Source organism: Pseudomonas sp. G11-1 (assembly GCF_024031555.1).
Taxonomy (GTDB): domain Bacteria; phylum Pseudomonadota; class Gammaproteobacteria; order Pseudomonadales; family Pseudomonadaceae; genus Halopseudomonas; species Halopseudomonas bauzanensis.
Genome location: NZ_QEYQ01000007.1, coordinates 56,820 through 111,410 on the forward strand (window position 1 = coordinate 56,820; position 54,591 = coordinate 111,410).

The window sequence follows — 54,591 nt, forward strand, 5'->3', positions numbered from 1 at the left end:
GACCGGACCATTCATATCAGCCTGGAAGGCATGGAGGCGCTGCATGTGGACTGGCAGCAGGGAATGCCGGCCCGCGGTGCGGCGAGCGTCGATGCCGAGCAGGCCCGCAGCCTGGACCTGACACCAACCACGATCACGGCTATGCTGCTTGGACTGGATAGCCGGGTAGCCACTTTTGCCGTGCAACGGGATATCAATCGATTTCCCGACGAGCCGCTGATGGCAGTGCTGCCTGGGGTCGCGCTGCAAGAGTTATGGAGCCTGCTCGGGGTAGCGGAACAGGCACTGTTCATCGTTTCGGTATTCGTTGTGCTGACCGGTCTGGTCGGCATGCTGACGGCGATCCTCGCCAGCCTCAACGAACGGCGTCGGGAAATGGCCATCCTGCGCTCGGTGGGAGCCCGCCCGCGGCATGTATTCGGCCTGCTGTTACTGGAGGCCGCCGGCCTGGCACTGGCGGGAATACTGCTGGGGCTGGGGCTGATGTACCTGGCGATGTGGCTGGCCCAGCCGGTAATCCTGTCACACTACGGCCTGTTCATTCCGATCACCGCCCCCGGCCTATGGGACTGGAGCCTGCTGGGTGCCATATTGCTGGCCGCCATCATCATGGGCTGCGTGCCGGCCTGGCGCGCCTATCGCCAATCATTGATCGACGGTCTGTCGATCCGCACCTGACCAGAACGGGACATGCACATGGGTTCACGATTATTGCTCACCGGCCTGTTACTGCTGGCAACGGCAGCAGCCAACGCGGCCGAGGAAATTTCCTGGGATGAGCTACTGCCGCCAGAGCTGCGCGAGCTACAGGAAACGCCACTGCCGGTGCATGACCTGTCACTGCTGGGCGAGATGGATGCGGAGCTGGGCGACCCGGCGGTGCAGATGGAGCCCGCTGCGCCGGTGGTGCAGGCACTGGATGGCCGGCAGATCAAATTACCCGGCTACGTGGTGCCGCTGGCCATCACCGATGCGATGGAGGTAGAGGAGTTTCTGCTGGTGCCCTATTTCGGCGCCTGCATCCATGTACCGCCGCCGCCCTCGAACCAGATAGTGCATGTGCGCAGCACCAGCGGTATCAAGCTGCGGGACCTGTATCAGCCATTCTGGATCAGCGGGGCGATCCGCGTCGAGCGCATGGAAAGCGAGTTGGCCAACGCCGGCTACCGTATCGACGCGGCCAGTGTTGAACCCTATGTCTATTGATCCCGGTCGCTGATCAGCTGTTGTTCTCGATCGCCGAGCGGGCATAGCCTTCCCACTGCCGGATCAGCTGACGCTGCTGACTGCTGGCGCCGCTTTGCGCGCGTTTCAGGGTAGCCAGCAGATCTGACCACTGGCCCTCCTCCAACTGGATACCCGCCAATCGCAGCCAGTGATCGGAACGGCCACTGCCGTTGGCTACGGCGACCCAGGCGTCCCGTGCCCGTTCACGATCACGGGCCAGGGTCCACAGCTGTGCCAGGCGCTCCTGTCGCGCGGCATTCACCGGCAATAGCTTCTGCGCCATGAGTTCTTCCAGCAGACGCGCCGCCTGCCAGGGCGCGCCGGCATTGACTTGCAACGCCACCAGATTGTCCAGATCAGGCTGGGTCAGCCCGACGCCCGCTTCGTGGGCCAACCGCAGGGTCGCCGCCGCCGCCGGCTGCTTGCCAGCCTGGCTCTGCAGACCAGCCAGCTGACGCCAGTGCTCACGATTCTGCGGCGCGCGCTTGAGCAGCACCTTCTGCCACTGCGCGGCGCTGTCATACCGCTCCTGCTGATAGTTCATGCCCACCAGCAATTGATACCAGACATCATCGGCGGCGGGGTTGGCCCGCACCACCTGCTCGGCCAGGGGAATGGCCTTGGCGTATTCCCGGGCCTGGCTGTAGCACTGCACCAATAACTGCTTCTGCTCCAGCGACAGGGCACCGCCCGCCTGTACCCGCTCCAACAACCGGGCGGCCTCACCATATTGGCCCTCGGCAGCCAGTAACTGCGCCAGATTCAATTGATCCTGGCGCGCCGCCGGCGCATCCAGCTGGTCATGGGCCAGCGCCTTGCGCAGCCAATCGATGGCCTGGCGGTTCTGCTTGGCCGCAATGGCCAGATAACCCAGCCGTTGCTGGATCAGCGCCAGTTCCAGACTGCCCGCCGCAGCGCTGTCCAACGCCCCGCTCAGGACCGTTCGTGCCTTGCCCAGATCGCCATCCTGCTGCGCCTTCTGCGCCGCCGACAGGGCCTGGAATACCGCTGGATTGATCGCCTGCTGCGCCATTACCAATCCAGGCGCCAGTAGCAGCGTCAGACCCAGTGCAGCACTACGGTAGAGGTTTGCGACGCCCATGGTCATCTGTCCTCCAGACGGAAATACAAGGTTTTGGTTGCTTCACGCGCGACCGCCTGGCCGTTTTCCCGCCGCGGCGCAAAGCGCCAGCGGTTGGCGGCACGGCGGGCTTCACGCTCGAACACCCCTTTGGGTTTGGCCGAGGTGACCCGCAGATTCTCCACCCGCCCGTCGGGAGAAATGGTGAATGCCAGCGTGACTTCGCCTTCGATGCCCGCCGCCAATGCGCGCTGCGGATAGTTCGGCGGAATATCCACCAGCGGCGTAACTTCCTCGGCCGTAGTGGGACTGCTGGAGGCGGCCGGCGCCGCCGGGGCCGCGGGTGCGGGGGTTGGCGCAGGTGCTGGCGCCTCCGCCGCGGTGATCCCGGTCAGCGTCGGCGTAACCGCCACATTGAGGCCCGGGGTCGGCAGGTTCGGCACGCTGATATTCAGCTGTACGCTGGTGTCGACCTGCGGCTGCGGTGGTGCCGGCTGGGGCGGCGGCACGTCCGGCGGCTGCGGTTGCTCTGGCGGCTGCCGCTGCTGACGCTGGCGACTATCACTGGGTGTATCGGCGACGCTGCGCACAAAGCTGACCCGCGCCAGCTCCTCGCCTACATCACGGTTGTCCCGTGGCGGCATGATCATCAGCATCATCAGGGCGAACAGCGCCAGCGTCACCAGCAAGGCACCGGCAAAGCTGACCAGCAGCCGCATCAGTTGGCTCCCGCCGTGGCAGCCAGTGCCACATCCTGCACTCCGGCCATGCGTACCTGGTCCATGACCTGGATCACCAGGCCGCTGCGGGCATCCCGGTCAGCCTGTACCACCACGGTGCTATCGGGTTGATCGACGCGCATGCGCTCCACCGCGGCGCGCACGGCGCGGATGTCCACTTGCTGGCGGTCGATCCAGATTTCTCCGTTGGGGTCCACTGCAATCAGGATATTGCCCTTGGGCTGCTGCTCGGAGCTATCCGCAGTGGGGGTATTGACCTCGATGCCGGTGGTCTTGATGAAGGTGCTGGTCACAATGAAGAAGATCAGCATGATGAACACCACGTCGAGCATGGGGGTCAGGTCAATGCCGGCTTCGTCGTCGTTACCTGCTGAATGTCTGCGCATGCGCATGTTCAAGTATTCCTATTCGTGACGCAGGCGGTCGGTGAGCCGCTGCATGGCCAGCCGCGACGCTGCATCGAGTCGCGCCAGGCAAAATAAACCGCTGATGGCAATCACCATGCCGGCCATGGTTGGCACCGTGGCCCGGGACACGCCCGCGGCCATCGCTCTGGGATTGCCGGTCCCGCTGATCGAAAGCACATCGAAGACCTGGATCATGCCGCTGACCGTGCCCAGCAGGCCGAGCAACGGACACATGGCGATCAGCACCCGGATCATCGGCATGAACCGATTGAGCCGCTGCCGGGCCACGGAAAGCCAGGCTTCGCGGATATGCCGGGCTGCAGCGCTGCTATGATCGGCGCGCCGCAACCAACGGTTCTGCAGGCTGGCCGAGCGCTTGGGAAAGATGCGCCACAGGTACCACAGCCGCTCGACCATCAATGTCCACAGCACGATGGTGAAGCACAGGATGGTCCACAGCACCCAGCCGCCGCTGTCGAGAAAGTCCCTGAGCAACCAGAGGGCTTCACTCACCGCGCCGCTCTCCGGAGTCCAGGTGCAGGGCAATCAGGCCTGCGCTCTGCTGCTCCAGCACCTGGATGACCGCCTTGCTGCGCGAGGCCAGCATGCCATGCAAAAACAGCAGCGGAATGGCCACCACCAACCCCTGTACCGTGGTCACCAGCGCCTGGGAAATACCACCGGCCATCAGCTTGGGATCGCCGGTGCCGAACAGGGTAATCGCCTGGAAGGTAGCGATCATGCCGGTAACAGTACCGAGCAGACCCAGCAGCGGCGCCACGGCGGCGAGCAGCTTGATCAATCCGTTGCCACGATCCAGCGCCGGCGTCTCGCGCAGGATCGCTTCGTCCAGCTTCAGCTCCAGGGTATCCAGCTCCTCCAGCCGCGGCTTGCTGCCGATCACGCCGAGAATACGCCCCAACGGGTTATCGTCGCGCAGCTGATCCAGGCTGTTGGCCTGGCGCTCGACCTTGTTGGAAATACCCAGCAGCCACACCAGCTTGATCAGCGCCAGCACCACCCCGAGCACACCCAGAGCAATGATCACATATCCCACCAGGCCACCCTGGCGCACCCGATCCATGAACGACGGGGTCAGCTGCATCTGGCCGATGACGGTGCCCCGGGTGGGATCGACCATGAGGTCGGCCAGCTCGGTGCGCGGTGCGAGAAAGTCATTGATCAGCCCGCGGCCATCCGGCTGCTTGTCAGCCACTTGCAGGGTGCCGGCCTCGGCTTGATAAGTGAGGTATTCGCCCTCAGCCAGCGCCACGAAGGGGCCGACCAGTACCACGGGCACGTCCTGCTGCTGGCCATCGCGCCCGATGACCGGCGCGGGGAAGCGGCTGATCTTGCCACTGGCGGTCATGTCTTCCTGCAGCATGAACCAGAACTGCTCCAGGGTTTCTACCGTGGGGATCTGCGCGGCGCCAGCAAGCTGGTCGAGCTGTGCCAGCCGCTCCGGGAACTGCATGTTCAACAGCGAGTCCTGCCATTGGCTGCGGGTATCACCGGCCATCTGGCGTACTACACCAAACAGCTCCCCGAGATTGCCGCTGCGCTCGCGCATCTGCGTCTCGGTCGCGGCCAGCTCCGCTTCGAGCTGGTCGAATTCGGTCTTGAGCCGATCGGCCTCGGCCTTGATCGGCGCCAGTTCGCGCTCGGCCTGTGTCAGCAGGGTCTGCTGATTGTCCCGCTCGCGCAGGAACTGCGCTTCACGTTCGCGCATGGCAGCCTGTTCACTGCTGCGGATCTCGCGGATGTCCTGCAACAACTGGTCGAGGGAGGCCGGTTGCGCGAGGGTCAGCGGGCTGCTCAGAGCCACCGCCAAAGCGATCAATAGACGTTTCATTGTGCAGCTCCCTGTTCACTGACCGGCGGCAAAGGCAAGCGCAGCATGACCGGGGTCTGCTGCTGGCGGGCAATTCTCAGACCCTGCGCCAAGGTGCGGTGATAGCCGGCGGGCAGCGGTTGCCATTGCCGGGCTTCGGCGTCCCAATGCCCCTGCAGATGGCCATCGAGGCTCTGGTAGAACAGCGCCAGCCGGCCCAGCCGCAGGAACTCGACCACGCGCTGACCACCGTCGACGTCCAGGGTGCCGCGCCAGGCTTCCAGAGTGCGGCCGTAGTCACTTTCGATCTGGTAGGCTTCGAGCACCCGGCGATACTTTTCCGCGACCGTGACTTCAGGCCGGATCAGCAAGGCCTGGAGCTGCGCCAGCCGGTCAGCTCGCTCATCTTCCAGGAACGGCAGATCCAGCTCGATGAACTGTTCCAACGACCGGACCATGCGCTGCAGCATGGGGACGACTTCGGCCTGGGTTTCCTCGATAGTCGACAGCTGAGCCTGCAGGTCCGCCAGCTCGCTGCGCTGGGACTCAACCATCTTGCTCAGCTGCTCATTGTATTCAGCCAGCTGATCCTTCTGTTGAATCGCCTGCCGATAGCGGCTCAGAGCTTCACGCGTGGCGTCGTCGAGTTGGTCGATACGCTGCTGGGAACGCTGCGCCTCGGTCATCAGGGCTTCCCCTTCTGCCAGCGCGCTCTCAGCCGCGCCTTGTGCCAGCGCCATGGCCGGCAGCAGCCCTGCCAGCAAGAATATCCAAACCGCTCTCATCCAATTCCTCCCGGGGGGCATGACGACGCTTGATAGCCTCGCCACAAAAGAGAAGCATTATCATCTTCCCGCTCGCAGAATTCAACCGCGGCATCCTGTCGCAATAGCGCGACCCAAACAATTGCTCCAGATCAATAAACGATTCGGTCGACGCGCCTAGAGTGAATCCATCAAGACACCAAGGAGACATTTGAATGTCGCGCACCGTATCCAGAATCACCCTCGGCCTGCTCCTCGCTCCCGCACTGCTGGCTGCTTCCATCGCTCAGGCCCACCAGGCTGGCGACATCATCGTTCGTGCGGGTGCGATTACGGTTGATCCGCGCGAGGACAGCGGCAAGCTCAATTTCGATGGTGGAGCTGCTGGCGGAACCAGTGCCACGCTTGACAGCGATACCCAGCTGGGTCTGAACTTTGCTTATATGCTGACCGACAAGATCGGTATCGAGTTGCTGGCCGCGACTCCCTTCAGCCATGAGGTTGGCGTCAAGGGCGTGAGTGCAGCGACCGGGATTCCCGGCCTGGATGGCAAGCTGGCTGATATCAAGCACCTGCCACCGACTCTGAGTGTCGTGTACTACCCATTGAACAATCAGTCGGCCTTCCAACCCTACGTGGGCGCCGGCATCAACTACACCACCTTCTTCCAGGAAGAGCTGAGTAGCGCGCGCAAGGCCCAGGGTTTCAGCAGCCTGGAGCTGGACGACTCGTTCGGTCTGGCACTGCAGGCTGGTGCTGACTATATGCTCAATGACAAATGGATGGTCAACGCCCAGGTACGCTATATCGATATCGATACCGATGCGACTGTCAAAGGCCCTGGCGCATTGGGCGTGCAGAAGACCAAGGTCGATGTCGACGTTGACCCCTGGGTTTACATGGTCGGCCTGGGCTACAAGTTCTAACGCCTGAGCCCAAAGAGAAAACGGCCGCAATCGCGGCCGTTTTCATATGGACTGCGCTCAGTCCGATAACTCATCCAGCAGCGCCGGCAGCTGGCTGCGCCAAGTGCGCGGCTTGATACCGAAGACCATCAACAGCTTGCGCCCAAGCAACGCGGCATTCTGCGGTTGACCACGCAGCTCTGGCTGTTTGCCGAAGGCCACCGGCTGGATGGTGACATCGCCCGATAACGCGCCCCGCCCAATCAGTTCCTGCACCACACACTGGGCAAAGCTGATCCAGGTGGTCGCCTCGCTGCTGCCGTAATGGTAGGTACCGAATACCGGGGCGGCGCAATCCAGTTGCTTGAGCACTGACAGCAGAACCCGCGCCGCATCGGCCACTGGCGTCGGGTTGCCACGCCATTCCTCGGGCAGTGCCAGCGGTGATGACGCTCTCAAGCCATCTACCAGTCGTGCGAAGGGCCCGGCTGCCGAACCATCCAACAGCCAGCCGAAGCGCAGAATGACATGCCTGGCACACTGGGTACGCAGGCTCTGCTCCAACTGGGCCTGCAACCGCCCCAGCGTGCCATTGGGGTTCTCTTCATCCTTTTCGGTATAGGAAGAGGTCTTGCTGCCATCGAACACCCGGGCGCTGGACAACATCATCAGAGTGACGGCATTGGCCGCGCAGCCGTGGATCAGCCGCTCGTTGAAATTTTTCTGGGCCTGCAACGCCGCCGTGTCTTCCAGTCCCAGCTGGAACTGCTCACGATAGAAGGCCAGATTCAATACCAGATCCGGCTTGGCACCGGCCAGCAGTTGATCGGCCATCTCCGGCAGCCAACCCTGCTCCGGGCGTTCAACCGCTTCCAGACGGATGAATTCCACCGCTGCCTGAGCCAACAACGCCTGCCCCAGCGGATTTTCCGCGCCGAGCAGCAATACCCGCATTCGCATTCACGTCAACCTGTCGATGATGTTGTCAGGCTGCATTGTGCAATGTTCGGCCGCTCACGTCATCAGCGCAGCATGTCGGAAGCAGCCACATTTACTGCCTGCCCACTACCGGCAGATAGCACCCGGTCAGGTGTAGGTGATCATCGACTCCCGATCGAGGCGATCCAGATGCGGCACATTGTTGAAGCTGCTCAGACGCATGCTCCGGCTGTTGAAGCGGCAGTGCGTCAGCGCGGTGTTGCGGGTCTGCAGATTGAGTTCGACCATGGTCGACTCCGGCGCCTGCAACAACTGGCGCACCAGCATGGCAATAGCACCACCGGAGCTGACCGCCAGCACACGCTGGCCGGCATGGCGCTGCATGACACTTTCCCGGAATGCGCCCAGGCGCTGCTCGAAGCTGGCCCAGGTTTCCGGCAGCTCCCCTTCCAGCTCACCGGTGGACCACAGCAGGATGCCCTTCTTCAGCCGACGGAAGAAATCCGCTGCTACCGGTTTTTCCGGCAGCGCATGTTCCGGAAACTGCGTGGTATAGGCGCGCAACACCGAATGGAAGTCGAATTCGTTGAGTTCCGGATACACCTCGAACTGCTGCGCACCCAGGCCCATGCCGGTGCAGATGCCCTCGGCGGTCTCGCGATGGCGCACCATGTCACCGGTAACGATGTGATCGAAGCGCAGGTCTCGCTCGCGGAAATACTCCCCCAGCAGACGCGCCTGCTCATGCCCCAGCTCCGACAGCTGATCGTAGTTGCTGGAGCCGAACGAAGCCTGGCCGTGGCGCACAAAATAGATTTCCGACATGCATACTCCGCAGATTCTGATTACTGAAAGTCCCGGCACACCATAGTCAGTCATCCCAAGTCGGGTAGCCAAGGTTATTTCAGCCGGGAATGTTACTGGCAAAGCGACCGTAATCCCGCCAGCTCCCTATTTCAAACGGCGGCGTAACAGCCAAGGCGCGACATATCGAACCCCCTTCGAGTCGGTCAGAAAACAGCACCGCCCTGCTCGACAGATTGTATCCAGCGGCTCGGGACGATACGAAAACACAGAGAAATTGATCACATTTTAACCTTCTATCCTGTATAGTCCTTACACGACGAAATAATAAACCGCACTTCTCTGCACAAATATCGTCTCTCTTCTTCTTTCAACTTATTGAATTACAAAGACAATATTTTCTAGCAGGAGGAAGAAGCAGACGCATCATCGTTATAGGAGATAATTCATGAGAGTCGCCATTATCGGTGCCGGCCCAAGCGGGCTAGCGCAACTGCGTGCATTCCAGTCAGCCCAGGAAAAAGGCTGCGAGATCCCGGAACTGGTCTGTTATGAAAAACAGGCGGACTGGGGCGGACTATGGAATTACACCTGGCGCACCGGCCTCGATCAGCACGGCGAACCCGTACACGGCAGCATGTACCGTTATCTTTGGTCAAACGGGCCGAAGGAATGCCTGGAGTTCGCCGATTACACCTTCGAAGAGCATTTCGGCAAGCCCATCGCCTCATACCCGCCCCGCGAGGTCCTGTGGGATTACATCAAAGGGCGCGTCGAGAAAGCCGATGTCCGCAGATATATCCGCTTCAACTGCCCGGTGCGCCAGATTACATTCAACGAAGATAGCGAGCAGTTCACTGTGGTGGCACATGACCATGAGTCCGATGTGGTCACGACTGAACTCTATGATCATGTCATCGTCGCGTCAGGACATTTCTCTACGCCCAACGTGCCGGATTTCGACGGTTTCGATCGTTTCAGCGGCCGCATACTGCATGCCCACGACTTCCGCGATGCACTCGAATTCCGCGGCCAGGACGTGCTGCTGGTCGGCAGCAGTTACTCTGCCGAAGACATCGGGTCACAGTGTTACAAATACGGCGCGCGCAGCGTCACCACCAGCTATCGCACCCGGCCGATGGGTTTCGCTTTTCCAGACAATTGGGAAGAAAAGCCGCTGCTGCTGAAGGTGGATGGTAATACCGCATACTTTAAAGACGGAACATCCAGACGGGTCGATGCAATCATTCTCTGCACCGGCTACTTGCACCATTTTCCCTTCCTGGACGAATCACTGCGACTGAAGACCAGTAACCGGCTGTGGCCGCTGAACCTGTATCAGGGCGTGGTATGGGAAAACAATCCGAAGCTGTTCTATCTCGGCATGCAGGACCAGTGGTACACCTTCAATATGTTTGATGCGCAGGCCTGGTATGCAAGGGATGTGCTTCTCGGCCGGATTGCATTACCTGACCAGGCTGCAATGCAGCGGGATAGCCAAGCGTGGCGCGATCGTGAAGAAACCCTCGATACGGACGAAAGCATGATCGTATTCCAGGGTGACTATGTGCGTACCCTGATCGATCAGACCGATTATCCAAGCTTTGATATCGACGGGGTGAACAAGACGTTCTTTATGTGGGAAGAGCACAAGCATGAGGATCTCATGAGCTTCCGCGATTACTCCTACCGCTCATTGATGACCGGCACCGTGGCTCCGCGACACCATACTCGCTGGCTCGAGGCCATAGATGATTCGCTGGAAGCCTATCTGACGGCCCCTGAGGAGCAAAGTGCTCCGGCTCCTGCTCGCCAACCTGTCAAAGCCACCTGAGAAACAGCGCCAGCGGCACCCACCAATCAAAAAGCCCTGAAAAACAGGGCTTTTGATATATCTACTTCAGCGTCGTCAAGACATCGACTAGAACGGAATATCGTCATCGAAGCTGTCGTAATCCGGCATCTGCTGCGCCTGCGGCTGGGCCGGTTGCTGCTGTTGCTGCGGCTGCTGGGCCTGACGCTGGGGGGCCGGGCGCGACTGCTGCGGACGTGGCGCCATGCCTTCGCCGCCCTGGGGACGGCCGTCGAGCAACTGCATCTGTCCGCCGATATCGACCACGATTTCAGTGGTGTAACGCTTGACGCCGTCCTTTTCCCACTCGCGGGTCTGCAGGCGGCCTTCAATATAGAGCTTGGAGCCCTTGCGCACGTACTCACCGACGATTTCCGCCAGGCGGCCGAAGAACACCACGCGGTGCCATTCGGTCCGCTCCTGTTGCTGACCGGTCTGTTTGTCCTTCCAGCTGTCGGAGGTAGCCAGGGTGACGTTGGCCACCGCATTGCCGTTGGGCAGGTAGCGCACTTCGGGGTCGCCGCCCACGTTACCGATCAGAATTACTTTGTTTACGCCTCTGGCCATATTCACTCTCCTCTGGTGCCTGATTTATTCAAACCGGGTGCAAGACCCGATCCAGCTGCTCGCGATCCAGCACCTGTGTATCGACTTTGATATAAGCGGCTGTTTCCTCAGCCACGATGATTGCCTCGGCCACTCCTGGTACGTCCAGTATTCTGCGAAGCAATGCTTCATCCCTGACCAGTGTTGGATCCACTGCCAAACGATAGCTCGTCACGTAAGGAGGCTCGGCCATAGTAGCACCAATCGCAAACCAGGAAACCGCGAGCAGTCCACAACAGACGAACACCCCGCTCAGACCGAAACTGCCATATACCGCACCACCCAATACTCCACCAAGCGCCGCGCCGGCGAACTGGCTGGTGGAATAGATGCCCATGGCCGTGCCCTTGCTACCCGCTGGGGCAATCTTGCTGAGCAAGGATGGCAGGGTCGCCTCCAGCACGTTGAAGGCGACAAAAAACAGCACTATCGCGGTCACCAGCCAGGCCAGCGACGCCGTGCTCAACCACATCATCGGCTGCACCGCCGCCAACAGCAGAATAGCGCCCAGCACCACGCGCTTGATCTTGCGCTGACGCTCGGCGTAGATAATCAACGGCACCATGCCGACGAAGGACAACAGCAACGCCGTCAGATAGACCCACCAATGGCTTTCGCGGGGCAACCCGGCCTGCTCCTGCAGCGCCAGCGGGATGGCCACGAAGCAGGCCATCAACAGGGCATGCAGCACAGCGATGCCGTAATTCAGCCGCAGCAGGTCAGGGTTACTCAGGGCCGGCAGAAACGCGCCGCGGGTCACCCCGGCGTCGCGATGATGAAACGCCTGCGTTGGCGTCGGCACGACGAGCCCGATGAGGGCAATGCCGACCAGCGCCAGCACGGCGGTGGTATAGAACACGCCAGCCAGACCGGCCGCCCCGGCAATCAGCGGACCGGCGACCATGGCCACGGCAAACGACAGGCCGATGCTCATGCCGATCATCGCCATGGCCTTGGTGCGGTGCTGGTCGCGCGTCAGATCGGCGACCAGGGCCATGATCGCTGCAGCGATGGCACCGGCGCCCTGCAAAACGCGCCCGGCAATCACGCCAACCACACTGTCGGCCTGCGCCGCCACCAGGCCGCCGAGGGCGAACAACAGCAGACCACCGATGATTACCGGCTTGCGGCCAATGCGGTCCGACAACATGCCGAAGGGAATCTGCAGAAACGCCTGGGTGATGCCATAGGCGCCGATGGCCATGCCGATCAACAGGGGCGTGGCACCCTCCAGGTCCTGACCGTAGGTTGCCAGTACCGGCAGCACCATGAACAGCCCGAGCATACGGAACGCGAACACCGCAGCCAGGGACGAGGCTGCACGGCGCTCTTCGGACGACATGGAATCTGCCGGGTACATGGAATCTCCGCTGCGGTAGACAAAAGGCGGCATTTTAGCATGCTTGAGCGGTCGAAACAGGAGTCGCATGCCGATCCGGCGATGACCTTATGACGCACCCAGATGGCAACAGGGTGGATGACCTTTCGGCCGGCGATTTTTGCGGGGACTACCCCGAAACACGTATACTGTCGAGCTTTGCTGGCTGCGGGTAATCTGCTGTGGATACAATTCTGATACGTGGGGCGCGTACCCACAACCTGAAGAACATTGATCTGGATCTACCCCGCGACAAGCTGATCGTCATCACCGGCCTGTCCGGCTCTGGCAAGTCGTCGCTGGCCTTCGATACCTTGTACGCAGAAGGCCAACGCCGCTACGTCGAATCCCTGTCGGCCTATGCCCGGCAGTTCCTGTCGATGATGGAAAAGCCGGATGTCGATCACATCGAGGGGCTGTCGCCAGCGATCTCCATCGAGCAGAAATCCACCTCGCACAACCCGCGCTCCACCGTCGGCACCATCACCGAGATCTACGATTACCTGCGCCTGCTGTTCGCCCGGGTTGGCGAGCCGCGCTGCCCGGACCATGACCTGCCGCTGGCCGCCCAGACCGTCAGCCAGATGGTTGATCAGGTGCTGGCCCGCCCCGAGGGCAGCAAGCTCATGTTGCTGGCGCCAGTCATGCGCGAACGCAAGGGCGAGCACCTGGCGTTGCTCGATGAGCTGCGCGCCCAGGGCTTTGTGCGTGCGCGCATCAATGGCCGCATCCATGATCTGGACGAAGCACCGGCGCTGGAGAAAACCCGCAAACACACCATCGAAGTGGTAGTCGACCGCTTCAAGGTGCGTGAAGACCTGCAGCTACGCCTGGCCGAGTCCTTCGAGACCACGCTCAACCTGGCCGACGGTATCGCCATTGTTGCGCCAATGGAGGGGGAAGAAGGCGAAGAGGTGGTGTTCAGCGCCCGCTTTGCCTGTCCTGAATGCGGCCATTCGATCAGCGAACTGGAGCCGCGACTGTTCTCCTTCAACAACCCGGCCGGCGCGTGCAGCGGTTGTGATGGCCTGGGGGTCAAGCAGTTCTTCGATGCCCGACGCCTGATCAATGGCGAGTCGACCCTGGCCGAAGGCGCCATTCGCGGCTGGGATCGGCGCAACGTCTATTACTTCCAGATGCTCAGCTCCCTGGCCGAACATTACGGCATCGATCTGGAACAGCCCTTCGATGACCTGAACGAGAAGCATCGCAAGCTGGTTCTCAACGGCACCGGCAGCGACAAGGTGCCGTTCCGTTACCTCAATGACCGTGGCGATATCGTCAAACGCGAGCATCCGTTCGAGGGTATCCTGCCGAATCTGGAGCGCCGCTACCGGGAAACCGAATCCCAGAGCGTGCGCGAGGAACTGAGCAAGTATCTCAGCACCCAGCCCTGCCCCGACTGCCATGGCACCCGCCTGCGCCGCGAGGCGCGCCATGTGTTTATCGACGGGCGCAATCTGTCCGGCATCACCACCATGCCCGTCGGCGCCGCCGCCGAGTATTTCGAGCAGCTCAAGCTGCAGGGCAGCCGCGGTGAAATCGCCGAGAAAATCCTCAAGGAAATTCGTGCGCGGTTGATGTTCCTGGTCAACGTCGGGCTCGACTATCTGGCCCTGGACCGCAGCGCCGACACCCTGTCCGGCGGTGAAGCCCAGCGTATCCGCCTGGCCAGCCAGATCGGCGCTGGCCTGGTGGGCGTCATGTACATTCTCGACGAGCCCTCCATCGGCCTGCACCAGCGCGACAACGAGCGCCTGCTCAGCACTCTTATCCACTTGCGCGACCTGGGCAATACCGTGATCGTCGTCGAGCACGACGAGGATGCCATCCGTCTGGCCGACTATGTGGTCGACATTGGCCCGGGCGCCGGCGTGCATGGCGGCCGCATTGTCTCCCACGGCACACCGGATCATGTCATGCATGACCCGGCGTCGCTGACCGGCAAGTATCTGTCCGGCGCGGTGAAGATCCCGGTGCCGGCCAAGCGCACCCCGACCCGCAAGGATCAGTGGCTGCGGCTGAAAGGGGCCTGTGGCAACAACCTGCAGAAGGTCAATCTGGAGATCCCGGTCGGCCTGTTCACCTGTGTTACCGGCGTATCCGGCTCGGGCAAGTCCACGCTGATCAACAATACCCTGTATCCGATCACCGCCACCGCCCTGAATGGCGCCACCACTTTGGACCCGGCGCCCTACGCCAGCTTCGATGGTCTGCAGCACCTCGACAAGGTGGTGGATATCGACCAGAGCCCGATCGGCCGTACCCCGCGTTCCAACCCAGCAACCTATACCGGGCTGTTCACCCCGATCCGCGAACTGTTCGCCGGCACCCAGGAGGCCCGCTCGCGCGGCTACAAGGCCGGGCGCTTCTCCTTCAACGTCAAGGGTGGACGTTGCGAGGCTTGCCAGGGCGACGGTCTGATCAAGGTGGAAATGCACTTCCTACCGGACATCTATGTGCCCTGCGACGTATGCAAGAGCAAGCGCTACAACCGCGAGACGCTGGAGATCAAATACAAGGGCAAGAGCATCCACGAAGTGCTGGAGATGACCATCGAGGAGGCCCGCACCTTCTTCGATGCGGTGCCGGCACTCGCGCGCAAGCTGCAGACGCTGATGGATGTGGGGCTGTCCTATGTCCGCCTCGGCCAGTCCGCCACCACCCTCTCCGGTGGCGAGGCCCAGCGCGTCAAGCTGGCGCGGGAGCTGTCCAAGCGTGATACCGGCAAGACCCTGTACATCCTTGATGAGCCCACCACCGGTCTGCATTTCGCCGACATCCAGCAGCTACTCGATGTGCTGCATCGCCTGCGCGACCATGGCAACACCCTGGTGGTGATCGAACACAATCTGGACGTGATCAAGACTGCGGACTGGATCGTGGATGTCGGCCCTGAGGGCGGCTCCAAGGGCGGCAAGATCATTGCCACCGGTACGCCGGAACAGGTTGCGGGCATGGCCCACTCACATACCGGCCGCTTCCTCGGGCCGCTACTGGAGCGCGACCGGGAAAGCTGATGGCAGGTGCCATGGGTATTTCCGGTCATCCTCACAATTTCCGGCGAACAGAGACGTGATTGAATTTCAGCAGGTAACCAAGGCCTACCGGGTAGGCAACCAGGACATTCCCGCCCTGCATGCCACCGACCTGAGCATCGAGGCCGGCCAGGTATTCGGCATCATCGGTCATTCCGGCGCGGGCAAGAGCACGCTGTTGCGACTGATCAACCGCCTGGAAGAACCCAGCAACGGTCGCATCATCGTGGCTGGCGAAGATATCACCGCGCTGGATGCCCAGGGCCTGCGGCGTTTCCGCCAGCGGGTGGGCATGATCTTCCAGCATTTCAATCTGCTGTCCTCGGCAACCGTTGCGGATAATGTGGCCTTGCCATTGCGCCTGGCCGGTATTGCCGATCGCCGGCAGGTCGCTGCGCGGGTCAAGTCGTTGCTGGCCCGAGTCGGCCTCAGTGACCATGCCGACAAATATCCGGCGCAGCTGTCCGGTGGCCAGAAGCAGCGGGTCGGCATCGCCCGCGCCCTGGCCACCGAGCCGAGCATTCTGCTGTGCGATGAAGCCACCAGCGCCCTGGACCCGCATACCACCCGGCAGGTGCTGCAGTTGCTGGCGGAAATCAACCAGGAACTGAAGTTGACCATAGTGCTGATCACCCATGAGATGGACGTGATCCGCCGGGTCTGCGATCAGGTAGCGGTCATGGATGGCGGGCACATCGTCGAGCAGGGCAAGGTCAGCGATGTCTTCCTGCATCCCCAGCACCCGACCACCCGCAGCTTCGTTTTCGATGATGAGAGCGATGAAGACCAAGCCGAGGACTTCGCCCACGTGCCGGGCCGCATTCTGCGCCTGACCTTCCTGGGTGAAGCCACCTTCGCTCCCCTGCTCGGCCGGGTAGCCCGGGCCACTGGAGTGGATTACAGCATTCTTGCCGGACGCATCGACCGCATCCGTGATGAACCCTGCGGCCAGCTCACCCTGGCGCTGATTGGCGGCGATGTAGATGCGGCCATGGCGCAACTGAACGCAGCCGAAGTACATGTTGAGGTATTACGCGGATGAGCGAACTGTTCACCAATATCGACTGGTATGACATCTGGATCGCCACCCTGGACACGCTGCTGATGCTCGGCGGCTCGTTGTTCTTCACCGTGCTGTTCGGCCTGCCGCTGGGCATCCTGCTGTTTCTCACCGGCCCGCGGCAGATGTTCCAGCGCAACGGCCTGTATGCAGTGCTGTCACTGGTCGTCAACGCGCTGCGTTCGTTGCCGTTCATCATTCTGCTGATTGTGATGATTCCCGTGACCAAGCTGATCACCGGCACCTCGCTGGGCGTAGCCGGGGCCATCCCGCCGCTGGTCGTGGGCGCCACCCCCTTCTTCGCTCGCCTGGTGGAAACCGCGCTGCGCGAAGTCGACCGCGGCATCATCGAGGCCACCCAATCCATGGGCGCCAGTACCCGACAGATCATTACCCGAGCCCTGCTGCCCGAAGCTCGCCCGGGCATCATCGCGGCGGTCACGGTCATTGCCATTACCCTGGTGTCCTATACTGCGATGGCCGGTGTGGTCGGCGGTGGCGGTCTGGGCGATCTCGCCATCCGCTACGGCTATCAGCGATTCCAGACTGATGTCATGATAGTGACCGTGGTGTTGTTGCTGATCCTGGTGCAGATTCTGCAGAGTGTCGGCGACCGCCTGGTTGTGCACTATTCACGAAAATAAGCAGGACGATAACCTGCACCCCCGTCTATTTCGGAGTTTCCAATGAAGAAGATTCTTGCTGTTCTGGCCCTGTCCACTGCCTTCGGTGCCCATGCGGCAGACAAGCTGAGCATCGCCGCCACTGCCGTTCCCCACGCCGAAATCCTCGAGTTCGTCAAACCCGCGCTGGCCAGTGAAGGCGTTGAGCTCGATATCAAGGTCTTTACGGATTACGTGCAGCCCAACCTGCAGGTTGCCGAAGGCCGTCTGGATGCCAACTTCTTCCAGCACAAGCCCTATCTGGATGAGTTCAACAAGGGCCGTGGCACCGATCTGGTCAGCGTCGCCAACGTGCATGTAGAGCCCTTTGGCATCTACTCCAGCAAGCTGAAATCCCTGGACGAAATCAACGACCGGGCCACCATCGCTATCCCCAACGACGCCACCAATGGCGGCCGCGCGCTGCTGCTGCTGGACAAGGCCGGCGTGATCACCCTGAAGGACAAGAGCAATATCCTCGCCACCCCGCGCGATATTGAAGGCAACCCGAACAAGGTACGCATCCGCGAGCTGGAAGCCGCTACCCTGCCGCGCGTCCTCGATCAGGTGGACCTGGCGCTGATCAATACCAACTACGCTCTGGAAGCCGGCCTGAACCCCACTAGCGATGCACTGGCCATCGAGGGTGACGACTCGCCTTACGCCAATATCCTGGTGACCCGCGCGCAGGATGCCGAGAACGAAGCCGTGCAGAAGCTGGTAAAGGCGCTGCACAGCAACGAAGTGAGAGAGTTCATTGAGGATAAATACCAGGGCGCTGTGGTTCCGGCGTTCTGATCGGACCAGCTAACGGAATACCAGCAGAAGTCGGCCCACAGGGCTGGGCCGACTCCTTCCTTGCATAACCCTTCCTCCAGCTGCAAAAAGCCCGCGACTAATACCTCGTCGCGGGCTACTTTCAACTAGCGGTCGTTATCAGACCGGCACTTCCGACATCGGCACACCCAGCGCTGCTGCAATCCCCTTGCCATAAGCCGGATCGGCCTTGTAGCAGTGGGTGATGTGGCGAATCATGATGTGACGCTCAACCCCATTCATGGCCCGTGCGGTGTTCTGGAACAGCCGCTGCTGCTCTTCAGCCGACATCAGACGGAACAGATTGCCCGGCTGGGTGAAGTAGTCGGCATCGTCAGCGCGGAAATCATAGCGGGCTGCGGCACCTTCCAGCGCCATCGGCGGCTCGCTGAAATCAGGCTGCTCCTGCCATTCGCCGTAGGTGTTCGGCTCGTAATGCAGGCGGCTGCCCTGGTTGCCATCGACCCGCATGGCACCATCACGATGGTAGCTGTGCACCGGGCAACGGGGCGCATTCACCGGGATCTGGTGATGGTTCACGCCCAGCCGGTAGCGCTGCGCATCGCCGTAGGAGAACAGACGGCCCTGCAGCATGCGGTCCGGTGAAAAGCTGATGCCCGGTACCACATTGGCCGGAGTAAAGGCCGCCTGCTCCACATCCTGGAAGTAGTTGTCCGGGTTGCGGTTCAGCTCCATGTAACCCACTTCGATCAGCGGGTAGTCCTGCTTCGACCAGACCTTGGTCAGATCGAACGGGTGGAAGCCGTAGGATGCCGCATCGGTCTCCGGCATGATCTGCACGTACAGGGTCCAGCGCGGGAAGTCGCTGTTCTCGATCGCTTCGTACAGGTCGCGCTGAGAGCTTTCGCGGTCCCCGGCCACCACCGCAGCGGCTTGCTCGTCGGTCAGGTTCTTGATGCCCTGCTGGGTCTTGAAGTGAAATTTGACCCAGTAGCGTTGATTGTCCGCACTGATGAAACTGTAGGTGTGCGAACCAAACAGATGCATATGGCGGTAGCCGGCGGGAATACCGCGGTCACCCATCACATAGGTGATCTGATGCAGTGCTTCAGGCAGACCGGTCCAGAAGTCCCAGTTGTTGTTAGCGTTGCGCATGTTGGTACGCGGGTCGCGCTTGACCGCATGGTTCAGGTCGGGGAATTTCAGCGGGTCGCGGAAGAAGAACACTGGGGTGTTGTTGCCCACCAGGTCCCAGTTACCCTGTTCGGTATAGAACTTCAGCGCCGCGCCGCGGATATCACGCTCGGCATCGGCTGCGCCGCGCTCGCCGGCCACGGTGGAGAAGCGGGCGAACATCGGGGTTTTCTTGCCGACCTCGGCAAAGATCCGCGCTTTGGTGTATTGAGTGATGTCATGGGTCACCACGAACTCACCGAAAGCCCCGGAGCCCTTGGCGTGCATGCGGCGCTCAGGAATCACTTCACGGTCGAAATGTGCCAGTTTTTCCAGAAACCAGACATCCTGCAGCAACATCGGGCCGCGGGGTCCTGCCGTCATCACGTTCTGGTTTTCAGATACCGGTGCACCGGCCACGGTGGTGAGTTTTGGTTTGTCGGTCATAGTGCTCTCTCTCCTGGATCAATTCGGCGGCCAGCGGCTGGAACCGGTGGCGTTGGGGCAATGATAAGGAGCCAGCAGAAATAGAACCAATGAGTTGGCTCAAGCCAAACGATAGGATTTACATATTAACGGTACGGCGTAACTGGCAGGGAAGCCACAGCAAATCGCAGATATAAAAAAACCGGGCCAAAGCCCGGTTTTCTTGAACTACCCGCTACTTACTCTTCGGAAGCAGCAGCCAGCTCAGGGCGGTCAACCAGTTCCACGTAGGCCATGGGTGCCGCATCACCAGCGCGGAAACCGCACTTCAGGATACGTACATAGCCGCCGGGACGGTCTGCGTAGCGCTTGCCCAGGTCGTTGAACAGCTTACCTACAGCTTCTTTGCTGCGGGTGCGGTCAAAGGCCAGACGGCGATTGGCTACGGTATCTTCTTTCGCCAGGGTGATCAGCGGCTCTGCAACACGGCGCAATTCCTTGGCCTTGGGCAGAGTGGTTTTGATCAGTTCATTCTCGAACAGCGACACCGCCATGTTCTGGAACATGGCCTTGCGGTGCGAGCTGGTCCGACTCAGGTGACGACCACTTTTACGATGACGCATCTCTCAATTCCTCGGTGTCAGACGATCAGGCCGTAACCTTGTCGTCCTTCTTCAAGCTTGCAGGCGGCCAGTTGTCCAGACGCATACCCAGTGACAGACCACGCGAAGCCAGAACATCCTTGATTTCAGTCAGGGATTTCTTGCCCAGGTTCGGAGTCTTCAGCAGTTCCACTTCGGTACGCTGGATCAGATCGCCAATATAGTAAATGTTTTCAGCCTTCAGACAGTTGGCCGAACGAACAGTCAGCTCCAGGTCGTCAACCGGGCGCAGCAGGATCGGGTCGATCTCATCTTCCTGCTGTTCCACTACAGGCTCCTGGTCGCCCTTCAGATCAACGAAGGCGGCCAGCTGATGCTGCAGAATGGTCGCGGCGCGACGAATAGCTTCTTCCGGATCCAGCGTACCATTGGTTTCCAGGTCAATGACCAGTTTGTCCAGGTTGGTACGCTGCTCGACCCGAGCGCTCTCGACCACGTACGCCACACGGAGAACCGGGGTGTAGGTAGCATCGAGCTGCAGGCGGCCGATGGAACGGCTTTCGTCTTCGTCCGACTGACGCGCATCGGCAGGCTCATAGCCACGACCACGCGCAACAGTCAACTTCATGTTCAGGACGCCGTTGTCCGACAGCGTGGCGATGTGGTGATCAGGGTTGATGATCTCCACATCGTGGTCCAGCTGAATGTCGCCAGCGGTGACCGCACCCGGGCCCTTCTTGGAGAGGGTCAGGGTGACGTGATCACGACCATGCATCTTGATCGCTACACCTTTCAGGTTGAGCAGGATCTCGATGACATCTTCCTGGACGCCTTCGATGGCGCTGTACTCATGCAAAACGCCATCGATTTCCGCCTCAACCACGGCACAACCGGGCATGGACGAGAGCAGGATGCGACGCAGCGCATTGCCCAGGGTATGACCAAAACCACGTTCCAGCGGCTCAAGAGTGATCTTGGCGCGAGTGGACGAGGTTTCTTGAACGTCGATATGACGTGGTGTAAGAAACTCGGCAACCGAATTTTGCATGAAAGGCACCTTTTGCTGACTATCGCTTACTTGGAGTAAAGCTCGACGATCAAGTTCTCGTTGATGTCGGCGTACAGATCACTCCGTGCGGGCAGGCTCTTGAAGACACCTTCCTTCTTGGCAGCGTCTACTTCCAGCCATTCTGCCTGGCCGCGTTGGGCAGCCAGATCCAGCGAGCCGTTGATGCGCAGCTGGTTCTTGGCCTTCTCACGAACGGCAACCACATCACCCGGGGAAACCAGGTAGGACGCAATGTTCACGGTCTTGCCGTTGACACTGATGGCCTTGTGGGAAACCAACTGACGAGCTTCGGCACGTGTTGCGCCAAAACCCATACGGTATACAACGTTATCCAGACGACGCTCGAGCAGTTGCAGCAGGTTCTCGCCGGTAGCACCCTTCAGACGGGCAGCTTCCTTGTAGTAGTTGCTGAACTGACGCTCGAGTACACCGTAGATACGACGAACTTTTTGCTTCTCGCGCAATTGAGTGCCGTACTCGGAGAGACGGCCGCGACGCTGACCATGCACGCCAGGAGGACTCTCCAGCTTGCACTTGGAATCAAGAGCGCGTACGCCGCTCTTGAGGAACAGATCAGTGCCTTCGCGACGAGACAGCTTACATTTGGGACCAATATATCTAGCCATTTAACCGTCTCCTGATTACACGCGGCGCTTCTTGGGCGGGCGACAACCGTTATGTGGGATGGGGGTGACATCGGTGATGCCGCTGATCTTGTAACCACAAGAGTTCAGCGCGCGTATCGCGGACTCACGACCCGGGCCGGGGCCCTTCACATTAACGTCGAGGTTCTTCAAACCATATTCCAGAGCCGCCTGACCAGCACGCTCGGCCGCTACCTGAGCAGCGAACGGGGTGCTTTTACGCGAACCACGGAAACCGGAACCACCGGAAGTCGCCCAGCTCAGAGCGTTGCCCTGGCGGTCGGTAATGGTGATGATGGTGTTGTTGAAAGACGCGTGGACGTGGGCGATACCATCAACCACCGTCTTTTTGACTTTTTTACGAACACGAGCAGCAGGCTTAGCCATATCTGTATATTCCTTCGCGATTACTTACGGATCGGCTTGCGCGGACCCTTACGGGTACGAGCGTTGGTCTTGGTGCGCTGGCCGCGGACCGGAAGGCCACGACGATGACGCAGACCACGATAGCAGCCAAGATCCATGAGACGCTTGACGTTCATGTTGATCGCGCGGCGCAGGTCACCTTCGGTGTTACTCTTGGCAACCTCGTTACGCAGCAGATCAATCTGCTCCTCGCTCAGATCCTTGATTTTTGCACTGGGCTCAATGCCAGTGGCGGCACAGATCTGCTGTGCCTTGGTTTGACCGATACCAAAGATATAGGTCAGAGAGATAACAGTATGCTTGTTATCCGGGATGTTGACGCCTGCAATACGGGCCATCCAAATTACTCCGTCTGACAGCTACCTGACTCAACCCAAACGTAACAAGGTTGCGTGAAAAAGGGTGCAGTAGGGTAGCGCTAACATATAAAAAAATCAACCACCCGACCAATTAACTGGCCGGGCGGCGGTTATCCTGAGACGTAGTCTTCAATCAGAGCAGGTTGAGTAATCAACCCTGGCGCTGTTTGTGACGAGGCTCAGCACTGCAGATGACCCGTACGCTGCCGTTGCGACGGATGACCTTGCAGTTACGGCAAAGCTTCTTGACTGATGCTGCAACTTTCATAACGTTCTCCAGAATCCTGAAATATCAGCGCAGCATGCCGCTGCCGTAGCCTTTCAGGTTCGATTTCTTCAAAAGAGACTCATACTGCTGAGAAACGAGGTGCGATTGTACTTGGGACATGAAGTCCATAACAACCACAACAACGATCAACAGCGAAGTCCCACCCAGATAGAACGGCACGTTGGCCGAGACTACCAGGAACTGCGGCAGCAGGCAGACCGCAGTCATGTACAGGGCTCCGAACATGGTCAGGCGGGTCAGTACGCCGTCGATATAACGAGCGGACTGTTCACCCGGGCGGATACCCGGAATGAAAGCACCAGACTTCTTCAGATTGTCAGCCACATCCTTGGGGTTGAACATCAGCGCTGTATAGAAGAAGCAGAAGAAAATGATCCCTGCACTGAACAGAATGATGTTCAACGGCTGACCCGGGGCAATAGCCTGGGACAGGCTTTGCAGCCAACCCATGCCCTCACCCTGGCCGAACCAGGTCCCCAGCGAAGCCGGAAACAACAGGATGCTGCTGGCGAAAATCGCTGGAATCACCCCAGCCATATTCACCTTCAACGGCAAGTGGCTGGTCTGGGCAGCGAACACCTTGCGGCCCTGCTGCCGCTTGGCGTAGTTCACAGTGATGCGCCGCTGACCACGCTCGACGAAGATCACGAACGCGATCATGGCAACCGCCAGCAAGGCGATGGTAATCAGCGCGAAGATGTTGATATCGCCCTGACGTGCCGCCTCGAAGGACTGCCCTATTGCGCCGGGCAAACCAGCAACGATACCGGCGAAGATCAGCATGGAGATACCATTGCCGACGCCTCGCTCGGTGATCTGCTCACCCAGCCACATCATGAACATCGCACCCGCCACGAAGGTAGTGACCGCTATGAAATAGAAGCCAAAACCGGTAGCGAAGGCCACGCCCTGGCTGGACAGGCCAACCGACATCCCCACCGCCTGAATCAAGGCCAGTACCAGCGTCAGATAACGCGTGTACTGACTGATCTTGCGGCGTCCGGACTCACCTTCCTTCTTCAACTGCTCCAGCGTTGGGCTCACCGCCGTCATCAACTGCATGATGATCGATGCAGAGATATACGGCATGATCCCCAGAGCGAAGATACTCATCCGCTCCAGGGCACCACCGGAAAACATGTTGAACAGGCTAAGAATGGTCCCCTCATTCTGTCTGAACATATCTGCCAGACGATCAGGGTTGATACCGGGCACCGGTATATGGGCACCGATTCGGTAAACGATGATCGCCAGGAACAGGAAGCGCAGGCGCCCCCATAGTTCCGTCAGGCCGCCTTGATTCATTCCAGAGAGAGCGCCTTGCTTAGCCATGTAGTCCTTATTCCTCGATCTTGCCGCCAGCTGCTTCGATCGCTGCACGGGCACCCTTGGTAGCTTTCAGACCTTTGATGGTAACCGCTTTGGTTACATCACCGGACAGAACTACCTTGGCGCGTACAAACTTGTCACCAATGATATTGGCGTCTTTCAGCGCTTGCAGGTCGATAACATCGACATCCAGCTTGTTCAGCTCGCTGGTGCGAATTTCAGCGGTCACCATCGCGATCTTGGAAGTGAAGCCGAACTTCGGCAGACGACGGTGCAACGGCTGTTGACCACCCTCGAAACCGGGAGCGACCTTACCGCCGGAGCGCGAAGTCAAACCTTTGTGGCCGCGACCGGCAGTCTTGCCCAGGCCGCTACCGATACCGCGACCGACGCGCAGCTTTTCAGGGCGTGCACCCGGCGCGGAACGCAGATCATTCAGTTTCATGTCTTAACCCTCAACCCGGACCATGTAGGAGACCCTGTTGATCATCCCACGTACAGCCGGAGTATCTTCGACTTCGACGGTATGACCGATGCGGCGCAGGCCCAGGCCCTTTACGGAAGCCTTGTGGCTCGGCAGACGCCCGATCACGCTCTTGAACAGGGTTACTTTGATTTTTGCATTAGCCATGCCAGCTTACCCCACGATGTCTTCAACGGTCTTGCCACGCTTGGCCGCCACAGAATCGGGAGACTGCATAGACTTCAGACCCTTGTAGGTAGCCTGAACGACGTTGACCGGGTTGGTGGAACCGTAACATTTGGCCAGTACGTTATGGATGCCAGCGGCTTCCAGAACGGCGCGCATAGCGCCACCGGCGATAACGCCAGTACCTTCGGAGGCCGGCATCATGAATACCTTGGAGGCACCATGGGCAGCCCGCAGGGGATACTGAATGGTGGTGCCATTCAGATCCACCTGGATCATGTTACGACGTGCGGCTTCCATGGCCTTCTGGATAGCGGCAGGCACTTCACGCGCCTTGCCACGACCGAAGCCCACGCGACCATTGCCATCGCCGACTACTGTCAGCGCTGTGAAGGCAAAGATCCGACCGCCCTTAACTACTTTGGCGACGCGGTTAACCTGAACCAGTTTCTCGATGTAACCTTCGTCACGCTTTTGATCGAAATTAGCCATAGCTCTACCCTTAGAATTCCAGCCCGCCTTCACGAGCGGCGTCGGCCAGCGCTTTCACGCGGCCATGATACTTGAAGCCGGAACGGTCGAAGGAGACCTGAGTTACACCGGCGGCCTTGGCACGTTCGGCGACCAGAAGACCTACCTGTTTGGCGGCTTCGATGTTGCCGGTACTGCCACTGCGCAAGTTTGCGTCAAGGGTGGAGGCACTGGCCAGAACCTTGGAACCGTCGGCCGAGATCACTTGTGCGTACATGTGCTGCGAAGAACGGTACACGCACAGACGTACGGCTTCGAGCTCGCGCAGTTTCAGACGCGAACGACGAGCGCGACGGAGACGAATAACTTTTTTATCGCTCATTTTCTATGCCCTACTTCTTCTTGGCTTCTTTACGACGCACGACCTCATCGGCGTAGCGAACACCCTTGCCCTTATAGGGTTCGGGACGACGGAAATCACGAATTTCCGCGGCTACCTGACCGACCAGTTGCTTGTCGATGCCTTTGATGACGATGTCAGTCTGGCTGGGGGTTTCAACCGAAACACCCTCGGGCAGCTGATAGTCGATTGGGTGGGAGAAACCCAGGGCCAGGGACAGAACCTGTCCTTTAGCCTGAGCCCGGTATCCTACACCAACCAGCTGCAGCTTGCGCTCGAAACCTTGGCTGACGCCGACAACCATGTTGTTGACCAGTGCACGAGTGGTGCCGGCCATGGCTGCATTGACACTGCCAGGACGAGGAGCGAAACGCAGTACGCCCTCTTCCTGGGTTACTTCAACGGCCGGATGCATGCTCAGTGCGAGGGCGCCCTTCGGGCCCTTGACGGAGACATCCTGACCATCAATCTTGACTTCTACACCCTGCGGCAAAGTGACAGGGTTCTTAGCGACGCGAGACATCGTAACCCCCTATCAGAATACGGTGCAGAGCACTTCACCGCCGATACCGGCAGCGCGAGCAGCGCGATCAGTCATAACACCTTTGTTGGTGGAGACGATCGAGACACCCAGTCCACCCTTGACCTTGGGAAGCTGGTCAACGGACTTGTACTGACGCAGGCCGGGACGGCTGATGCGCTTCATTTCTTCGATTACCGGCTTGCCTTCGAAGTACTTGAGCTCGATCGACAGCACAGGCTTGGCATCGCCCTGCACTTCGTAACCAGCTACATAGCCTTCTTCTTTAAGTACTTTGGCGACAGCCACCTTCAGCTTTGCCGAAGGCATGCTGACACTGGACTTTTCAGCCATCTGGGCATTACGGATACGGGTTAGCATATCGGCTAACGGGTCCTGCATACTCATGGGCTTTGTGCTCCTGAAACTGAGTAATTAAGGTCTTGTTTACCAGCTGGCCTTGACCAGACCGGGTACATCACCGCGCATGGCAGCTTCGCGCAGCTTGATGCGCGAGAGACCGAACTTGCGGTATACACCGTGTGGGCGGCCAGTCACGCGGCAGCGGTTACGCTGACGCACGGGGCTCGCATCACGCGGCAGTTTCTGCAGGGCAACCTGGGCATTCCAACGATCTTCAACAGATGCATTGACGTTGCCGACGGTGGCCTTGAGTTCAGCACGCTTGGCAGCGTACTTGGCAACCAGGCGAGCCCGTTTGGCCTCGCGGTTCTTCATGCTGATTTTAGCCATTGCCTGACTCCTAGTTGCGGAACGGGAAGTTGAACGCACGCAGCAGCGCGCGGCCTTCGTCGTCAGTCCGGGCGGTAGTGGTCAGGGTGATGTCCAGACCACGCAGAGCATCGATCTTGTCGTAATCGATTTCCGGGAAGATGATCTGCTCTTTCACACCCATGCTGTAGTTGCCGCGACCATCAAAGGACTTGGCATTCAGACCACGGAAGTCACGTACGCGCGGCAGCGAGATCGACAGCAGACGATCCAGGAACTCATACATCTGTTCACGACGCAGCGTCACCTTGACACCGATCGGCCAGCCGTCACGAATCTTGAAGCCGGCAATCGACTTGCGGGAGTAGGTCACGATGCCTTTACGGCCAGTGATCTTTTCCAGGTCAGCCAATGCGTTCTCAATGACTTTCTTGTCACCTACTGCTTCACCAAGGCCCATGTTCAGGGTGATCTTGGTGATCTTCGGCACTTCCATCACGTTCTGCAGGCCCAGGTCTTCCTTGAGCTGCGGAACCAGGGTAGTCCGGTAATGTTCTTTCAATCTTGCCATGGTAAGCACCTAGATTCTCAAGCGTCGACCGCTTTTTGGGTCGACTTGAAAATACGAACCTTCTTACCGTCTTCGACCTTGAAGCCGATACGGTCGGCTTTGCTGGTCTCAGGGTTGAAGATAGCCACGTTGGAGACGTGGATTGGCGCCTCCTTTTCAACAATACCGCCCTGCACACCAGCCATAGGGTTCGGCTTGGTAGCACGCTTGATAATGTTGACACCAGCAATGACCAGGCGGTCGTCAGCCAGGACCTTACGGACCTTGCCACGCTTGCCTTTGTCTTTTCCGGCGATGACGATTACGTCGTCGTCACGTTTGATCTTTTGCATGACCGGGCTCCTTACAGCACTTCGGGCGCGAGGGAAACGATCTTCATGAACTGCTCGTTACGCAGTTCACGCGTCACTGGCCCAAAGATGCGGGTACCGATCGGCTCATTTTTGTTGTTGAGCAGAACGGCTGCGTTGCCATCGAAACGGATCAGCGAACCGTCGGTACGGCGAACGCCGTGACGGGTACGCACGATGACCGCAGTCAGCACCTGGCCTTTCTTTACTTTGCCGCGCGGAATCGCTTCCTTCACGGTCACTTTGATGATATCGCCAATGCCGGCGTAGCGACGGTGAGAACCGCCCAGAACCTTGATGCACATAACGCGGCGTGCACCACTGTTGTCAGCCACATCCAGCATGGATTGAGTCTGAATCATAACTTTCTCCGACCCTTAAATAATCCGCTATAACAGCGCGGGGCTTAAACTTGCGCCGCGCGCTCGTCGATCTGTACCAGGGTCCAGCTCTTGGTTTTAGCCAAGGGACGGGTTTCCCGGATAGTGACCAGATCGCCGATGCGGCATTCGTTGTTCTCATCATGCGCATGCAGCTTGGTAGAGCGGCGTACGTACTTGCCGTACAGCGGGTGCTTTACCTGACGCTCGATGAGCACAGTAACGGTTTTGTCCATCTTGTCGCTGACCACACGGCCAGTAACGGTACTAACTGTAGTGTTCTCGGCCATGATCAGTTACCACCTTTCTGATTGAGCACGGTCTTGACTCGAGCGATGTCACGCTTGGTCTGCTTGAGCAGATGACTCTGACCGAGTTGACCGGTTGCCTTCTGCATGCGCAGATTGAACTGGTCGCGCAGCAGGGTGAGCAGCTGCTCGTTCAGCTGCTCGGCAGATTTTTCACGAAGTTCTGTCGCTTTCATCACATCACCGTCCGCTTAACAAAGGTGGTTGCGAGGGGCAGCTTGGCAGCGGCCAGGGCAAAAGCCTCACGCGCCAGCTCTTCGGAAACACCTTCAATCTCATACAGGACCTTGCCCGGCTGAATCTGGGCTACCCAGTATTCGACGTTACCCTTACCTTTACCCATCCGCACTTCGAGAGGCTTCTTGGAGATCGGCTTGTCAGGGAAGACACGGATCCAGATTTTACCGCCACGCTTGACGTGACGAGTCAGAGCACGACGTGCCGCTTCAATCTGACGGGCGGTCAAACGACCACGGCTGACGGATTTGAGTGCGTATTCGCCAAAGCTCACTTTACTGCCGCGATGTGCCAGGCCACGGTTGTGACCGGTCATTTGCTTGCGGAACTTCGTACGCTTGGGTTGTAACATGTGCGTACCCCTTACTTAGCAGCTTTTTTCTTGGTCGCGACGGTTTTGATTTCTTCAGGCTGACCACCAATGATCTCGCCTTTGAAAATCCAAACCTTCACACCGATCACACCGTAAGTGGTGTGGGCTTCAGCCGTTGCGTAGTCGATGTCGGCACGCAGAGTGTGCAGCGGCACACGGCCTTCACGGTACCATTCGGTACGGGCGATCTCGGCGCCGCCGAGACGGCCGCTAACCTGGATCTTGATACCCTTGGCACCAATACGCATGGCGTTCTGTACAGCACGCTTCATCGCACGACGGAACATGACGCGACGCTCGAGCTGCTGGGCAACGCTCTGGGCCACCAGGGCACCGTCGAGTTCCGGCTTGCGGATCTCTTCGATGTTGATGTGCACCGGAACGCCCATCTGGCTGGTCAGTTCCTGACGCAGCTTCTCGACGTCTTCACCCTTCTTGCCAATCACGATGCCGGGACGGGCAGTGTGAATGGTGATGCGGGCTGTCTGGGCCGGGCGCTGAATATCAACGCGGCTGACGGAAGCGCTTTTCAATTTGTCCTGAATGTACGCGCGTACTTTCAGGTCCGTGTTCAGATAGTCCGCATAAGTGCGGCCGTCTGCATACCACACCGAAGTGTGCTGTTTTACGATACCGAGGCGAATGCCTGTCGGATGTACTTTCTGACCCATGTGATCGACTCCTACTTGTCAGCAACCTTGACCGTGATATGGCAAGACCGCTTGATGATGCGATCAGCACGGCCTTTGGCACGTGGCATGATGCGCTTCAGAGAGCGACCTTCGTTGACAAACACGGTGGAGACCTTGAGGTCATCCACGTCTGCGCCATCATTGTGCTCAGCGTTGGCAATGGCCGACTCCAGCACTTTCTTGATGACATCAGCGGCCTTCTTGTTGCTGAAAGTCAGCAGATTCAGGGCCTCATCCACCTTCTTCCCGCGGATCTGATCGGCGACCAAGCGAGCTTTCTGGGCAGAGAGTCGGGCGCCCTTAACGGTAGCGGCTACTTCCATCTTTCTAACCCCTTAGCGCTTGGCTTTCTTGTCTGCCGCATGACCGCGATAGGTACGCGTGGCAGAGAATTCGCCCAATTTGTGGCCGACCATGTCTTCGGTAACGATGACCGGGACATGTTGACGACCGTTGTGTACTGCGATGGTCAAACCAACCATCTGCGGCAGAACCATCGAACGGCGCGACCAGGTTTTAACCGGCTTGCGATCGTTCTTTTCTGCTGCAACTTCGACCTTCTTCAACAGGTGAAGATCGATAAAAGGACCTTTCTTCAGAGAACGCGGCACGTCGTTTCCCCTCTAATTACTTGCTGCGACGACGGACAATCATATTGTCAGTGCGCTTGTTGGACCGAGTCTTAGCACCCTTGGTGGGGAAGCCCCACGGCGACACCGGATGACGACCACCAGAAGTACGCCCTTCACCACCACCATGCGGGTGATCAACCGGGTTCATGGCAACACCACGAACGGTCGGACGCACACCGCGCCAGCGAGTGGCACCGGCCTTACCCAGGGAGCGCAGGCTGTGCTCACCGTTGGACACTTCGCCCAAGGTGGCGCGGCATTCGCCGAGAACCTTGCGCATTTCGCCGGAACGCAGGCGAACGGTGACATAGGCGCCTTCACGGGCAACCAGCTGTACGGAGGCACCAGCACTGCGGGCAACCTGAGCACCCTTGCCGGGCTTCAGTTCGATCGCGTGGATGGTGCTACCCACCGGAATGTTGCGCAGCGGCAGGCAGTTGCCAGCCTTGATCGGCGCGTCGGCACCCGACACCAGCTGATCGCCAGCAGTCACACCCTTGGGAGCGATGATGTAGCGACGCTCGCCGTCGGCGTACTTCAGCAGAGCAATGTGAGCGGTACGGTTCGGATCGTATTCGATACGCTCAACGGTGGCGGGAATGCCATCCTTGTTGCGACGAAAATCGACCAGACGATAGTGCTGCTTATGACCGCCCCCACGATGACGCGTGGTGATGCGACCATTGTTGTTACGTCCGCCGGACTTGCCTTGCTTCTCGAGCAGGGGCGCATAAGGAGCACCCTTGTGCAGGTCCGAGCTAACGACCTTTACGACGAAGCGGCGGCCAGCGGAAGTAGGTTTACATTTAACAATTGCCATGATGTACCCCTTTCTTATTCAGCGCTGGCGAAGTCGATGTCCTGACCGGGCTCAAGGCTGACATAGGCCTTCTTCCAGTCATTACGCTTGCCCAGGCCGCGAACGGTTCGCTTGGTCTTGCCTTTGACATTCAAGGTCGACACACGGTCTACCTTGACGTTGAACAGCTGTTCAACGGCTTTCTTGATTTCCAGCTTGGTCGCAGTGGTATCCACTTTGAACACGATCTGGCTATTGGTCTCAGCCAGCACGGTAGCCTTCTCGGATACATGCGGGCCAAGCAGTACTTTGAAAATGCGCTCTTGGTTCATCCCAGCATCTCCTCGAACTTCTTAACAGCAGGTACGGTGATCAGTACCTTGTCGTAAGCGATCAGGCTGACCGGGTCAGAACCCTGCACATCACGTACGTCGACATGCGGCAGGTTGCGCGCAGCCAGGTACAGGTTGGTGTCCAGGCTGTCAGTGACGATCAGCACTTTCTCCAGATTCAGATCCTTGAGCTTGCCTACCAGCGCCTTGGTCTTGGGAGCTTCAACAGAGAAGCTTTCGACCACGACCAGGCGATCCAGGCGAACCAGCTCGGAGAGGATCGAGCGCATGGCGCCACGGTACATCTTCCGGTTCAGCTTCTGCTCATGATCACGCGGACGAGCTGCAAAAGTGGTACCGCCCCCGCGCCAGATCGGGCTGCGGATGGTGCCGGCACGTGCACGGCCGGTACCCTTCTGACGCCAGGGCTTCTTGCCGCCACCGGACACTTCAGAACGGGTCTTCTGCTGCTTGGTGCCCTGACGACCGCCAGCCATGTAGGCGACAACGGCCTGGTGTACCAGGGTCTCGTTAAACTCGGTTGCAAAGGCCAGATCGGATACTTCGATCGCGCTTGCACCAGCTACATTCAGATTCATGCTAACTCCCCCTTAACCCTTGGCCTTGACTGCCGGGCGGACAACTACGTCGCTGCCAGGCGCGCCGGGCACTGCACCCTTGATGAGCAGCAGATTACGTTCGGCGTCAACGCGTACGATTTCCAGGGTCTGCACAGTCACTTGCTCAGCGCCCATGTGACCGGACATCTTCTTGCCCTTGAATACGCGACCCGGGGTCTGGCACTGGCCAATGGAACCTGGAACACGGTGGGATACGGAGTTGCCGTGAGTGGCATCCTGTCCGCGGAAGTTCCAGCGCTTGATGGTACCGGCAAAGCCCTTACCTTTGGACTGACCGGTAACGTCTACTTTCTGGCCCGCTTCGAAAATGCTTACGGTGATTTCTGCACCAGCTTCGAACTCAGCGCCGTCTTCCAGGCGGAATTCGCATACGCTGCGACCTGCAGCAGTATTCGCTTTGGCAAAATGCCCAGCCATCGGCTTGCTGACGCGACTGGCGCGACGCTCACCCACGGTGATTTGAATAGCTTGATAGCCGTCCGAATCAAGGGACTTTACTTGAGTGATACGGTTAGGTTCGACTTCAACCACCGTAACAGGAATGGAAATACCATCTTCAGTGAAAACGCGGGTCATACCGCATTTCCGGCCGACTACACCAATAGTCATGTTGTAAACCTCATGAGTGCACGGGGCTATTTACCCGCTATGGCCGCCCATTTCAGGGCGTTACACGGCTGGATAGCCCCCGTCGTGTGGGGCTATCAGCCGAGGCTGATCTGAACCTCAACGCCAGCTGCAAGGTCCAGTTTCATCAGCGCATCGACAGTCTTGTCGGTAGGCTGAACGATATCCAGCACCCGCTTATGGGTACGGATTTCATATTGATCCCGGGCATCTTTGTTGACGTGCGGAGAAACCAGCACGGTAAAACGCTCTTTGCGTGTCGGCAAAGGTATCGGACCACGCACCTGAGCCCCAGTACGTTTCGCGGTATCCACGATTTCCTGGGTTGATTGATCTATCAGGCGATGGTCAAAAGCCTTCAACCGAATACGAATCTGTTGGTTCTGCATTTGACCAGAAACTCCAAGCTTCTATTCTTCCGAGCACACCCGGACCGGGCACGCCCATCAAGGGAGGCGCAATTCTACTGATGCGCCAGTCCAGTGTCAACCATAATACAAAAGCCCCCGATCTCTCGGGGGCTTCTGCGTATGGCTCAAATCATCAAGCGATGATCTTGGCAACCACGCCGGCACCAACGGTACGACCACCTTCGCGAATCGCGAAGCGCAGGCCGTCTTCCATGGCGATCGGAGCGATCAGGGTAACAACCAGCTTCACGTTGTCGCCCGGCATAACCATTTCCACGCCTTCCGGCAGTTCGCAGGAACCAGTCACGTCAGTTGTACGGAAGTAGAACTGCGGACGGTAGCCCTTGAAGAACGGAGTGTGACGGCCGCCTTCATCCTTGCCCAGCACGTACACTTCAGCTTCGAACTGAGTGTGCGGCTTGATGGTGCCCGGCTTGGCCAGAACCTGACCACGCTCAACGTCTTCACGCTTGGTACCACGCAGCAGAACACCAACGTTCTCACCAGCACGACCTTCGTCGAGCAGCTTGCGGAACATCTCAACACCAGTACAAGTGGTCTTGACGGTGTCTTTGATACCAACGATCTCGACTTCTTCCTGAACGCGAACGATACCGCGCTCAACACGACCAGTCACAACAGTACCGCGACCGGAAATGGAGAATACGTCTTCGATCGGCATCAGGAACGGCTTGTCGATAGCACGCTCAGGCTCGGGAATGTAGCTGTCCAGAGTCTCGACCAGAGTCTTGACGGCGGTAGTACCCATGCCGTTGTCGTCCTGACCGTTCAGTGCCATCAGCGCGGAACCGATGATGATCGGAGTGTCGTCGCCAGGGAAGTCGTAGGTGCTCAGCAGATCACGCACTTCCATCTCGACCAGTTCCAGCAGCTCTTCATCATCAACCATGTCAGCCTTGTTCAGGAACACGACGATGTAAGGAACGCCAACCTGGCGGGACAGCAGGATGTGCTCGCGAGTCTGCGGCATGGGGCCGTCAGCAGCGGAGCAAACCAGGATAGCGCCATCCATCTGGGCAGCACCGGTGATCATGTTCTTCACATAGTCAGCGTGACCGGGGCAGTCAACGTGCGCGTAGTGACGGATCGGGGAATCATACTCAACGTGGGACGTGTTGATGGTGATACCACGAGCCTTTTCTTCCGGCGCGTTGTCGATCTGATCGTAGCCCTTGGAGGTGCCACCGCTGCCGAATACTTCGGCGCAAACGCGGGTCAGAGCAGCGGTCAGAGTGGTTTTGCCATGGTCAACGTGACCGATGGTTCCCACGTTCAGGTGCGGTTTACTGCGTTCAAACTTTTCTTTTGCCACGATTAGTAACCTCTTCAATTAGCCAGGAAGCAATCAACCTTGCTTCTTGATGATAGCGTCAACGATGTTCGAGGGAGCCTCGGCGTATTTGGCGAACTCCATGGAGTAGCTAGCACGTCCCTGGGACATGGAGCGTACATCCGTGGCGTAACCAAACATCTCACCCAGCGGAACCTCAGCACGGATAACCTTCCCGGAGGGAGAGTCTTCCATACCCTGGACCAGACCACGACGACGGTTGAGGTCACCCATCACGTCACCCATGTAGTCCTCGGGGGTCACTACTTCAACTTTCATGATCGGCTCGAGCAGAACAGCACCGCCTTTCTGGGCCAATTGCTTGGTGGCCATGGAAGCGGCGATCTTGAACGCCATTTCGTTCGAGTCAACATCATGATAAGAACCATCAAAGATGGTTGCCTTGAGGCTGAGCAGCGGGTAACCGGCGAGAACACCGTTCTTCATCTGCTCATCAATGCCCTTCTGCACCGCAGGAATGTATTCCTTGGGTACGGTACCGCCCACCACTTCACTGGCGAAGATCAGACCTTCGGCGGCCTCATCAGCCGGCTCGAAGCGAATCCAGACGTGACCGAACTGGCCGCGACCACCGGACTGACGGACAAACTTGCCTTCGATCTCGCAGGTATTGCGAATCGCTTCACGGTAGGCCACCTGCGGCTTACCGATATTGGCTTCAACGTTGAATTCACGCTTCATGCGGTCAACGATGATGTCCAGGTGCAGCTCGCCCATACCACCAATGATGGTCTGGCCAGACTCTTCATCAGTACGCACGCGGAAGGACGGATCTTCCTGGGCCAGTTTACCCAGTGCAATACCCATCTTTTCCTGGTCAGCCTTGGTTTTCGGCTCAACAGCAACGTGGATTACCGGCTCAGGGAACTCCATACGCTCCAGAACGATCTGCTTTTCCAGGTCGCACAGGGTGTCACCGGTGGTCACGTCCTTCATACCGATCAGAGCGGCGATATCGCCAGCACGCACTTCCTTGATCTCTTCGCGGTTGTTGGCCTGCATCTGAACCATACGGCCCACACGCTCTTTCTTGCCTTTAACCGAGTTGATCACCGAGTCGCCAGAAGACAGCACGCCCGAGTACACGCGAACGAAGGTCAGAGTACCAACAAAGGGGTCGGTAGCGATCTTGAACGCCAGAGCAGCAAAGGGCTCGTCGTCGCTGGAGATACGCTTGTCGATCTTCTCGTCGTCGTCCGGGTGCACACCCTTGATGGCTTCAACTTCGTCCGGAGCCGGCAGGAAGTCGATAACCGCATCCAGTACCAACGGCACGCCCTTGTTCTTGAACGAGGAACCGCAGACAGCCGGAACGATTTCGCTGGCCAAGGTACGCTGACGCAGACCGGCCTTGATTTCTTCCAGGGTCAGCTCAACGCCTTCCAGGTACTTGTTCATCAACTCTTCGTTGGCTTCAGCGGCAGCTTCCACCAGCTTTTCACGGTACTCTTCAGCCAGCTCAAGCATGTCCGCAGGGATCTCCTCCTCGCGGAAGGCCATACCCATGTCGTCTTCGTTCCAGTAGAGAGCCTTCATACGCAACAGGTCTACCTGACCAATGAAGTTCTCTTCCGAACCGATCGGCAGCTGAAGCGCCACAGGCGTATGGCCAAGGCGCTTCTTGATCTGCTCGACTACGCGCAGGAAGTTAGCACCCTGACGGTCCAGCTTGTTCACGTAGACGATACGCGGCACACCGTACTTGTTGGCCTGACGCCATACGGTTTCGGACTGCGGCTCAACACCGGAGGTGCCGCAGAACACAACGACTGCACCGTCGAGCACGCGCAAGGAGCGCTCTACTTCGATGGTGAAGTCAACGTGGCCGGGGGTATCGATAACGTTGACCCGGTGCTTCTTGTACTGCTTCTGAGAACCCTGCCAGAAAGCGGTTACAGCAGCGGAGGTAATAGTGATACCACGCTCCTGCTCCTGGGCCATCCAGTCAGTGGTACTGGCGCCATCATGGGTCTCACCCATTTTATGGTTGGCGCCGGTGTAGAACAGGATCCGTTCCGTGGTTGTGGTTTTGCCCGCATCGACGTGCGCACAAATACCAATATTGCGGTATAGATTGATCGGGGTTGTACGAGCCACGATAGTCTCCTGAGTCGTTGTTTAGAAGCGATAGTGAGAGAAAGCTTTGTTCGCTTCAGCCATACGGTGCACGTCTTCACGCTTCTTGACCGCAGAGCCCTTGCCTTCAGCTGCATCAAGCAGTTCGCCAGCAAGACGCAGATCCATCGACTTCTCGCCACGCTTACGGGCAGCATCTACCAACCAGCGCATTGCCAGAGCATTGCGGCGGGAGGGACGCACTTCAACCGGAACCTGGTAGGTGGCACCACCTACACGGCGGGACTTAACCTCAACCAGCGGAGCGATGGCATCGAGCGCTTTTTCAAACAGCTCAACCGGATCGTCAGTCTTGGTGCGCTCTTTAACTTTATCCAGAGCACCGTACACGATACGCTCAGCGGTGGATTTCTTGCCGCTTTCCATTACATGGTTCATGAATTTGGCGAGAATCTGGCTGCCATACTTAGGTTCTGGCAGGATCTCACGTTTTGCCGCTACACGACGTCTTGGCATGATAAGCCCTCAAACGGTCTTCAGGTTAGCTCAGGACTGCAACATTTTCGTTACGCCTGACCTTACTCTTATCGACTCAGGTTAAATGAATTCAAATTACTTCGGACGCTTGGCGCCGTACTTGGAACGACCCTGCTTACGGTCTTTGACACCGGAGGTATCCAGCGAACCGCGAACAGTGTGGTAACGCACACCTGGCAAGTCTTTTACACGGCCGCCGCGAATCAGAACGACGCTGTGCTCTTGCAGGTTGTGGCCTTCACCACCGATATAGGAAGAAACTTCAAAGCCGTTGGTCAAGCGAACACGGCAGACCTTACGCAGAGCCGAGTTCGGCTTCTTCGGCGTGGTGGTATATACGCGAGTACATACACCACGACGCTGCGGGCAGTTCTGCAGCGCGGGCACGTCGCTTTTTTCAGCAACACGCTTGCGCGGCTTTTGAACCAGCTGGTTGATTGTTGCCATCTAGCAAAACTCCACTGATGTCCCTGGGACATATTAAATAAAACGGCAGGGCAAAACGCCCCGCCTATTTTAGGGGTACGGAATTCTATAGAGACCTCCCCCCATCGTCAAGCGCACCCGCCGTGGTCCACGACGGGTGACACTGATCAGTTGCCGCTGGAATTCAGCGCATCCGACAGGGCCTGCTCGACTTCACTGGCGCTGACTTTCGCCGGCTTGTCGGCCGTACGCTGACGCTTGCGCTCAGCGTGGTAGGCCAGACCGGTACCGGCCGGAATCAGACGACCCACCACCACGTTCTCTTTCAGGCCACGCAGGTGATCGCGCTTACCGGTAACGGCAGCCTCGGTCAGTACCCGTGTGGTTTCCTGGAAGGAAGCCGCGGAAATGAACGACTCGGTCGACAGCGACGCCTTGGTGATACCCAGCAGTACCCGCTCATACTTGGCCGGGAACTTGTCCTGACCAGCCAGCGCTTCGTTCTCTTCGAGGACCTGGGTCAGCTCGACCTGGTCGCCCTTGATGAAGCTGGAATCACCCGACTCGCTGATCTCGACCTTGCGCAGCATCTGGCGAATGGTCACCTCGATGTGCTTGTCGTTGATCTTCACACCCTGCAGGCGGTACACGTCCTGAATTTCGTTGACGATGTACTTGGCGAGCTCGCTGACACCCAGCAAACGCAGGATATCGTGCGGGTTGCTCGGGCCATCGGAGATAACCTCACCCTTGGTGACCTGTTCACCTTCGAACACGTTCAGGTGGCGCCACTTCGGAATCAACTCCTCGTACGGATCGCTGCCATCGTTCGGAGTGATGACCAGACGGCGCTTGCCCTTGGTTTCCTTGCCGAAGGAGATGGTGCCGCTGACTTCTGCCAGGATGGACGGCTCCTTCGGACGACGCGCCTCGAACAGATCGGCAACACGCGGCAGACCACCGGTGATGTCGCGAGTCTTGGACGTTTCCTGAGGAATACGTGCCAGTACGTCACCAATGGTTACCTGCACTCCATCGGACAGGTTGACCTGGGTCTTCTCGGGCAGGAAGTACTGCGCCGGCACATCGGTACCCGGCAGCATCAGCTCCTTACCGTCAGCGCCAATCAGCTTCATGGTCGGACGGATGTCCTTACCAGCGGATGGACGCTCGTGCACCGCCATTACTTCGATGTTGCTCAGACCGGTGAGTTCGTCGGTCTGACGGCGGATGGTGATACCCTCCTCCATGCCAACAAACTGTACGGTACCGGCAATCTCGGTAACGATCGGGTGAGTGTGCGGATCCCACTTGGCAACCACCTGGCCGGCCTGGACCTTATCACTCTCGTGAATGGAGATCACCGCACCGTAGGGCAGCTTGTAACGCTCACGCTCACGACCAAACTCGTCAGCCAGAGCCAGCTCACCGGAACGGGACACCGCCACCAGCGCGCCGTCATCACGGGTCACGTGTTTCAGGTTGTGCAGGCGGATGGTACCGGCGCTCTTGACCTGAATGCTGTCCTGCGCGGCGGTCCGGCTGGCAGCACCACCGATGTGGAACGTCCGCATGGTCAGCTGGGTACCCGGCTCACCAATGGACTGGGCAGCGATCACACCCACCGCCTCACCGATATTGATCTGGTGACCACGTGCCAGGTCGCGACCATAGCAGGTGGAGCACACGCCGTAGCGGGTTTCACAGGTAATGGGCGAGCGTACAATCACCTCGTCCACGCTGTTCAGCTCGAGGAACTCGACCCACTGCTCGTCGATCAGAGTGCCGCCGGCGACGATGACGTCTTCGGTACCCGGCTTGAATACGTCACGGGCGATGACCCGACCCAGCACGCGCTCACCCAGCGGCTCGACAATGTCGCCGCCTTCGATATGCGGCTTCATGACCAGACCCTGATCAGTACCGCAATCGACCTCGGTGATTACCAGATCCTGCGCCACGTCGACCAGGCGACGGGTCAGGTAACCGGAGTTGGCGGTCTTCAGTGCCGTATCCGCCAGACCCTTACGGGCACCGTGGGTGGAGATGAAGTACTGGAGTACGTTCAGACCTTCACGGAAGTTGGCAATGATCGGCGTTTCGATGATCGAGCCATCCGGCTTGGCCATCAGACCCCGCATACCTGCCAACTGACGAATCTGTGCGGCGGAACCCCGGGCACCGGAGTCGGCCATCATGTACATCGAGTTGAAGGACTCTTGCTCGACTTCCTTGCCTTCACGATCCAGCACGCGGGTGGACTTGAGGTTGTCCATCATCGCCTTGGAAATCTCGTCGTTGGCCTTGGACCACAAGTCGATGACCTTGTTGTACTTCTCCCCGGCGGTAACCAGACCGGAAGCGTACTGGTCTTCGATTTCCTTCACCTCGGCGGTGGCATCTTCGATGATCCGCGCCTTCTCTTCGGGAATGACGAAGTCGTTCACGCCGATGGAGGCACCGGAGATGGTCGAATAGGCAAAGCCGGTGTACATCAGCTGGTCAGCGAAGATCACGGTCTCCTTGAGGCCCACGATCCGGTAGCTGGTGTTGATCAGCTTGGAAATCGCCTTCTTCTTCAGCGGCTGGTCGACCAGCGAGAAGGGCAGCCCCTTGGGCAGGATCTGGAACAGCAACGCGCGACCGACAGTGGTGTCGATGATGCGGGTTTCCGTGGTCCAGCTCTCGTCCTTGTGCTTGACGGTCTCTTCGAGACGCACCTTGACCATCGAGTGCAGGTCAACGTGGCCGCTACGGTAGGCCATCTCGACTTCGGCGATGCTGGTGAAACGCATGCCTTCGCCACGCGCATTGATGCGCGACCGGGTCATGTAGTACAGACCCAGTACCACGTCCTGGGACGGCACGATGATCGGCTCGCCACTGGCTGGCGACAGGATGTTGTTGGTCGACATCATCAGCGCGCGCGCTTCCAGCTGGGCTTCCAGCGTCAGCGGCACGTGAACGGCCATCTGGTCACCGTCGAAGTCGGCGTTATAGGCCGCACACACCAGCGGGTGCAGTTGAATGGCCTTGCCTTCGATCAGTACCGGCTCGAACGCCTGGATACCCAGACGGTGCAGTGTTGGTGCACGGTTGAGCAGCACGGGGTGTTCGCGGATAACCTCGGCGAGGATATCCCACACTTCCGGCAGCTCGCGCTCAACCATCTTCTTGGCCGCCTTGATGGTGGTGGCCAGGCCGCGATGTTCCAGCTTGCCGAAGATGAACGGCTTGAACAGTTCCAGCGCCATCTTCTTGGGCAGACCGCACTGGTGCAGACGCAGGGTCGGACCTACCACGATCACCGAACGACCGGAGTAGTCAACGCGCTTACCGAGCAGGTTCTGACGGAAACGGCCCTGCTTACCCTTGATCATGTCGGCCAGGGACTTCAGCGGGCGCTTGTTGGTGCCGGTGATGGCACGGCCGCGACGACCGTTGTCCAGCAGCGCATCAACCGATTCCTGCAGCATGCGCTTTTCGTTGCGCACGATGATATCCGGCGCGGACAAGTCCAGCAGACGCTTCAGGCGGTTGTTACGGTTGATCACCCGACGGTACAGGTCGTTCAGGTCGGAAGTCGCGAAACGACCGCCATCCAGCGGTACCAGCGGACGCAGGTCCGGCGGCAGTACCGGCAGTACGGTCATGACCATCCACTCCGGCTTGTTGCCGGAACCCTGGAAGGCTTCCATCAGCTTCAGCCGCTTGGACAGCTTCTTGATCTTGGTTTCCGAGGTGGTCTGCGGAATTTCCTCACGCAGCCGGCTGATCTCGTGCTCCAGATCCATGGCGGTCAGCAGCTCGAATACCGCTTCGGCACCCATGCGCGCATCGAACTCGTCACCGAATTCTTCCAGCGCTTCGAAGTACTGTTCGTCGTTCAGCAGCTGGCCTTTCTCCAGCGTAGTCAGACCGGGCTCGATCACGACATAGCTTTCGAAATACAGTACCCGCTCGATGTCGCGCAGGGTCATGTCCAGCAGCAGACCGATACGGGACGGCAGGGATTTCAGGAACCAGATGTGGGCAACCGGCGATGCCAGTTCGATATGTCCCATGCGCTCGCGACGCACCTTGGCCAGTGCGACTTCAACGCCACACTTTTCACAGATGACGCCACGGTGCTTGAGGCGCTTGTACTTGCCGCACAGGCACTCGTAGTCCTTCACCGGGCCAAAGATCTTGGCGCAGAACAGGCCGTCACGCTCCGGCTTGAAGGTACGGTAGTTAATGGTTTCCGGCTTTTTCACTTCGCCGTAGGACCAGGACCGGATCATCTCCGGCGATGCCAAGCCGATTCGAATGGAATCGAACTCTTCAACTTGTCCCTGGGACTTGAGCAGGTTCAATAAGTCTTTCAAGGCCTATACTCCTCGCAGTGTCTCAAGGGCGGCGGGTCACGCCGCCCGAGACGTGGGCACTCGGTGGTTATTCGGATTCCAGGTCGATATCGATGGCCAGAGAACGAATCTCCTTGACCAGCACGTTGAAGGACTCGGGCATGCCGGCCTCCATGCGATGGTCACCGTCCACGATGTTCTTGTACATCTTGGTCCGGCCATTGACGTCATCCGATTTGACGGTGAGCATTTCCTGCAGGGTGTAGGCGGCACCATAGGCTTCCAGAGCCCAGACCTCCATCTCCCCGAAACGCTGACCGCCGAACTGAGCCTTACCACCCAGCGGCTGCTGTGTTACCAGGCTGTACGAACCGGTCGAACGGGCGTGCATCTTGTCATCGACCAAGTGGTTCAACTTGAGCATGTACATGTAGCCAACGGTAACCGGGCGATCGAAGGTGTTGCCGGTACGGCCGTCGTACAACTTCATCTGACCACTGTCCGGCAGATCTGCCAGGCGCAGCATGTGCTTGATTTCGTGCTCTTCAGCACCATCAAATACCGCAGTTGCCATCGGCACACCGGCGCGCAGGTTGTTGGCCAGATCCAGGACTTCCTGATCGCTGAGTGCGTCCAGATTCTCCTGACGACCACCTACCTTGTTGTACACCTCATCGAGGAACTCGCGCAGTTCGGCGATCTTGCGCTGCTCTTCGAGCATGCGGTTGATCTTCTCGCCCAGGCCCTTGGCCGCGAGGCCCAGGTGGGTTTCGAGAATCTGCCCGACGTTCATCCGCGAAGGTACACCCAGCGGGTTGAGGACGATGTCCACCGGCGTGCCGTTCTCGTCATGGGGCATATCTTCGATCGGCATGATGACCGAGATGACACCCTTGTTACCGTGACGACCAGCCATCTTGTCACCCGGCTGGATGCGACGCTTGATCGCCAGGTAGACCTTGACGATCTTGAGTACGCCCGGCGCCAGGTCATCGCCCTGCTGCAGCTTGCGCTTCTTGTCTTCGAACTTCTCGTCGAGCAGCTTGCGGCGGTCGATCAGGTAGGCCTGAGCCAGCTCCAGCTGTTCGTTGAGATGGTCTTCGCTCATGCGCAGCTTGAACCACTGGCCGCGCTCGATACCGGCAAGAATCTCGGCAGTCAGCTCGGTGCCTTTCTTGACACCGGCACCGCCTTCGGCAGTGTGGCCGATCAGCGCAGCGCTGAGGCGCTCGAAAGTCGCCGTTTCGACGATGCGGAACTCTTCCTGCAGATCCTTGCGGATCTCGTCCAGCTGCTCCTTCTCGATGGCCAGGGCGCGAGAGTCGCGCTCAACGCCATCACGGGTGAACACCTGAACGTCGATGACCGTACCCTTGGTACCGGTCGGTACACGCAGGGAGGTGTCCTTGACGTCGGAAGCCTTCTCACCAAAGATCGCACGCAGCAGCTTCTCTTCCGGCGTCAGCTGGGTTTCGCCCTTGGGCGTGACCTTGCCGACCAGAATGTCGCCGGTGCCAACTTCGGCGCCCACGTAAACGATACCGGCCTCGTCCAGCTTGCCCAGCGCCGCTTCGCCAACGTTGGGAATATCGGAAGTGATTTCTTCCGGCCCCAACTTGGTGTCACGGGAAACGCAGGTCAGTTCCTGGATGTGGATAGTAGTAAAGCGATCTTCCTGGACCACCCGCTCGGACACCAGAATGGAGTCCTCGAAGTTGTAGCCATTCCAGGGCATGAACGCCACACGCATGTTCTGACCCAGGGCCAGTTCACCCATGTCGACGGAAGAACCATCAGCCAGGATGTCCTTGACCGCCACCAGATCGCCTTTCTTCACCAGCGGACGCTGGTTGATGCAGGTGTTCTGGTTGGAACGGGTGTACTTGGTCAGGGTGTAGATATCCACACCGGCTTCGCCCGCTTCCACTTCGTCGTCGTTGGCACGGATAACGATACGGCTGGCATCAACCGAGTCGACTACACCACCACGGCGAGCGGTCACGCAGACACCGGAGTCCACAGCCACGTTGCGCTCCATACCGGTACCGACCAGCGGCTTCTCGGCACGCAAGGTCGGAACGGCCTGACGCTGCATGTTGGAACCCATGAGGGCGCGGTTGGCATCATCGTGCTCGAGGAACGGAATCAGCGAGGCGGCAACCGACACGACCTGACGCGGCGATACGTCCATCAGGGTGACTTCTTCCGGCGCCTTGACGCTGAATTCGTTCATGTGACGAACGGCAACCAGTTCTTCGACCAGACGGCCGTCACGCACCTCGGCACTGGCCTGGGCGATAACATGATCGGACTCTTCGATGGCCGACAGGAACACGATCTCGTCGGTCACCACGGCATCCTTGACGCGGCGATACGGGCTTTCCAGGAAGCCGTATTCGTTGGTCCGGGCATAGGTGGCCAGCGAGTTGATCAGGCCGATGTTCGGACCTTCCGGAGTTTCGATCGGACATACGCGACCATAGTGGGTCGGGTGTACGTCGCGCACTTCGAAGCCGGCACGTTCACGGGTCAAACCACCCGGCCCAAGCGCGGAAACACGACGCTTGTGGGTAATCTCGGACAGCGGGTTGTTCTGGTCCATGAACTGGGACAGCTGGCTGGAACCGAAGAATTCCTTCACTGCCGCCGCAACCGGCTTGGCATTGATCAGATCCTGCGGCATCAGGCCTTCGCTTTCGGCCATGGACAGACGTTCTTTCACCGCCCGTTCGACCCGGACCAGACCTACACGGAACTGGTTTTCGGCCATTTCACCAACGGAGCGGATGCGACGGTTACCCAGGTGATCGATATCATCGACCACGCCCTTGCCGTTACGGATATCGACCAGGGTCTTGAGCACCTCGATAATGTCTTCCTTGCTCAGCACGCCAGGTCCTTCGATCTCTTCACGACCGATGCGGCGGTTGAACTTCATGCGGCCGACGGCAGACAGGTCGTAACGGTCGCTGCTGAAGAACAGATTGCTGAACAGGGTCTCGGCGGCATCCTTGGTCGGCGGCTCACCGGGGCGCATCATGCGATAGATTTCCACCAGCGCTTCGAGCTGGCTGGTGGTGTTATCGATGCGCAGGGTATCGGAGATGAACGGGCCACAGTCGATATCGTTGGTGTACAGCGTCTCGATGCGATCAACCTGGGCTTTCACCAACTTGTCGATCAGATCCGCTGTCACTTCGACGTTGCACTCGACCAGAATCTCACCGGTAGCCGGGTGCACCACAGCCTTGGCAATGGTACGGCCGATCAGGTAGTCGTAGGGCACTTCCAGACTGGTGATACCGGCTTTTTCCAGCTGATTGATATGGCGCGCGGTAATCCGGCGACCCTTCTCGACAATGACCTTGCCCTTGCCATCAGTGATGTCAAAGGTAGCGATCTCACCACGCAGGCGCTGCGGCACCAGCTCCAGCTGCAGGCTTTCACCTTGCACCTCGAACTTGTTGGTGTCATAGAAGATGTCGAGAATTTCAGAGGTCTGGTAGCCCAGCGCGCGCAGCAGCACGGACGCCGGCAGCTTGCGGCGACGGTCGATACGGACGAACACGGCGTCCTTGGGATCGAACTCGAAGTCCAGCCAGGACCCGCGGTAAGGAATCACACGGGCGGAATACAGCAACTTGCCGGAGCTGTGGGTCTTGCCACGGTCGTGGTCGAAGAACACCCCGGGGCTGCGGTGCAACTGGGATACGATCACACGCTCGGTACCATTGATCACGAAGGTACCGTTTTCAGTCATCAGGGGTATTTCACCCATATAGACTTCCTGCTCCTTGATATCCTTGATCGCCTTGCTGGCAGACTCGCGATCAAAGATGATCAGGCGCACTTTCACCCGCAGCGGAACCGCAAAGGTCACACCGCGCAGCACGCACTCCTTGACATCGAAAGCCGGCTCACCTAACCGGTAACCGACATATTCGAGCGCCGCATTACCGGAATAGCTGATAATGGGGAAGACAGATTTGAAGGCCGCGTGCAGACCGATATCACGAACGTTGTCCTTGTCGTTGCCGGCCTGCAGGAATTCCCGATAGGAATCCAGCTGGATCGCCAGCAGATAAGGTACATCCATCACATGCGGCAGTTTGCCAAAGTCCTTGCGGATACGTTTTTTCTCAGTATATGAGTAAGCCATCAGCGTTCCCCAGCTTGGTCACCTGCTTGATTGGCTCCCCCTGACGGGAAAGCCTGAAAATGCTTGCAAGACCTCGTCTTGCTCACTCGCTTCGGAGTGGATCCGACCGGCCCGAGATCAGGCCGGAACGGAAAAAGGCCGGTGGCACACAGGCCACCAGCCATCAATCTGACCGTCGATCAGATTGTCGACGCAAGGTCGCGCAAGCTTACTTGAGCTCGACCGCTGCACCAGCCTCTTCCAGCGACTTCTTCGCGGCTTCGGCTTCGTCCTTGGAAACGCCTTCCTTGATGGTAGCCGGAGCGCCATCAACCATGGCCTTGGCTTCTTTCAGGCCCAGACCGGTCAGCTCGCGAACAGCCTTGATCACGTTAACTTTCTTCTCGCCAGCGGCGGTCAGGATAACGTTGAACTCGGTCTGCTCTTCAGCGGCAGCAGCGCCACCAGCAGCCGGGCCAGCTGCAACAGCGGCAGCGGCGGAAACGCCGAACTTCTCTTCCATTGCGCTGATCAGTTCAACGACCTGCATAACGGACATTTCGGATACGGCATTGATGATATCTTCGTTGGTCAGAGCCATGACTCTATATTCCTGTATTGGGGGACAACCCTTGGGGTCGTCAAAACATTAAAAGCAAACGAACAAAGCGCTAGCTGACCAATCAGGCCGCCTCGGCTTCCTTCTGATCGCGGACAGCGGCCAAAGTACGAACGAACTTGCTGGTAGCGCCTTGGATCACGCTCATCAGCTGGCTGATTGCCTCGTCGTAAGTCGGCAGTGTGGCCAGTTTGTCGATCTGATCGGCTGAAAGGTAGTTGCCTTCAAACGCAGCTGCCTTGATCTGGAACTTGTCCTGACCCTTGGCGAACTCCTTGAACAGACGAGCAGCAGCGCCCGGGTGTTCGTTGGAGAACGCAATCAGGGTCGGACCGACAAAGACGTCGTTGAGGCAGTCGTACTCGGTGCCTTCAACAGCACGACGCAGCAGGGTGTTACGTACAACACGTACGTAAACGCCGGCTTCGCGTGCGTCTTTGCGCAGACCAGTCATGGCAGATACGCTTACACCGCGGGCATCAGCCACAACGGCAGACAGCGCACCTTTGGCAGCTTCGTTGACTTCAGCGACGATGGCCTTTTTGTCTTCGAGCTTAATTGCCACGGGTTCTACTCCTGGATTTACCATTGATCGCCGTGAGGCGACATGTTTTGGTGTCTGATCCAGCCTGCACTGAATCGTGAGCACCATCTGCGTAGGCCTGGGAATTTCTCCCCGATTTGAGGCTTGCGCCACCTACGGTCTTGGACAGCCCCCAACCGGCAGGGACCCCAATAGTTGACGCGCCGCGAACGGCGCGCCGATGAATCAGATATTCAGCGCAGAGTGGTCAATGTACAGACCCGGACCCATGGTGGTGCTCAGGGACACGCGCTGCAGATAGATACCCTTGGACGTGGACGGCTTGGCCTTCTTCAGATCGGCCAGCAGCGCTTCAACGTTTTCCTTCAGCTTGACCGGCTCGAAGCCAACCTTGCCTACGGAGCAATGAATGATGCCGTTCTTGTCGGTGCGGTAGCGAACCTGACCAGCTTTGGCATTCTTCACTGCAGTGCCGACATCAGCAGATACAGTACCGACCTTCGGGTTCGGCATCAGGCCGCGCGGCCCGAGCAGCTGACCCAGCTGACCAACGACACGCATGGCGTCCGGAGAAGCGATGACGACGTCATAGTCCAGATTACCGGCCTTCATTTCGGCAGCCAGATCGTCCATGCCGACCTTGTCAGCGCCGGCAGCCAGTGCGGCTTCAGCGTTGGCACCCTGGGTGAACACGGCTACGCGAACGGTCTTGCCAGTGCCGTGGGGCAGCAGTGTAGCGCCACGTACGACCTGGTCGGATTTGCGCGGATCAACGCCGAGGTTCACGGCAACATCAACGGACTCGACGAACTTGACGTTGGATACTTCGGCCAGCAGTGCGGCCGCTTCTTCGAAGCTGTAAACCTTGGTGCTATCAACTTTCTCGCTGATTGCCTTTTGGCGCTTGGTGAGCTTGGCCATTTACACACCCTCCACGGTCAGACCCATGCTACGGGCAGAACCCGCGATGGTGCGCACAGCAGCGTCCAGGTCAGCAGCGGTCAGATCAGCCTGCTTGGTCTTGGCGATCTCTTCGAGCTGGGCGCGAGTAACGGTACCTACCTTCTGGCTGTTGGGACGAGCGGAACCGCCCTTGACACCAGCAGCCTTCATCAGCAGTACGGCAGCAGGAGTACTTTTGGTTTCAAAAGTAAAGCTGCGGTCGCTGTATACGGTGATGATCACGGGAGTCGGCAGACCTGGCTCAACGCCCTGGGTCTTGGCGTTGAACGCCTTGCAGAATTCCATGATGTTTACGCCGTGCTGGCCCAGGGCCGGACCTACCGGCGGACTTGGGTTAGCCTGACCGGCCTTGACTTGCAGCTTGATATAAGCCTGAATCTTCTTTGCCATTTGTCTTCTCCAATGGGTAATAGCGCCTCGCGGCTCCCCGACTTAACATAGTGCCCACTGACAACAAAACCCCGCATTGCCTTCAGGCATTGCAGGGTTCAGGCGGGCAGTTGAACTCAGCCTTTTTCGACCTGGCTGAATTCGAGCTCCACTGGCGTGGGGCGACCAAAGATGAGAACAGCCACCTGAACACGGCTTTTCTCATAATTAACTTCTTCAACGACTCCATTGAAGTCGGCGAAGGGACCATCGGTGACGCGAACAACCTCACCCGGCTCGAACAGAGTCTTGGGCTTCGGCTTGTCGCTGCCGTCAGCGACGCGGCGCAGGATGGCTTCAGCTTCACGATCAGTGATCGGCGCGGGCTTGTCCGCAGTACCACCGATGAAGCCCAGCACGCGAGAGGTATCCTTGACCAGGTGCCAAGTTCCTTCGTTCATTTCCATCTGAACCAGAACATAGCCCGGAAAGAATTTGCGCTCACTCTTGCGCTTCTGGCCGTTGCGCATTTCCACCACTTCTTCGGTGGGCACAAGGATCTCACCAAACTGGTCTTCCATTCCGGCCAGCTTGACCCGCTCCTGGAGAGAACGCATCACGTGCTTCTCGAATCCGGAGTAGGCATGTATGACGTACCAACGCTTAGACACGGAGCACCTTTAGCCAATGAACTTAGAAATAATCCAACCCAGCAGGGTATCGAGCCCCCACAGGATCAGGGCCATGACCAGAACAACCGCCAGGACGATCAGCGTTGTCTGAGTGGTTTCCGTACGAGTTGGCCAGACGACCTTCCGGATCTCGATGCGTGCTTCTTTGAGCAGCGCCCAGAAGGCCTTGCCTTTTTCGGTCTGCAGGGCAACAAAGCCCGCCACCAGGCCGAGCGCAACCAGCGCTACGGCACGATACAAAACAGATTCGGCTGCGAAGTAATGATTACCGTAAACGCCGACAAAAACGAGGATAGCCACGACAATCCACTTGAGGACATCTAAGCGGCTATCGTGAGTTTCTGCCTTGGTGCTCATCAATCGTAAAATCCTGTTTTGTGTTTGCCAGATAATCTGGCAGGCCAGGAGGGAATCGAACCCCCAACCTGCGGTTTTGGAGACCGCCGCTCTGCCAATTGAGCTACTGGCCTGTAATCGCAGTTGAGCCGGTAATGATACCGGCCCAACACTTCAAGATCAATTACTAATTAAGCAATGATCTTGGCAACCACGCCGGCACCAACGGTACGACCACCTTCGCGAATCGCGAAGCGCAGGCCGTCTTCCATGGCGATCGGAGCGATCAGGGTAACAACCAGCTTCACGTTGTCGCCCGGCATAACCATTTCCACGCCTTCCGGCAGTTCGCAGGAACCAGTCACGTCAGTTGTACGGAAGTAGAACTGCGGACGGTAGCCCTTGAAGAACGGAGTGTGACGGCCGCCTTCATCCTTGCCCAGCACGTACACTTCAGCTTCGAACTGAGTGTGCGGCTTGATGGTGCCCGGCTTGGCCAGAACCTGACCACGCTCAACGTCTTCACGCTTGGTACCACGCAGCAGAACACCAACGTTCTCACCAGCACGACCTTCGTCGAGCAGCTTGCGGAACATCTCAACACCAGTACAAGTGGTCTTGACGGTGTCTTTGATACCAACGATCTCGACTTCTTCCTGAACGCGAACGATACCGCGCTCAACACGACCAGTCACAACAGTACCGCGACCGGAAATGGAGAATACGTCTTCGATCGGCATCAGGAACGGCTTGTCGATAGCACGCTCAGGCTCGGGAATGTAGCTGTCCAGAGTCTCGACCAGAGTCTTGACGGCGGTAGTACCCATGCCGTTGTCGTCCTGACCGTTCAGTGCCATCAGCGCGGAACCGATGATGATCGGAGTGTCGTCGCCAGGGAAGTCGTAGGTGCTCAGCAGATCACGCACTTCCATCTCGACCAGTTCCAGCAGCTCTTCATCATCAACCATGTCAGCCTTGTTCAGGAACACGACGATGTAAGGAACGCCAACCTGGCGGGACAGCAGGATGTGCTCGCGAGTCTGCGGCATGGGGCCGTCAGCAGCGGAGCAAACCAGGATAGCGCCATCCATCTGGGCAGCACCGGTGATCATGTTCTTCACATAGTCAGCGTGACCGGGGCAGTCAACGTGCGCGTAGTGACGGATCGGGGAATCATACTCAACGTGGGACGTGTTGATGGTGATACCACGAGCCTTTTCTTCCGGCGCGTTGTCGATCTGATCGTAGCCCTTGGAGGTGCCACCGCTGCCGAATACTTCGGCGCAAACGCGGGTCAGAGCAGCGGTCAGAGTGGTTTTGCCATGGTCAACGTGACCGATGGTTCCCACGTTCAGGTGCGGTTTGCTGCGTTCGAACTTCTCTTTAGCCATCGAGAGATCCCCTCTGCTGAGTGCAATGCGCGAGTCACGCGACCATTAAATAAAAGGCAGATATTTGCATATCTGCCTTGATATTGGAGCTCATGAGCGGATTTGAACCGCTGACCTCACCCTTACCAAGGGTGTGCTCTACCAACTGAGCTACATGAGCTTACACCGTCGCATTACCGGACTGGAGCGGGTAGCGGGAATCGAACCCGCACCATCAGCTTGGAAGGCTGAGGTTCTACCGTTGAACTATACCCGCCAAGAGCATCTTGCCCGGCAATACTAAATCTGGTGGAGGGGGAAGGATTCGAACCTTCGAAGGCTAAGCCGTCAGATTTACAGTCTGATCCCTTTGACCGCTCGGGAACCCCTCCGTAAAAGAGGCGCCATTTTCTTCACTTGGCGCCACCCTGTCAACACTTTTCTTAGAAAAAACCGCGACTTGTGTTGTTTCAGGGCATTGCTCCATCGCATCCCCTCCGGTTTTCCCGGGGCGCTGCATTGGAGCGGGCGCCATTCTATGGGATACGCCCCGTGTTGGCAACGCCTGCGCATGGCTGATATTGATGTTGCAGTCCGGGAAAGTCCGCTCGCAGCCGGGTCAGCATTGCCTGATCCACCAGACGCCTGGCCTTGCTGCCTACTTCGACCACATACTGCTGCTCTTTTTTATTGAGCGCGTGCAGGCGTACGTCATGGCCTAAATGCTGCAACTGCTCCTGCCTTACCTGGGCGTAATCCTCCCGGGCGAAAACACCCAGCGACAAGCTACCAGCCATCTCCCCCCGCGTAATCAGGAAGCTATCAATACCTTGCTCCTGCAGCGCTGACAGCTGGATGACTGCATGCCGCTCGCCACCCACTACTGGCATCACCAGCCAATAATCCACTCCCATGACCACGTCCCTGGTCTGCAACCTGGATTCAATATCCAGCGCCAACAGCCGCTGGCGCAGCTGCTCGGCCTCAGCCAGCCCAGGAAACCTGCCCAGCGCCACACAAAGAGCGGCCGTACCAGGATCAGGTCGGGGTGGCTCCGACTCAGCTACAGCGGGGGGAGGCTCTGGGGCAGCCATTGGCACTGAGGGGACGGCAGGCTCGTCTGGCGCGCCCACCATCAGCTTATTATCCTGCAGCTGCCACAGCGCATAGAGAATATTGAGAAGCGCCAATGACAGAAAAAGATATTTCACGGACTGAACTCCATGGGGCACGCCAGGGCCAGCCCGCGGAACACCAGATCACCGATCACCTGGCACCCTTCCGGCAATACCTCCTTCATGCCGGCAGCATCGCCCCCAGTCAGAATCACTGCTGGATCGTCGCCCAGCAGTTGCTGCGCGATACGTAGTTGCTCACGCACAAAGCCGGATAACATCAATTCACAACCGAACTCCACAGCCTCAGCCGTGCTGGTCCCCGGCCGCGGCTCGCGCAAGTCACCATGTGCTCCCCGGTCATAGCGGATCAGGCGGGTGTGATTGAGAAGACTGCTGCGCAGCAGCTTGCTTCCTGGTGCGATGTAGCCACCGAGGTGACGACCCTGCGCATCGACGAAGTCGGTGGTCACAGCGGTCCCAAGATCAATTACCACACAGGCACGCCGGCACAGTTGATATCCTGCCACCAACGCCAGCCACCGATCCATGCCCAGACGCGCTGCATCAATATAGCCATTGCTTACGCCGGCCAGCTGGAGCCCGGGACGGGCGAGCATGGGGTGACGCTTGAGCCAGCTCGTCAGCTGATCCACAATGACCTGCGTCTCTTCTGCCGAGCGCACACTAACCAACCGGCAACCGTGAATCTCGCGCTCCTGTCCGCCAAGCAGACGCTGAAGCTCGACCAGGTCGGGCGCCATATCACCATCTCTGACACGCCCTTCACGATCGAGCAAACGCCACTTGATCAGCGTATTGCCGCAGTCCAGCTCAAGAATCATGACTCAGCCTCAAACTTACTTCACCGCCATTGAGCAATACCTGGCCCTCGGCTACATCAAGTCGCAGCGCCCCCCGCTGATCGACGCCCCGCTCGACCCCCTCGGTGATGACGGCACCAGTACGGACAACAACCGGCTGGCCATACCAGGCATCATGTCGCTGCCACTCCTCGACGAAAGGCGCAAAACCCGCCTCACGAAATACCGCCACCGCCTCGAACAGTCGCCGGATGAATTCGGCGATCAGCAGATTGCGGTTCAGCGTACCGTCCTGACGGGACAACAGCAGCGAGGTCCAGGCCTGGTCGATTGCCGCAGCAGCATCATTCATCAATACATTGATACCCACACCGATGACCGCTACGCAGTCAGAGGTCAGGTCGCCAGCAAGCTCGATGAGAATGCCCGCCAGCTTGCGCCCACCCAACAGCACATCGTTGGGCCATTTCAAGGCGCAATTGCGAAAACCACAACTTTCGAGCGTCTCCACCAGCACGAGACCAACCAGCAGACTAAGTCCCTCCAGCTTCTGCGCCCCACCGGAGAACGGCAACGCCAGTGACAGGTAGATATTCTGACCATAAGGGCTGACCCACTCTCTACCCCGGCGCCCCTTACCCGCCAGCTGCTGTTCGGCAACACAGGCGAGCGCTCGAGGTTCTTTCATGGAGAGTTGTTTGAGCAACTGGGCATTGGTCGAGTCAACAGTGTCCAGTAACTGCCATTCAATCCGCTCCGCCATATCAGCAGGCAGCGCCGCGGCAATCTCCGCAAGGTCCAGCAGGACGGCTCCGCGTGGAATGCGATAGCCCTTGCCGCGTATGCGCTGAATAGGGAACCCTTGATCTTCCAGCCGCTTCAGCGACTTCCAGACCGCCGCCCGGCTGACGCCAAGAGTCCTGCCCAGCTCTTCGCCGGAATGAAATTGCCCATCGGACATCATCTTGAATAACGCAGCTAGCATGGAAGTGTCGATCGTTGGAAATGAACTGCGCATGATAACGCGCTGTCATGGCTTTATGAACGAGAATGTAACAATGCTGTTCAGGTTATAGATAACTCGCAACTTGCTGCAGGAGCGGCCTTGGGCGCGGAGCTTGTCGGCCAGCCCATCGCGTCCAGCGCGAGCCCCAGCAGGTCCTGGGCCTTTTGCGCAAAGAGAAACGCCCCGACCTGTTTCCAGATCGGGGCGTTTCGGTATAGCGCTTGACGATGACCTACTCTCACATGGGGAGTCCCCACACTACCATCGGCGATGCATCGTTTCACTGCTGAGTTCGGAATGGGATCAGGTGGTTCCAATGCTCTATGGTCGTCAAGCAATTCGGTTG

63 protein-coding genes, 4 tRNA genes and 1 rRNA gene (1 of these 68 cut by a window edge) are annotated in these 54,591 nt (G+C 58.7%); 8 read left to right on the forward strand and 60 right to left on the reverse strand.

The genetic code is table 11. The features are described 5' to 3' along the window. Together DHB74_RS15780 and DHB74_RS15785 are read left to right on the forward strand one after the other, a co-directional pair. On the forward strand, nucleotides 1–678 hold the 3' portion of the coding sequence (locus DHB74_RS15780) for an ABC transporter permease (protein WP_036993652.1). Its footprint begins 585 nt before the window's first position; only the last 678 of its 1,263 coding nucleotides appear in the window; its start codon lies beyond the left edge, outside the window; its stop codon occupies nucleotides 676–678. Between the two features lie 18 nt (nucleotides 679–696). Then, entirely contained in the window at nucleotides 697–1,206 is a 510-nt protein-coding gene (locus DHB74_RS15785) for a DUF3299 domain-containing protein (RefSeq protein WP_499161988.1), read from the forward strand. A gap of 13 nt (nucleotides 1,207–1,219) precedes the next feature. On the opposite strand, the gene DHB74_RS15790 is transcribed toward DHB74_RS15785, so the two are convergent. The 6 genes from DHB74_RS15790 to DHB74_RS15815 are packed head-to-tail and all read right to left on the reverse strand — an operon-like array spanning nucleotide 1,220 to nucleotide 6,071. After that, nucleotides 1,220–2,329 (reverse strand): tetratricopeptide repeat protein, encoded by a 1,110-nt coding sequence (locus DHB74_RS15790; protein WP_499161990.1) that lies wholly within the window; start codon nucleotides 2,327–2,329, stop codon nucleotides 1,220–1,222. A 2-nt stretch (nucleotides 2,330–2,331) separates the two neighbouring features. Then, nucleotides 2,332–3,027 carry an energy transducer TonB gene (locus tag DHB74_RS15795; RefSeq protein WP_036993655.1) on the reverse strand — a complete coding sequence of 232 codons (696 nt, stop codon included), beginning with the start codon at nucleotides 3,025–3,027 and terminating at the stop codon, nucleotides 2,332–2,334. Then, complete coding sequence (locus DHB74_RS15800; RefSeq protein WP_036993656.1) at nucleotides 3,027–3,440, reverse strand: ExbD/TolR family protein; 414 nt, start codon at nucleotides 3,438–3,440, stop codon at nucleotides 3,027–3,029. Before DHB74_RS15800 ends, DHB74_RS15795 begins: the two co-directional genes overlap by 1 nt. A 12-nt stretch (nucleotides 3,441–3,452) precedes the next feature. After that, complete coding sequence (locus DHB74_RS15805; protein ID WP_036993658.1) at nucleotides 3,453–3,968, reverse strand: MotA/TolQ/ExbB proton channel family protein; 516 nt, start codon at nucleotides 3,966–3,968, stop codon at nucleotides 3,453–3,455. After that, nucleotides 3,961–5,307, reverse strand: a complete 1,347-nt coding sequence (locus tag DHB74_RS15810) for a MotA/TolQ/ExbB proton channel family protein (protein WP_280165079.1) — start codon at nucleotides 5,305–5,307, stop codon at nucleotides 3,961–3,963. Before DHB74_RS15810 ends, DHB74_RS15805 begins: the two co-directional genes overlap by 8 nt. Further along, nucleotides 5,304–6,071, reverse strand: a complete 768-nt coding sequence (locus DHB74_RS15815; RefSeq protein ID WP_499161993.1) for a DUF3450 domain-containing protein — start codon at nucleotides 6,069–6,071, stop codon at nucleotides 5,304–5,306. Before DHB74_RS15815 ends, DHB74_RS15810 begins: the two co-directional genes overlap by 4 nt. A gap of 194 nt (nucleotides 6,072–6,265) precedes the next feature. On the opposite strand from DHB74_RS15815, the gene DHB74_RS15820 reads away from it, so the two are divergent. Next, entirely contained in the window at nucleotides 6,266–6,976 is a 711-nt protein-coding gene (locus DHB74_RS15820) for an OmpW/AlkL family protein (protein ID WP_280165078.1), read from the forward strand. 57 nt (nucleotides 6,977–7,033) lie between these two features. Here DHB74_RS15820 and DHB74_RS15825 read toward each other — a convergent pair whose 3' ends face one another. Both DHB74_RS15825 and DHB74_RS15830 read right to left on the reverse strand, forming a co-directional pair. Beyond that, the gene (locus DHB74_RS15825; protein WP_136870010.1) at nucleotides 7,034–7,915 is read right to left on the reverse strand and encodes a sugar nucleotide-binding protein; all 882 of its coding nucleotides are present in this window, start codon (nucleotides 7,913–7,915) and stop codon (nucleotides 7,034–7,036) included. Between the two features lie 126 nt (nucleotides 7,916–8,041). Then, complete coding sequence (locus tag DHB74_RS15830) at nucleotides 8,042–8,719, reverse strand: histidine phosphatase family protein (protein WP_074781295.1); 678 nt, start codon at nucleotides 8,717–8,719, stop codon at nucleotides 8,042–8,044. 427 nt (nucleotides 8,720–9,146) lie between these two features. On the opposite strand from DHB74_RS15830, the gene DHB74_RS15835 reads away from it, so the two are divergent. Then, nucleotides 9,147–10,532, forward strand: a complete 1,386-nt coding sequence (locus DHB74_RS15835; protein WP_499161996.1) for a trimethylamine monooxygenase — start codon at nucleotides 9,147–9,149, stop codon at nucleotides 10,530–10,532. 87 nt (nucleotides 10,533–10,619) lie between these two features. Here the strand turns inward: DHB74_RS15835 and ssb are convergent, their stop codons facing one another. Both ssb and DHB74_RS15845 read right to left on the reverse strand, forming a co-directional pair. Beyond that, nucleotides 10,620–11,117 carry a single-stranded DNA-binding protein gene (gene ssb, locus DHB74_RS15840; protein ID WP_036993666.1) on the reverse strand — a complete coding sequence of 166 codons (498 nt, stop codon included), beginning with the start codon at nucleotides 11,115–11,117 and terminating at the stop codon, nucleotides 10,620–10,622. Nucleotides 11,118–11,145: 28 nt separating this feature from the next. Beyond that, on the reverse strand, nucleotides 11,146–12,516 hold the full coding sequence (locus tag DHB74_RS15845; RefSeq protein ID WP_074781297.1) for an MFS transporter: 1,371 nt from the start codon (nucleotides 12,514–12,516) through the stop codon (nucleotides 11,146–11,148). Nucleotides 12,517–12,716: 200 nt separating this feature from the next. On the opposite strand from DHB74_RS15845, the gene uvrA reads away from it, so the two are divergent. Genes uvrA through DHB74_RS15865 form a run of 4 tightly spaced genes read left to right on the forward strand, consistent with a single transcriptional unit; the run spans nucleotide 12,717 to nucleotide 18,092 of the window. Then, nucleotides 12,717–15,554 carry an excinuclease ABC subunit UvrA gene (uvrA, locus tag DHB74_RS15850; RefSeq protein WP_499161999.1) on the forward strand — a complete coding sequence of 946 codons (2,838 nt, stop codon included), beginning with the start codon at nucleotides 12,717–12,719 and terminating at the stop codon, nucleotides 15,552–15,554. A gap of 55 nt (nucleotides 15,555–15,609) precedes the next feature. After that, complete coding sequence (locus tag DHB74_RS15855; RefSeq protein ID WP_036993675.1) at nucleotides 15,610–16,614, forward strand: methionine ABC transporter ATP-binding protein; 1,005 nt, start codon at nucleotides 15,610–15,612, stop codon at nucleotides 16,612–16,614. Next, a complete protein-coding gene (locus tag DHB74_RS15860; RefSeq protein WP_074781300.1) occupies nucleotides 16,611–17,276 on the forward strand; it encodes a methionine ABC transporter permease in 666 nt (221 codons plus the stop codon). The genes DHB74_RS15855 and DHB74_RS15860 overlap by 4 nt, the downstream gene beginning before the upstream one ends. Before the next feature lie 42 nt (nucleotides 17,277–17,318). Continuing rightward, nucleotides 17,319–18,092: a MetQ/NlpA family ABC transporter substrate-binding protein gene (locus DHB74_RS15865; protein WP_074781301.1), complete on the forward strand. Its 774-nt coding sequence runs from the start codon at nucleotides 17,319–17,321 to the stop codon at nucleotides 18,090–18,092. A 138-nt stretch (nucleotides 18,093–18,230) separates the two neighbouring features. Here the strand turns inward: DHB74_RS15865 and DHB74_RS15870 are convergent, their stop codons facing one another. The 50 genes from DHB74_RS15870 to rrf form a co-directional block, all read right to left on the reverse strand. Beyond that, nucleotides 18,231–19,691 (reverse strand): catalase, encoded by a 1,461-nt coding sequence (locus DHB74_RS15870; protein ID WP_036993678.1) that lies wholly within the window; start codon nucleotides 19,689–19,691, stop codon nucleotides 18,231–18,233. Nucleotides 19,692–19,909: 218 nt separating this feature from the next. Beyond that, nucleotides 19,910–20,293, reverse strand: a complete 384-nt coding sequence (rplQ, locus tag DHB74_RS15875; protein WP_036993680.1) for a 50S ribosomal protein L17 — start codon at nucleotides 20,291–20,293, stop codon at nucleotides 19,910–19,912. Nucleotides 20,294–20,318: 25 nt separating this feature from the next. Continuing rightward, nucleotides 20,319–21,320, reverse strand: a complete 1,002-nt coding sequence (locus DHB74_RS15880; RefSeq protein WP_036993682.1) for a DNA-directed RNA polymerase subunit alpha — start codon at nucleotides 21,318–21,320, stop codon at nucleotides 20,319–20,321. Nucleotides 21,321–21,346: 26 nt separating this feature from the next. Continuing rightward, the gene (gene rpsD, locus DHB74_RS15885) at nucleotides 21,347–21,967 is read right to left on the reverse strand and encodes a 30S ribosomal protein S4 (protein WP_036993684.1); all 621 of its coding nucleotides are present in this window, start codon (nucleotides 21,965–21,967) and stop codon (nucleotides 21,347–21,349) included. Between the two features lie 15 nt (nucleotides 21,968–21,982). Then, nucleotides 21,983–22,372: a 30S ribosomal protein S11 gene (gene rpsK / locus DHB74_RS15890; protein WP_036993685.1), complete on the reverse strand. Its 390-nt coding sequence runs from the start codon at nucleotides 22,370–22,372 to the stop codon at nucleotides 21,983–21,985. A gap of 20 nt (nucleotides 22,373–22,392) precedes the next feature. Next, the gene (gene rpsM, locus DHB74_RS15895) at nucleotides 22,393–22,749 is read right to left on the reverse strand and encodes a 30S ribosomal protein S13 (RefSeq protein ID WP_036993686.1); all 357 of its coding nucleotides are present in this window, start codon (nucleotides 22,747–22,749) and stop codon (nucleotides 22,393–22,395) included. Between the two features lie 172 nt (nucleotides 22,750–22,921). Beyond that, nucleotides 22,922–23,038: a 50S ribosomal protein L36 gene (rpmJ, locus tag DHB74_RS15900; RefSeq protein WP_074781302.1), complete on the reverse strand. Its 117-nt coding sequence runs from the start codon at nucleotides 23,036–23,038 to the stop codon at nucleotides 22,922–22,924. 24 nt (nucleotides 23,039–23,062) lie between these two features. Next, complete coding sequence (gene secY, locus DHB74_RS15905) at nucleotides 23,063–24,391, reverse strand: preprotein translocase subunit SecY (RefSeq protein ID WP_036993688.1); 1,329 nt, start codon at nucleotides 24,389–24,391, stop codon at nucleotides 23,063–23,065. 7 nt (nucleotides 24,392–24,398) lie between these two features. Next, nucleotides 24,399–24,833, reverse strand: a complete 435-nt coding sequence (gene rplO, locus DHB74_RS15910) for a 50S ribosomal protein L15 (RefSeq protein WP_036993690.1) — start codon at nucleotides 24,831–24,833, stop codon at nucleotides 24,399–24,401. Nucleotides 24,834–24,836: 3 nt separating this feature from the next. Then, nucleotides 24,837–25,019, reverse strand: coding sequence for a 50S ribosomal protein L30 (gene rpmD / locus DHB74_RS15915; protein ID WP_036993692.1), 183 nt, complete (start codon nucleotides 25,017–25,019; stop codon nucleotides 24,837–24,839). Between the two features lie 6 nt (nucleotides 25,020–25,025). After that, nucleotides 25,026–25,529 carry a 30S ribosomal protein S5 gene (gene rpsE / locus DHB74_RS15920; protein WP_036993694.1) on the reverse strand — a complete coding sequence of 168 codons (504 nt, stop codon included), beginning with the start codon at nucleotides 25,527–25,529 and terminating at the stop codon, nucleotides 25,026–25,028. Between the two features lie 10 nt (nucleotides 25,530–25,539). After that, complete coding sequence (gene rplR / locus DHB74_RS15925) at nucleotides 25,540–25,890, reverse strand: 50S ribosomal protein L18 (RefSeq protein ID WP_036993696.1); 351 nt, start codon at nucleotides 25,888–25,890, stop codon at nucleotides 25,540–25,542. Nucleotides 25,891–25,900: 10 nt separating this feature from the next. Next, entirely contained in the window at nucleotides 25,901–26,431 is a 531-nt protein-coding gene (gene rplF / locus DHB74_RS15930; RefSeq protein ID WP_036993698.1) for a 50S ribosomal protein L6, read from the reverse strand. 12 nt (nucleotides 26,432–26,443) lie between these two features. Next, nucleotides 26,444–26,836 (reverse strand): 30S ribosomal protein S8, encoded by a 393-nt coding sequence (rpsH, locus tag DHB74_RS15935; RefSeq protein WP_036993701.1) that lies wholly within the window; start codon nucleotides 26,834–26,836, stop codon nucleotides 26,444–26,446. Nucleotides 26,837–26,875: 39 nt separating this feature from the next. Further along, nucleotides 26,876–27,181 (reverse strand): 30S ribosomal protein S14, encoded by a 306-nt coding sequence (gene rpsN / locus DHB74_RS15940; protein WP_036993703.1) that lies wholly within the window; start codon nucleotides 27,179–27,181, stop codon nucleotides 26,876–26,878. A gap of 10 nt (nucleotides 27,182–27,191) precedes the next feature. Beyond that, nucleotides 27,192–27,731, reverse strand: a complete 540-nt coding sequence (gene rplE / locus DHB74_RS15945) for a 50S ribosomal protein L5 (RefSeq protein WP_036993705.1) — start codon at nucleotides 27,729–27,731, stop codon at nucleotides 27,192–27,194. A gap of 17 nt (nucleotides 27,732–27,748) precedes the next feature. Next, complete coding sequence (rplX, locus tag DHB74_RS15950; RefSeq protein ID WP_036993706.1) at nucleotides 27,749–28,063, reverse strand: 50S ribosomal protein L24; 315 nt, start codon at nucleotides 28,061–28,063, stop codon at nucleotides 27,749–27,751. An 11-nt stretch (nucleotides 28,064–28,074) separates the two neighbouring features. Continuing rightward, on the reverse strand, nucleotides 28,075–28,443 hold the full coding sequence (rplN, locus tag DHB74_RS15955) for a 50S ribosomal protein L14 (RefSeq protein ID WP_036993708.1): 369 nt from the start codon (nucleotides 28,441–28,443) through the stop codon (nucleotides 28,075–28,077). Between the two features lie 44 nt (nucleotides 28,444–28,487). After that, nucleotides 28,488–28,751, reverse strand: a complete 264-nt coding sequence (rpsQ, locus tag DHB74_RS15960) for a 30S ribosomal protein S17 (protein ID WP_036993710.1) — start codon at nucleotides 28,749–28,751, stop codon at nucleotides 28,488–28,490. A gap of 2 nt (nucleotides 28,752–28,753) precedes the next feature. Continuing rightward, nucleotides 28,754–28,945 carry a 50S ribosomal protein L29 gene (gene rpmC / locus DHB74_RS15965; protein ID WP_036993711.1) on the reverse strand — a complete coding sequence of 64 codons (192 nt, stop codon included), beginning with the start codon at nucleotides 28,943–28,945 and terminating at the stop codon, nucleotides 28,754–28,756. Then, nucleotides 28,945–29,358: a 50S ribosomal protein L16 gene (gene rplP, locus DHB74_RS15970; protein WP_036993714.1), complete on the reverse strand. Its 414-nt coding sequence runs from the start codon at nucleotides 29,356–29,358 to the stop codon at nucleotides 28,945–28,947. The genes rpmC and rplP overlap by 1 nt, the downstream gene beginning before the upstream one ends. An 11-nt stretch (nucleotides 29,359–29,369) precedes the next feature. Next, nucleotides 29,370–30,050 carry a 30S ribosomal protein S3 gene (gene rpsC, locus DHB74_RS15975; protein WP_036993716.1) on the reverse strand — a complete coding sequence of 227 codons (681 nt, stop codon included), beginning with the start codon at nucleotides 30,048–30,050 and terminating at the stop codon, nucleotides 29,370–29,372. 11 nt (nucleotides 30,051–30,061) lie between these two features. Next, on the reverse strand, nucleotides 30,062–30,394 hold the full coding sequence (rplV, locus tag DHB74_RS15980) for a 50S ribosomal protein L22 (protein WP_036993718.1): 333 nt from the start codon (nucleotides 30,392–30,394) through the stop codon (nucleotides 30,062–30,064). 12 nt (nucleotides 30,395–30,406) lie between these two features. Further along, on the reverse strand, nucleotides 30,407–30,682 hold the full coding sequence (rpsS, locus tag DHB74_RS15985) for a 30S ribosomal protein S19 (RefSeq protein WP_036993720.1): 276 nt from the start codon (nucleotides 30,680–30,682) through the stop codon (nucleotides 30,407–30,409). Between the two features lie 16 nt (nucleotides 30,683–30,698). Continuing rightward, on the reverse strand, nucleotides 30,699–31,523 hold the full coding sequence (gene rplB, locus DHB74_RS15990; RefSeq protein ID WP_036993722.1) for a 50S ribosomal protein L2: 825 nt from the start codon (nucleotides 31,521–31,523) through the stop codon (nucleotides 30,699–30,701). Between the two features lie 14 nt (nucleotides 31,524–31,537). Continuing rightward, nucleotides 31,538–31,834 carry a 50S ribosomal protein L23 gene (gene rplW, locus DHB74_RS15995; protein WP_036993723.1) on the reverse strand — a complete coding sequence of 99 codons (297 nt, stop codon included), beginning with the start codon at nucleotides 31,832–31,834 and terminating at the stop codon, nucleotides 31,538–31,540. Beyond that, nucleotides 31,831–32,433, reverse strand: a complete 603-nt coding sequence (rplD, locus tag DHB74_RS16000) for a 50S ribosomal protein L4 (RefSeq protein ID WP_036993726.1) — start codon at nucleotides 32,431–32,433, stop codon at nucleotides 31,831–31,833. The genes rplW and rplD overlap by 4 nt, the downstream gene beginning before the upstream one ends. Nucleotides 32,434–32,445: 12 nt before the next feature. Then, nucleotides 32,446–33,084, reverse strand: a complete 639-nt coding sequence (gene rplC / locus DHB74_RS16005) for a 50S ribosomal protein L3 (protein ID WP_036993727.1) — start codon at nucleotides 33,082–33,084, stop codon at nucleotides 32,446–32,448. A gap of 95 nt (nucleotides 33,085–33,179) precedes the next feature. After that, the gene (gene rpsJ, locus DHB74_RS16010) at nucleotides 33,180–33,491 is read right to left on the reverse strand and encodes a 30S ribosomal protein S10 (protein WP_028614853.1); all 312 of its coding nucleotides are present in this window, start codon (nucleotides 33,489–33,491) and stop codon (nucleotides 33,180–33,182) included. 154 nt (nucleotides 33,492–33,645) lie between these two features. Continuing rightward, complete coding sequence (gene tuf / locus DHB74_RS16015) at nucleotides 33,646–34,845, reverse strand: elongation factor Tu (protein WP_036993729.1); 1,200 nt, start codon at nucleotides 34,843–34,845, stop codon at nucleotides 33,646–33,648. 33 nt (nucleotides 34,846–34,878) lie between these two features. After that, nucleotides 34,879–36,981 carry an elongation factor G gene (gene fusA / locus DHB74_RS16020; protein WP_036993731.1) on the reverse strand — a complete coding sequence of 701 codons (2,103 nt, stop codon included), beginning with the start codon at nucleotides 36,979–36,981 and terminating at the stop codon, nucleotides 34,879–34,881. 21 nt (nucleotides 36,982–37,002) lie between these two features. Further along, entirely contained in the window at nucleotides 37,003–37,476 is a 474-nt protein-coding gene (rpsG, locus tag DHB74_RS16025; RefSeq protein WP_036993734.1) for a 30S ribosomal protein S7, read from the reverse strand. 96 nt (nucleotides 37,477–37,572) lie between these two features. Further along, entirely contained in the window at nucleotides 37,573–37,944 is a 372-nt protein-coding gene (rpsL, locus tag DHB74_RS16030) for a 30S ribosomal protein S12 (RefSeq protein ID WP_036993737.1), read from the reverse strand. A gap of 146 nt (nucleotides 37,945–38,090) precedes the next feature. Continuing rightward, a complete protein-coding gene (gene rpoC / locus DHB74_RS16035; protein ID WP_036993740.1) occupies nucleotides 38,091–42,290 on the reverse strand; it encodes a DNA-directed RNA polymerase subunit beta' in 4,200 nt (1,399 codons plus the stop codon). Between the two features lie 67 nt (nucleotides 42,291–42,357). After that, on the reverse strand, nucleotides 42,358–46,428 hold the full coding sequence (rpoB, locus tag DHB74_RS16040; RefSeq protein ID WP_036993742.1) for a DNA-directed RNA polymerase subunit beta: 4,071 nt from the start codon (nucleotides 46,426–46,428) through the stop codon (nucleotides 42,358–42,360). 208 nt (nucleotides 46,429–46,636) lie between these two features. Beyond that, on the reverse strand, nucleotides 46,637–47,008 hold the full coding sequence (gene rplL, locus DHB74_RS16045; RefSeq protein ID WP_036993745.1) for a 50S ribosomal protein L7/L12: 372 nt from the start codon (nucleotides 47,006–47,008) through the stop codon (nucleotides 46,637–46,639). 82 nt (nucleotides 47,009–47,090) lie between these two features. Further along, nucleotides 47,091–47,591 carry a 50S ribosomal protein L10 gene (rplJ, locus tag DHB74_RS16050; RefSeq protein ID WP_036993748.1) on the reverse strand — a complete coding sequence of 167 codons (501 nt, stop codon included), beginning with the start codon at nucleotides 47,589–47,591 and terminating at the stop codon, nucleotides 47,091–47,093. Between the two features lie 204 nt (nucleotides 47,592–47,795). Next, on the reverse strand, nucleotides 47,796–48,491 hold the full coding sequence (rplA, locus tag DHB74_RS16055) for a 50S ribosomal protein L1 (RefSeq protein WP_136870013.1): 696 nt from the start codon (nucleotides 48,489–48,491) through the stop codon (nucleotides 47,796–47,798). Next, a complete protein-coding gene (gene rplK, locus DHB74_RS16060; RefSeq protein WP_036993752.1) occupies nucleotides 48,492–48,923 on the reverse strand; it encodes a 50S ribosomal protein L11 in 432 nt (143 codons plus the stop codon). A 116-nt stretch (nucleotides 48,924–49,039) separates the two neighbouring features. Then, a complete protein-coding gene (gene nusG / locus DHB74_RS16065; protein ID WP_036993755.1) occupies nucleotides 49,040–49,573 on the reverse strand; it encodes a transcription termination/antitermination protein NusG in 534 nt (177 codons plus the stop codon). Between the two features lie 9 nt (nucleotides 49,574–49,582). After that, nucleotides 49,583–49,951 (reverse strand): preprotein translocase subunit SecE, encoded by a 369-nt coding sequence (gene secE / locus DHB74_RS16070; RefSeq protein ID WP_036993757.1) that lies wholly within the window; start codon nucleotides 49,949–49,951, stop codon nucleotides 49,583–49,585. 37 nt (nucleotides 49,952–49,988) lie between these two features. After that, nucleotides 49,989–50,064, reverse strand: a tRNA-Trp gene (locus DHB74_RS16075). A 57-nt stretch (nucleotides 50,065–50,121) separates the two neighbouring features. Further along, on the reverse strand, nucleotides 50,122–51,321 hold the full coding sequence (gene tuf, locus DHB74_RS16080; protein ID WP_036993729.1) for an elongation factor Tu: 1,200 nt from the start codon (nucleotides 51,319–51,321) through the stop codon (nucleotides 50,122–50,124). A gap of 84 nt (nucleotides 51,322–51,405) precedes the next feature. Continuing rightward, a tRNA-Thr gene (locus DHB74_RS16085) sits at nucleotides 51,406–51,481 on the reverse strand. Between the two features lie 22 nt (nucleotides 51,482–51,503). Further along, nucleotides 51,504–51,577: transfer RNA gene (locus DHB74_RS16090), tRNA-Gly, on the reverse strand. Between the two features lie 30 nt (nucleotides 51,578–51,607). Beyond that, nucleotides 51,608–51,692: transfer RNA gene (locus DHB74_RS16095), tRNA-Tyr, on the reverse strand. 144 nt (nucleotides 51,693–51,836) lie between these two features. Beyond that, a complete protein-coding gene (locus DHB74_RS16100) occupies nucleotides 51,837–52,511 on the reverse strand; it encodes a hypothetical protein (protein WP_074781351.1) in 675 nt (224 codons plus the stop codon). After that, nucleotides 52,508–53,260, reverse strand: a complete 753-nt coding sequence (locus tag DHB74_RS16105) for a type III pantothenate kinase (RefSeq protein ID WP_074781352.1) — start codon at nucleotides 53,258–53,260, stop codon at nucleotides 52,508–52,510. The genes DHB74_RS16100 and DHB74_RS16105 overlap by 4 nt, the downstream gene beginning before the upstream one ends. After that, nucleotides 53,250–54,257: a bifunctional biotin--[acetyl-CoA-carboxylase] ligase/biotin operon repressor BirA gene (birA, locus tag DHB74_RS16110; RefSeq protein WP_136870015.1), complete on the reverse strand. Its 1,008-nt coding sequence runs from the start codon at nucleotides 54,255–54,257 to the stop codon at nucleotides 53,250–53,252. Before birA ends, DHB74_RS16105 begins: the two co-directional genes overlap by 11 nt. A gap of 207 nt (nucleotides 54,258–54,464) precedes the next feature. Next, nucleotides 54,465–54,580 (reverse strand): 5S ribosomal RNA (gene rrf, locus DHB74_RS16115). Between the last annotated feature and the right edge of the window lie 11 nt (nucleotides 54,581–54,591).

Coding starts and splice junctions, on each gene's coding strand:
- DHB74_RS16105 (WP_074781352.1), bottom strand. CDS start 53,260: ATGATTCTTGAGCTGGACTGCGGCAATACGCTGATCAAGTGGCGTTTG.
- secE (WP_036993757.1), bottom strand. CDS start 49,951: ATGAGCACCAAGGCAGAAACTCACGATAGCCGCTTAGATGTCCTCAAG.
- rpsH (WP_036993701.1), bottom strand. CDS start 26,836: ATGAGTATGCAGGACCCGTTAGCCGATATGCTAACCCGTATCCGTAAT.
- rpmD (WP_036993692.1), bottom strand. CDS start 25,019: ATGGCTAATGCAAAAATCAAAGTAACCCTGTTCAAGAGCGTGATCGGG.
- rpsE (WP_036993694.1), bottom strand. CDS start 25,529: ATGGCTAATTTCGATCAAAAGCGTGACGAAGGTTACATCGAGAAACTG.
- DHB74_RS15870 (WP_036993678.1), bottom strand. CDS start 19,691: ATGACCGACAAACCAAAACTCACCACCGTGGCCGGTGCACCGGTATCT.
- rplO (WP_036993690.1), bottom strand. CDS start 24,833: ATGAAACTGAATGATCTGCGTTCCGCGCCGGGTGCACGCCCTGAAAAG.
- rpoB (WP_036993742.1), bottom strand. CDS start 46,428: ATGGCTTACTCATATACTGAGAAAAAACGTATCCGCAAGGACTTTGGC.
- birA (WP_136870015.1), bottom strand. CDS start 54,257: ATGCGCAGTTCATTTCCAACGATCGACACTTCCATGCTAGCTGCGTTA.
- DHB74_RS15865 (WP_074781301.1), top strand. CDS start 17,319: ATGAAGAAGATTCTTGCTGTTCTGGCCCTGTCCACTGCCTTCGGTGCC.
- rplK (WP_036993752.1), bottom strand. CDS start 48,923: ATGGCAAAGAAGATTCAGGCTTATATCAAGCTGCAAGTCAAGGCCGGT.
- DHB74_RS15815 (WP_499161993.1), bottom strand. CDS start 6,071: ATGAGAGCGGTTTGGATATTCTTGCTGGCAGGGCTGCTGCCGGCCATG.
- rplQ (WP_036993680.1), bottom strand. CDS start 20,293: ATGCGTCATCGTAAAAGTGGTCGTCACCTGAGTCGGACCAGCTCGCAC.
- rplP (WP_036993714.1), bottom strand. CDS start 29,358: ATGTTACAACCCAAGCGTACGAAGTTCCGCAAGCAAATGACCGGTCAC.
- rpsD (WP_036993684.1), bottom strand. CDS start 21,967: ATGGCTAGATATATTGGTCCCAAATGTAAGCTGTCTCGTCGCGAAGGC.
- ssb (WP_036993666.1), bottom strand. CDS start 11,117: ATGGCCAGAGGCGTAAACAAAGTAATTCTGATCGGTAACGTGGGCGGC.
- rplE (WP_036993705.1), bottom strand. CDS start 27,731: ATGGCAAGATTGAAAGAACATTACCGGACTACCCTGGTTCCGCAGCTC.
- secY (WP_036993688.1), bottom strand. CDS start 24,391: ATGGCTAAGCAAGGCGCTCTCTCTGGAATGAATCAAGGCGGCCTGACG.
- DHB74_RS15880 (WP_036993682.1), bottom strand. CDS start 21,320: ATGCAAAATTCGGTTGCCGAGTTTCTTACACCACGTCATATCGACGTT.
- DHB74_RS15825 (WP_136870010.1), bottom strand. CDS start 7,915: ATGCGAATGCGGGTATTGCTGCTCGGCGCGGAAAATCCGCTGGGGCAG.
- rplF (WP_036993698.1), bottom strand. CDS start 26,431: ATGTCTCGCGTCGCTAAGAACCCTGTCACTTTGCCGCAGGGTGTAGAA.
- rpsQ (WP_036993710.1), bottom strand. CDS start 28,751: ATGGCCGAGAACACTACAGTTAGTACCGTTACTGGCCGTGTGGTCAGC.
- rplD (WP_036993726.1), bottom strand. CDS start 32,433: ATGAATCTGAATGTAGCTGGTGCAAGCGCGATCGAAGTATCCGATCTG.
- tuf (WP_036993729.1), bottom strand. CDS start 51,321: ATGGCTAAAGAGAAGTTCGAACGCAGCAAACCGCACCTGAACGTGGGA.
- rplC (WP_036993727.1), bottom strand. CDS start 33,084: ATGACTATTGGTGTAGTCGGCCGGAAATGCGGTATGACCCGCGTTTTC.
- DHB74_RS15785 (WP_499161988.1), top strand. CDS start 697: ATGGGTTCACGATTATTGCTCACCGGCCTGTTACTGCTGGCAACGGCA.
- rpsG (WP_036993734.1), bottom strand. CDS start 37,476: ATGCCAAGACGTCGTGTAGCGGCAAAACGTGAGATCCTGCCAGAACCT.
- DHB74_RS15835 (WP_499161996.1), top strand. CDS start 9,147: ATGAGAGTCGCCATTATCGGTGCCGGCCCAAGCGGGCTAGCGCAACTG.
- DHB74_RS15790 (WP_499161990.1), bottom strand. CDS start 2,329: ATGGGCGTCGCAAACCTCTACCGTAGTGCTGCACTGGGTCTGACGCTG.
- rpsJ (WP_028614853.1), bottom strand. CDS start 33,491: ATGCAGAACCAACAGATTCGTATTCGGTTGAAGGCTTTTGACCATCGC.
- rpsN (WP_036993703.1), bottom strand. CDS start 27,181: ATGGCTAAAATCAGCATGAAGAACCGCGAGGCCAAACGGGCTCGCCTG.
- DHB74_RS15820 (WP_280165078.1), top strand. CDS start 6,266: ATGTCGCGCACCGTATCCAGAATCACCCTCGGCCTGCTCCTCGCTCCC.
- rplV (WP_036993718.1), bottom strand. CDS start 30,394: ATGGAAGTAGCCGCTACCGTTAAGGGCGCCCGACTCTCTGCCCAGAAA.
- DHB74_RS15860 (WP_074781300.1), top strand. CDS start 16,611: ATGAGCGAACTGTTCACCAATATCGACTGGTATGACATCTGGATCGCC.
- rplA (WP_136870013.1), bottom strand. CDS start 48,491: ATGGCCAAGCTCACCAAGCGCCAAAAGGCAATCAGCGAGAAAGTTGAT.
- DHB74_RS15845 (WP_074781297.1), bottom strand. CDS start 12,516: ATGTACCCGGCAGATTCCATGTCGTCCGAAGAGCGCCGTGCAGCCTCG.
- rplL (WP_036993745.1), bottom strand. CDS start 47,008: ATGGCTCTGACCAACGAAGATATCATCAATGCCGTATCCGAAATGTCC.
- rplW (WP_036993723.1), bottom strand. CDS start 31,834: ATGAACCAAGAGCGCATTTTCAAAGTACTGCTTGGCCCGCATGTATCC.
- rpsM (WP_036993686.1), bottom strand. CDS start 22,749: ATGGCCCGTATTGCAGGCGTCAACATCCCGGATAACAAGCATACTGTT.
- DHB74_RS15810 (WP_280165079.1), bottom strand. CDS start 5,307: ATGAAACGTCTATTGATCGCTTTGGCGGTGGCTCTGAGCAGCCCGCTG.
- rplB (WP_036993722.1), bottom strand. CDS start 31,523: ATGGCAATTGTTAAATGTAAACCTACTTCCGCTGGCCGCCGCTTCGTC.
- rplN (WP_036993708.1), bottom strand. CDS start 28,443: ATGATTCAGACTCAATCCATGCTGGATGTGGCTGACAACAGTGGTGCA.
- rplX (WP_036993706.1), bottom strand. CDS start 28,063: ATGCAAAAGATCAAACGTGACGACGACGTAATCGTCATCGCCGGAAAA.
- rpsK (WP_036993685.1), bottom strand. CDS start 22,372: ATGGCTAAGCCTGCTGCTCGTGTTCGTAAAAAAGTCAAAAAGACGGTG.
- rpsC (WP_036993716.1), bottom strand. CDS start 30,050: ATGGGTCAGAAAGTACATCCGACAGGCATTCGCCTCGGTATCGTAAAA.
- rpmJ (WP_074781302.1), bottom strand. CDS start 23,038: ATGAAAGTTGCAGCATCAGTCAAGAAGCTTTGCCGTAACTGCAAGGTC.
- rpsL (WP_036993737.1), bottom strand. CDS start 37,944: ATGGCAACAATCAACCAGCTGGTTCAAAAGCCGCGCAAGCGTGTTGCT.
- rplR (WP_036993696.1), bottom strand. CDS start 25,890: ATGAGCGATAAAAAAGTTATTCGTCTCCGTCGCGCTCGTCGTTCGCGT.
- DHB74_RS15830 (WP_074781295.1), bottom strand. CDS start 8,719: ATGTCGGAAATCTATTTTGTGCGCCACGGCCAGGCTTCGTTCGGCTCC.
- DHB74_RS15800 (WP_036993656.1), bottom strand. CDS start 3,440: ATGCGCATGCGCAGACATTCAGCAGGTAACGACGACGAAGCCGGCATT.
- DHB74_RS15795 (WP_036993655.1), bottom strand. CDS start 3,027: ATGCGGCTGCTGGTCAGCTTTGCCGGTGCCTTGCTGGTGACGCTGGCG.
- rpmC (WP_036993711.1), bottom strand. CDS start 28,945: ATGAAAGCGACAGAACTTCGTGAAAAATCTGCCGAGCAGCTGAACGAG.